This is a genomic window from Mycobacterium sp. Root265, from assembly GCF_001428895.1.
In the GTDB taxonomy this organism is placed as follows: Bacteria; Actinomycetota; Actinomycetes; order Mycobacteriales; family Mycobacteriaceae; genus Mycobacterium.
Map to the genome: position 1 here is coordinate 56,468 of NZ_LMJA01000011.1, position 47,231 is coordinate 103,698.

Below are 47,231 nucleotides of genomic sequence, written 5' to 3' on the forward strand. Positions count from 1 at the left end.
GCGCCGGCAGGGCCGCATCGATGAGTTCCTCGCGGGTGGAGAAGCGGTTGTACAGCGTGCCGATGCTGACCCCGGCGTGGGCGGCGACGGCTTCCAGCGGTGCGCCGAGTCCGCGCTCACGGAACACGGCCCGCGCCGCGTCCAGCAGTTTCTCCAGATTGCGCCGGGCATCGGCGCGCATCGCGCGTTGCTGGGCCATCGCACCTCCGGAATTAAGTTGACGCCGGTCCTCAATATAACGGTAGGCTGACGTCGGTAACTTGAGTGTCGACCTCAATTTGGAGTGAATGTGAAACTGCCCTGGTACATCAAGCCCGGCAACGCAGTGATCGTTGCGCTGTCGCGGATCGGAATCCGTTTCGGCGCAAAGGGTCCGGTGATCCTCACGGCCACCGGACGCACATCGGGGCAGCCGCGGGCGACACCGGTGACACCGATGTTCGTCGACGGCAGGCAGTACGTCGCCGCAGCACCGGGAGCGGCCTGGATCGCGAACGCGCGGGCCAACCCGTCCATCACGCTGGGCCGCGGGCGGCGGATCGAGCGGGTCACGGCGGTCGAACTCGCTGACGACGACGCCCGACCGCTGCTTCGACAGCTACCGAGCCTGATTCCAGGCTGGGTCGGCTTCCTGCGCCAGGGCGGGCTGGTCACCGAGGGCGGTCCCGACGAATTCGAGGCGTTACTCGGGAGGATGCCGATCTTCCGGATGGACCCGAGGTAGGGCGGCCGGCCTAGCCGACCGGCTACGCTGGCCGCGTGAGCACCGAGGGCAGGCTGGCGCCGACCACCTACAGCGCCGCACAGACCCGCGTGATCACTGCCGCCCTGGACCTGTTCGGCGCGCACGGTGTCAGCGGCACCTCGCTGCAGATGATCGCCGATGCCATCGGTGTCACGAAAGCCGCTGTCTACCACCAGTTCAAGAGCAAGGACGAGGTCGTCATCGCCGTCGCCGAGACCGAGCTGGCCGCACTGCAGGACGCCCTGGACGCCGCGGAAGAAGAGGCCGACCAGGTGACCGCGCGCGATGTGCTGCTCACCCGGGTCGTCGACATGGCTGTCACCCGCCGCCAGCTCACCGGCGTGCTGCAGTTCGACCCGGTCGTGGTGCGCCTGCTGGCCGAGCACCAGCCCTTCGCGCAGTTCATCGAGCGGCTGTATCAGGTGCTGCTCGGCGGCGGTGTCGGAGTCGAGGCCCGGGTCAATGCCGCGGTCATGTCCGGGGCACTCAGCGCGGCGGTGATGCACCCGCTGGTCACCGATGTCGACGATGACACCCTGCGGGCCCAGATCCTCAAGGTGACCCGACGCATCCTGGACCTGCCTCAGGCGTGACGACTGGTCACTCCCCCGTCGACCACCAGGTAGGTACCGGTGATGAACGACGCCTTCGGTGACATCAGGAACGCCACCGCCGCGGCCACCTCCTCGGGATCGCCGATCCGGCCCAGCGGTGCGGCCTGCACGAAACTGTCGCGGACCTCCTCGACGTCCAGCGCGATCTGCAGCATCGGCGTGCGGATGAAGCCGGGGCACACCGCGTTGATCCGGATCCCGGACGGGCCGAGCTGAGCCGCCATCGACCGGGTCAGTCCGAGCAGCCCGGCCTTGGACGCGCAGTAGGCCGGGATGAACGGATTGGCCGTCAGCCCTTCGATACTCGAGATGCCGACGACCGCCGGCCCGCCTCCGGAGCGAGCGCTGACCTCCAGCTGAGGCAGCAGCTGCTGCACCAGCATCGCCTGTGCGCGCAGATTCACATCGAGCACCGCATCCCAGGATTCCTCGGTGTAGGCGCCCACCGGTTCCGGGATCACCCGGCCTGCGGCATGCACCAGCCCGTCGACCCCGTCGAGCGCCCCGATGGCGGCCGCGGTCGCCGCGCTGTCCGTGACGTCGACGACGGCACCGGGCATCCCCAACTCGGCTGCGACCTCGATGACCTCAGGGGCCATATCCCACAACACGACCCGTCTCCCGTCGGCCACCAACGCCTGCGCGCTCGCCCGTCCGATACCCGATGCCGCTCCGGTGATCACCACTGCTGTCATGGGCAGAACCTAGGTCAGCAGGTACGCCGTTCGTGCGGCTTTGCGCCACGTGCCGCCCGCACCACGTCATCGGTGAAGCGTTCCAGCAGCACGGCCTGGGTGGCGGCCAGGTGCTTGCGCGCGATGCGTTCGGCCTCGGACGCGTTGCCCGCGGCGATCTCCTCGACGAGCCTGCGGTGGGTGCGTACGGCGCCCCGCGCCTGCGCCGGTGAGGGGTACTCACCGCGCTTGACGACGTAGTCGGCCCACTTCTCCTCCTGTGCCGACCACAGCGCGACCAGGCTTCCCACTACGTGTCGGACGGTGGCGTTCGGGGTGTATTCGACCACCAGATCATGGAATTCACGCGCGATGCGGGTGAAGGCGGCGCCATCGGCGACCGCTTCGGCGGACGCGTCGACATTGCGGGTGAGTGCCGGCACCACGATCTTGAGCCGATCCGTGCGGCGCGCCACCTCGGCCACACACAGCGGTTCGAGTAGCTGCAGTCCGGCCGCCAGGTCGCCCAGCGACACGGCGGACCCCTGCAGCGCCAGACCCAGGTGATAGGCCGCCGACGATTCGTCGGGCCGGTGTACCTCGGCGCCGCCGACGCTGCCGCGGCGCACCGTCACCAACCCCTCGGTCTCCAGGATGCGCAGCGCCTCGCGCACCGAGGGATAGCTGACACCGAACTCGGTGACCAGCTGGTCCTGGGTCGGCAATCGGTCGGCGCCGGCCAGGATCCGGTCCCGCAGCTCGCCCGCGACGGTCTCGGCGATGCGGTGTTGCGGGGTACGCATGGAACAAATACTAGCAATCCTTATAAGGATTGCCCTACGATCGCGAACGTGGACTTCGAAATGGGGCCGGACGCCGCCGCGTTGCGCGGCGAGCTGCGCGACCTGGTGAAAACGCATATCGCCGAGGACTACCTGGGCGCGTTCACCCACAATCCCGACGATCTCGAGGTGGCCCAGGCCTTCTGCCGGCTGCTCGCCGAGCGCGGGCTGCTGTGCATGTCCTGGCCCACCGAGTTCGGCGGGAAGGCCTCCTCAGCCTGGGAGCAGACTGTGGTGCGCGAGGAGATGTGGGCTCACCACGAACCGCGCGGAGCGCAGTACATGGGGGTGAACTGGGTGGGGCCGATCATCATGCGGCACGGCACTCCCGAGCAGCAGACCAGACACCTGCCGCCGATCGCGGCCGGTGAAGTGATCTGGTGCCAAGGGTTTTCCGAGCCGGAGGCGGGGTCGGACCTGGCGTCGCTGCGGACCTCGGCGGTCCGCGACGGCGACGGCTGGGTGATCAACGGGCAGAAGATCTGGACGTCGTACGCGACGATGGCGCAGTGGTGCTTCCTGCTGGCCCGGACCTCCAAGATCGGAGAGGATCCGGCTCGTAAGAAACAGCACGGCTTGACGATCTTCCTGGTGCCCATGGCGGATCCGGCGATCACGGTGCGGCCCATCCAGACCATGATGGGCCCACACCACCTCAACGAGGTGTTCTTCGATGATCTGCGGGTGACCGACGCCGATGTGCTCGGCACCGTCGACGACGGCTGGACGGTGGTGCAGAGCGTGCTGGCGTTCGAGCGCGTCGGCATCGCCCGCTATGCCCGCTGTGAACGGCTGCTGCACCTGGCCCCGAAAGCCCTGGCCGAGCACTGGGCCGAGCTGCCCGAGGAGCTGCGCGGCCGGTGGGCGAGGATGCTCACGCATTGCCGACGCGCGCGGCTGATGGCCTATCGACTGGTGGCGCTGCAGGCCGAGGGACAGGTGCGCCCCACCGATTCGGCGGCCTACCGCATCGCGGTCACCAAACTCGACCAGGACAGCGCCGAGGTGCTCATGGAGATCATCGCCGCACTGCCCGAAGGGGTTTCGCAGATCTACACCTCCGAGGTCGAGGATCACTGGCGGTACTCGCAGCCCTCCACAGTGTCTTCGGGCAGCATCGAGATGCAGCGCATTCTGCTGGCCCGCACCCTGTTGGCGGCATCGTGAACATCGACCTCAGCCCCGAAGCCCGCGAGTACGGTGAGCAGGCGCTGCGCGCGTTCGAGTCCGCCGGCGGCGATGCACTGCTGCAGCGCGCCGAAGCCGATCCCTCCCAACGGGAATCGCTCGTCGGGGCGGCGCTGAAGGGTCTCGGCGCCTGGGACCTGGAGCCACGCGGTGACACCGACTCCGCCGAAGCCGCGGCCGCGCTGTGCCGCAGTGCCGGGTACTGGGGTCTGCCCTACCCGTTGGCCGAGCGGCTGGCCCGCCCCGCCGATATCGAGGCCGACGGTCTGATCGTGGTTGCCGGGCCCGCGCCGGCCGCCGCCATCGCCGGTGTCGATGGCGCCTGGGCGACAGTCACTGTGGACGGTCACCGTGCCCGGGTGACGGGTACCTTCGGGGCCCGCACGGGTTTCGTCACCTCGCTGGAACTCGACGACCTCGACGATGCGGGCGCCGGGGATATCGCTCTGGCCCTGGTGCTGCCGTGCTGGACGTTGCTCGGCATGCTGGACCGGGCAATGGAACTCACCGTCGCGCACGTCAAACTGCGCCGGCAGTTCGGTCAGCCGCTGTCGGCATTCCAGAGTGTGCAGTTCCAGCTCACCGATGCCGAAGTGGAGCGCAGCGGCCTGGAGATGCTGGCCCGCTACGCGCTGTCCACCGTGACCGGCCCCGATGCACTCGCCGACGCGCTGGCCCTGCGGCTGGCCGCGCTGGAAGCCGCCGAGGTGGTGTTCCGGGTGACCCATCAGCTGCACGGCGCCGTCGGGTTCTGCGACGAGACCGTGTTGTCTTGGCTGTCGCGGTACAGCCAACCGCTGCGCCGGCTGCCGCTGGGACTGTCCGCGACCCGCGCACAACTGACCGAACTGTTGGGCACCCGTGGCCTGACCGGACTGTACAGCGACGCAACATGACCCAAGATCTCGACGAGTTCCGCGAGCGGGTCCGGCAGTGGTGTGCCGAACATGTGCCCGCCGATTGGCGCGCCGCCCAGACCGGGGTGAGCGATGACGAATACGTGCGGTTCCAGAAGGCCTGGTTCGCCGAACTGCACACCGCGGGTTTTGCGGTGCCACACTGGCCGGCCGAGTGGGGCGGCGGCCTGTCGGTGGCCGAACAGATCGTGCTGTACTCCGAACTCGCCGCACATGACGCACCCCGGCTGGTGCTGGCCTTCGTCGGCATCCACCACGCCGCGTCCACCCTATTGGCCGCGGGCACCGAGGAGCAGCGCCGCCGACACCTCCCGGCGATCCTCGATGGGGAGATCTGGGTGCAGGGCTTCTCCGAGCCCGAGGCCGGATCCGATCTCGCCGCCCTGCGCACCACGGCACGGCGCGACGGTGACGATTTCGTGGTCAACGGGCAGAAGGTGTGGGCCAGCGGCGGACTGCATGCGGACTGGTGTCTACTGCTCGCCCGCACCGATCCGGAGGCCAAGAAACGACACGGCATCTCGTACTTCCTGATGGACATGAAGTCCCCGGGCATCGAGGTCAGACCGATCAAACAGGCCACCGGCGAATCGCATTTCTGTGAGGTCTTCCTCAACGACGTCCGAGTCCCCGCCGCCAACCTGGTGGGCCCGGAGAACAAGGGGTGGCAGGTCGCCCAGCAGACCCTCGGCGCCGAACGCGGGATGACGATGCTCGAGCTGGCCGAGCGCCTCGGCAACGCCGGCTTGCGCTGGCTGATCGCCGAATGTGAACGTGCGGGCCTGCTCACCGATGCACTGGTGGCAGACCGGCTGGCGCAGTTCGAGATCGAGATCACCGGGTTGCGCGGGCTGTGCCGCGATCTTGTCGAGGGCCGAAGCGACGGCCCGGCCGACGCCTCGGTGGTGAAGCTGTTCTACAGCGAGCTGCTGCAGCGGCTGACCGATTTCGGGGCCGAGATCAGCGGCCTGGCCGGGCACACCGTGCTGACCAAACCGATATCCAGCGGCTGGGAATCCGGGGCCTGGGTGCTCGACTTCATCGGATCCTGGGAGTGGACCATCCCGGGCGGTGCCAGCGAGATTCAGCGCACCATCATCGGTGAGCGCGGACTGGGCCTACCCCGCGAACCGGCAGGAGCCTGATGACACGCGAATTCGCCGACCTGCATCCCGAGCTGCGTTCGGTGGCCAGAAATCTGCTGACCACCGGGCACCCGGACTGGACGCTCGTCACCCGGGCCGGCTGGCCGGGCCTGGAGATCGCGGAGACACTCGGCGGCGCCGAGGTGTCTTTTGCCGAAACTGCCGTCGTCGCAGAGGAACTCGGACGCGCCGCTGCGCGCAGCAGCCACCTGGGCGTCAGCCTCGGCATCGGGGCACTGCTCGCGCTGTCCCCCGACACCGCGCGCGATGACGCGTTGTCCGCGGCCGCCGAGGGCACCGAACTGCCCGTCGCCGTGCTGAGCACCGGTGACCGCCCCGGCGTCGGGTTCACCCTGGCCGCCGGCGGGCTCAGCGGCACCGCCGATTTCGTGCCGGACGCCGCCGAGGCGACCCGTCTGCTGGTACCCGCCCAGGACTCCGAGGGCACGCCCGTGCTCGTGGAGATCGACCCGGCGGCCACCGGACTGGTGATCACGGTGCAACCGACGCTCGATGAGACCCGTCGGCTCGCCACCGTCACCGCCGACGGTGCGCAACCCACCCAGGTGTGGCCGTTCCCGGCGACCCAGCACCTGTTGGACCGCGGCACCGTCGCCATCGCCGCCGACAGCCTCGGTCTGGCCGAGGCCATGCTGGCCGCCACCGTCGACTATGTCGGTATCCGCCACCAGTTCGGCCGCCCCATCGGGTCCTTCCAGGCGGTGAAACACGCGTGCGCGGACATGCTGGTCCAGATCCGGGTGACCCGCCGCCTCGTCGAGGCTGCGGTCGACGCCGTGGCCGCGAACTCCGACGCCCAGACGGCGGTGTCCATGGCCAAGGCCTACGCGTCCGAGACCGCCGTCGCTGTCGCGGGCAAGGCCATGCAACTGCACGGCGGCATCGGCTACACCTGGGAAAGCGGCGTACACGTCCACCTGAAGCGGGCCACCCTGAACCGGGCGCTGTTCGGGTCACCGATCGCGCACCGGCGCGCACTGGCGGCGCGCTTCCGATAACGCTGCCGGCCCGTCGGACTTGTGCCATCGTGCTGCTATGCCTCGGTGGTCGACGGTCGCGCCGGCGCTGGTCGCCATGGTGATGCTCGGGTCGTGTTCGGTGCCGACCGACAAGAGCGTCAGCAGGGAACGCGTCCAGGATCAGATCGTCGAGGAAGTCACCGAGCAGTCCGGTGCGGCCCCGGATTCGGTCAGCTGCCCGGGCGATCTCGCGGCTTCGGTCGGGGCCACTCTGGAGTGCACGCTCGCCGATGACGGACAGCAGCGCCACGTCAGCGTGACGGTGGGCAGTGCCGAGGGCGACCAGGTCGACCTGCACATCGAGCAGACCATCGGCAGGGAGACCGTCGCCGAACAGATCGCCGAGCAGATCGGCAGACAAATCGGCCGGGCCCCGCAGTCGGTGACCTGCCCGGCCGATCTCGGCGGTAACGAGGGTGCCACGCTGCGCTGCGAACTCAGGGATGCGGGCAAGACCTACGGCGTGACGGTGACGACCGTCAACCGTGGCGAGGTGACCTTCGATATCAAGGTCGACGAGCAGCCGAGGTAGCCCCCAGACAGTTCTCGAACCCAGGTCCCGGCCCGCGCCTTGTTAGCCTGACGGCATGCACCGACGGGCCGGACGCCTCGCTGGATGGCTCAGCGTTGCACTCACCGCGGCCTTGTTGCTCACCGGATGCGGCACGACCATGCTCGACGGCCGCGCCGTGTCGATGCTCTACGACCCCTCCCGTGCCGGTGGATTGCCCGCCAGCGACGGCCCCAGTGGGCCCCGCCCCGACGCGCCCGCTCCCACCCGCACCGCGGAGAACAGCGATGGCGGCCCGGTGGATCAACTGGCGTTGCGGGCCATCGACGATCTGGAGCAGTTCTGGTCGGAGAACTGGAATGGGGCGCTGACCGGGACCTACAGCCCGGTGTCCGCGCTGGTCTCCTATGACGCGTCGGACCCGAACAGCCCGCAGGTCTGCGGCAATGACCTCTACGAACTGTCCAACGCGTTCTACTGCTACGACGGCGACGTGATGGCCTGGGATCGCGGCGAATTCGTCCCCGGCGCGGCGCAGTATTTCGGCGAGATGGGCGTGGTGGGCGTGATGGCCCACGAATTCGGCCATGCGGTGCAAGCCAAGGCACATCTGGTGGAGAAGTCCACCCCGGTGCTGGTCAAGGAACAGCAGGCCGACTGCTTCGCCGGGGTGTACCTGCACTGGGTCGCCGCCGGAAAGTCACCGCGCTTCGCGCTGAGCACCGGCGACGGCCTCAATCACGTTCTGGCCGGAGCGATCTACATCCGCGACCCGCTGATGACACAGGAGGAAGCCATCCTCACCGGGGATGCGCACGGATCGGCCCTCGACCGGATCAGCGCCTTCCAGATCGGGTTCAGCGGCAACGCCGATCAGTGCGCGGCCATCGACATGAATGAGATCATCGAACGCCAGGGCGACCTGCCGCAGTTCCTGTCCTACGACTCCTACGGTGACCCGACCGCCGGCGACAGCGTCATCGACGTCGATCTGCTGAACAACCTGATGACCACCCTCGGTGACATCTACTCCCCCTCCAGCCCCCCGGCGCTGAACATGGAGATGGCCAGTTGCCCGGACGCGGAATCGATTTCGCCCGCCGCGTACTGCCCGTCGACCAACACGATCAACGTCAATCTGCCCGCCCTGCAGGAGCTCGGCACGCCGAAATCCGAACAGCAAGGTGTGCTGCTGCAGGGTGACAACACCGCGCTGTCGATCATCACGTCGCGCTATGCGCTTGCCGTGCAACACGAACGCGGCATCCCGCTGGAATCGCCTGTGACGGCTCTGCGCACTGCCTGCCTCACCGGGGTGGCCCAGGGCCGGATGGCCGAGCCGGGAAGTCCGCTGACGCTGTCGGCCGGCGATACCGACGAGGCGATCTCCGGCCTGCTGACCAACGGCCTGGCCGCCAGCGATGTCAACGGTGTGACCGCCACCGCCGGTTTCACCAGAATCCTGGCCTACCGGGCCGGGCTGTCCGGTGATCCCGAGCAGTGCTACGAACGGTTCTCGGCATGAGCGACGCTTGCGGAGCGAATCAACACAGCACATGCGGGACCCGAGCCTGCGAGGGAACCGCATGACGCGCCCACCGGACCCCTCGCAGCAGCCGTGGTGGACACGCCCGGGTGGCGCGCCGGCACCGGGCGGGCCACCACGTCACGGAGCGCCACCGTCGCCGGGCCGGCCGCCCGGACCACATCCGCGACAGTCCTATCCGCCTGCCCCGCAGCAATACCCGCCGCGCCAGCAGCCGTACCCGCCCTCCCCGGGATACCCGCCACAGCCACAGCCGCAGCGCGTGCCCCCGCCGCCACAGCGACCGGCACCGGTCGTCGACCCGAACCGCTACACCCTGCCCCCGGGCACCCCGACGCCGCACCGCGCGCCGGCCAAGCGGTCCGGGCCCGACAAGCGCACGTTGCTCATCGGCGCCGGCATGGCCGTCGCACTGGTGATCGCCGGGGTGACAGTGTGGCAGTTCCTCTTTCGCGATACGACCGTCATCAACGTCGAGCAGGCCGAGGCAGGCGTCCGGGAGATCCTGACGGACCCGATCAACGGTTACGGCGCCAACAGCATCAGCGCGCTGCGGTGCAATGACGGCAAGGACCCGTCGGCGGCCAAGGGTGATAGCTTTACCTGCGCGGTGGAGATCGACGGCACCGTCCGCCACGTCTATGTCGAATTCCAGGACGACAAGGGCACGTTCGCGGTCGACGGACCCCGCTAGTTCACGCTCCGGGGCGCTTGTGCGGCGTCCCGTGCACGCCCTCGGCGTAGGCGGTCTCCGCGTGCTGGGTGAAGTCGATGCCGGACAGTTCATCCTCGCGGGTGACGCGGAAGCCGACCGTCACCGCGATGAGTTTGGCGAGCGCGAAGGACACCGCGAACGCGAAGGCAGCGACGACGACGATCGCGAGCGTCTGCTTGCCCAGCTGGGTGATCCCGCCGCCGTAGAACAGTCCTTCCGGTCCGCCCGAGACCATCTCTGCGGCCAGCAGTCCGATCAGGAACGTGCCCACCACACCCCCGACGAAGTGCACCCCGACCACGTCGAGGGAGTCGTCGTAGCCGGCCTTGAATTTCCAGCCGATGGCGAACGAGCAGACCACGCCGGCGACGAGGCCGACCAGTATGGCACCGAGCGGTGTGACGAACCCGCACGACGGGGTGATCGCGACCAGACCGGCGACCACACCGGAGGCTGCACCGAAGGTGGTCGGATGGCCGTCGCGGAACCGTTCGACGGCCAGCCAGCCGAGCATGCCAAGGCATCCGGCAAGCAGGGTATTGAGGAAGATCACGGCGGCCTTGCCATCGACAGCGAAGGCCGATCCGGCGTTGAATCCGAACCAGCCGAACCACAGCAGACCGACACCGAGCAGCACGAACGGAAGGTTGTGCGGACGCATCGCCTCGGACTTGAAGCCGATGCGCGGACCGAGCACCAGAGCAAGCGCCAATGCCGATGCCCCGGACACGATTTCGACAACCAGTCCGCCCGCATAATCCAGCGCGCCGAACGTCGACAGCCAGCCGCCGGGTCCCCACACCCAGTGCGCCACCGGCGAATACACCAGCAGAGTCCATGCCGCCACGAACAACACCCAGGACGAGAACTTGGCGCGGTCGGCGATGGCCCCGCTCACCAGGGCCGCGGTCAGGATCGCGAACGCCAGCTGGAAGGTGACGAAGAGGAGTTCAGGGACATTGGAGCGCACCGCGTCGAGGTCGATACCGGACAGCCCGATGTGCTGCAGCCCGCCGATCAGTCCGCCACCGGCATCCTGACCGAACGCCAGGCTGTAGCCGGCCACCACCCACGTCACCGTGACGACCGGGATGGAGATGAAGCTCATCATGATCATGTTGAGCACGCCGGTCGAGCGCACCATGCCGCCGTAGAAAATGGCCAGACCGGGCGTCATCAACAGGACCATTGCGGTGCTGACAAGCAGCCAGGCCGTGGCGGCCGGATCGATCTGCACGGGGACTCCTTCGTCTGAGCAAAACGCCCGGACGACTATGACACAGCCGTGCTGAGCCGCCGGCGGTTTCCCGTCGGCAGGGAGCAACTGGTGGCGTTCGCCGGCCTCGATGCGGGGTACTAGAGGTTCATGGCTGACAACTCATGGATGGTCCAGATTGGCGTCGTCGACGATCCACAGAACACGGGTGTGCCGCCGGTGCCGACCGACGTCTACCAGGGTGACGAGGAGGGTGCGCGGACCGAATACGCCGAGCGCTCCGCCGAGGCGCGCGAATCGGGCTACCGCTACGTCATGTTGCGGCATCTCGGTGATGTGGTCGAGTGCTGGGGAACTCCGCCTGCTGCGGGCTGAGAGCGGCAAGGCTGAACTCGGAAAGTCACTACATGGTGCGGGCGGAGGGATTCGAACCCTCACGCTCTTCCGAGCACCGGCACCTAAAGCCGGCATGTCTGCCGTTCCATCACGCCCGCAAGCGGGTTCAGACTACCGTCTCGCTGCGCGTATCTGGTTGTCGGTGGGCCGAACTAACGTCGAGCGCAGGCAGCGGGAGGCCCTATGCGCTCGATCGAAGATTTCGCCACTGTGCGTTCGCTGATTGACGCAGGATTGAACGACTGTGCGATCTCACGACTAACGGGGATACCTCGGCGCACTGTCTGCGATTGGCGACACAACCGCCGTTCAATCACACCGCGCGACAGCTGCAGCAACCACGACTACAGCATGCTGCCGTCGGACGCGTACAGCTACCTCCTGGGCATGTACCTCGGCGACGGCTACATCAGCCGCTGCCGTTCCGTGTGGCGGCTCCGCGTGACACTCGACAAGAAGTATCCGGGGATCATCGAGAACTGCTGTGAAGCCATCGACAAAATCATGCTTGGCCAACGTGCGACGGTATTCCCCCGCAAGACCGGTTGCGTCGACGTGTCGCTCTTCTCCAAACACTGGCCCTGTCTGTTTCCCCAACACGGAGCAGGCCCGAAGCACCGCCGCCCGATCGTCCTGGAACCCTGGCAACAGGCCCACGTCGACGCCGCCACCGAGCACTTCGTCCGCGGCCTCATCCACAGCGACGGCTGCCGGGTGGTGGCCAACGACCGCGGGGTCGCCAGCGTCCGATACCACTTCACCAACCACTCCACGGAGATCCGCGAGCTGTTCTGCGCGGCCCTCGACTCTCTGCGCATCCCGTGGACCCAGAACAGCCGCTACATGATCGCGGTGTATCGAAAAGCCGCGACCGCGCGCCTCGACGAGTTCATCGGCCCCAAGGTATGAATCGGCGGACGGTAAAGTCGACCCATGTCCACTACACGACGTAGGAGACCGGCGCTCATCGCGCTGGCCGCCGTCGGCGCCGGCGGCTGCCTGCTGCTGGCGTGGTGGCAGTGGACCCGCTACGAGTCGAACTCGGGCACGTTCCTGAATCTCGGGTACGCCTTGCAGTGGCCGATGTTCGCCGCGTTCTGCGTCTACGCGTACTTCAAGTTCGTACGCCTCGAGGAAGCCCCACCGAGCTACGAGCAGACGGACACCGAGCGCGCCACCGAGATCCCGGCCGGCCTCCTCCCGGAACGCCCCAAGGCCGCGGCGCCGGCCGACGACGATCCGACGCTGCGGGAGTACAACGCCTACCTCGCCGATCTCGCACAATCCGAAAACCCTGACGACAGGACCAGCACATGAGCACCCCAGAGACCCCGGCCGAAACCAGCAGCCAGGAACCCTTGGTTCCGCTGTCCTCCATCCAGAAGGCCCTGGCGAGCTACCGGGTCCTGGCCTGGGCGACCGGCCTGTGGCTGATCGCGCTCTGCTACGAGATGGTGCGCAAGTACGGATTCCAGGACGACTCACTGAGCTGGATCGCCGTGGTGCACGGCTGGGTGTACTTCGCCTACCTGATCGCCACCGCGAACCTGGCGGTGAAGGTTCGCTGGCCGCTCGGTCGCGCGATCGGCACCCTGATCTCCGGAACCGTTCCCCTGCTGGGTCTCATCGTGGAGCACTTCCAGACGCAAGACGTGAAGAAGCGCTTCGGTCTGTGACCTCGGCCTGCTGACGCGCCACCGGGATCAACAGCGTCAGCACCGCGGACAGTGCGGACACCGCCGCCGCGACGATCAGCGCGACCCGGAACCCGTCCAGGGTGGGCACCTCATGTCCTCCGGCGGTCATCGTCATCGCCGCCAGGATGGCGCCGAGCACGGCACTGGAGATCGAGGTGCCCAGCGACCGCGCGAGCGCGTTGAGACCGTTGGCGGCCGCGGTCTCCGACATCGGCACCGCGGCGTTGATGAGCGCCGGCATGGACGCATAGGCGAAGCCCACCCCGATGCTGATGAGAACGTTGAGCGCGAGCACCTGCGGACCGCTGCCGAGCAGCCACAGCCCGGACAGGTAGGACGCGGCGATGATGACGCAGCCGACAAACAACGTGAAACGGGGTCCGCGGGCCCCGGCCACCCTGGCCGCGATCGGCGCCATCACCATCATCGCCAGCCCGCCGGGCGCCATCCACAGCCCCGCCTCCAGCATGGTCATGCCGAGCCCGTAACCGGTGTCGGTGGGTAATTCGAGCACTTGCGGCGCGATCAACGTCAGTGCGAACATCGCGAATCCGACACCGACCGAGGCGATGTTGGTGAGCAGGACCGGCGGCCGAACCGAGGTGCGCAGGTCCACGATCGGTGAGTCGAAGCGCAGCTGCCACACCACGAAGACGGCGAACACCGCCAGCGATGCCGCGAACATCCCGACGGTGATGCCCGAGGTCCAGCCCCAGTCCCGGCCCTTGGTGACACCGAGCAACAACGTCACCAGCCCACCGGCGAGCAGGAGTGCACCCAAAGGATCGAGCCGGTCACTCGAGGAGGCCGGCACCGCGGGCACCAGCACGACGAAGAGCACCAGCAGCACGACGCCGAGCGCCGCGGCGAACCAGAACAGGGCATGCCAGCTGAACTGCTGAGCGATCGCGGCCGAGAGCGGCAACCCGAGCGCGCCGCCCACTCCCAGCGAGGAACTCATCAGGCCCATCGCACTGCCCACCCGCTCGGCGGGCACCGAGGCCCGCAGCACGCTGATGCCCAGCGGGATGATCGGGATACCCAGCCCCTGCAGGCCACGGCCGATGACGAACGGGACGAGCGAGGTGCTCAGTGCGGACACCAGCGATCCGCCGACCAGCACCGCGGCGCAGACGATCATGATCGGTTTCGGGCCGTAGAGATCGCCGAGGCGCCCGAAGACCGGTGTGGTGACGGCGGCCGTCAGCAGCGTGGCGGTGATGGCCCAGGACGCGTTGGACGGGCTGGCGTGCAACAGCTTCGGCAGCTCCGGGATGAGCGGGATGATCAGGGTCTGCATCAGCGAGACGCTGATACCGGCAGCGCACAGCACGGCGACGAGGACGCCGGGGTGGGCCGATAACGGCCGTCGCTGCTCGGTGGAGACCACGGCCGCGAGCATTACACGTTAGTTGCGCTATGCAAAATTCTGGCGGTCCCCACACTGTGGCGAAACTCGCGTACCGGTTGCTGCGCGCGCGGATTTACGACGGGTACGCGAGTTTCGCCCGAAAAGTTGTGGACGGCTACACCAGCGTGCGCAGTGCCGGCACCAGCAGCGCCAGCGCGCGGCCGCGATGCGAGGCCGCGTCCTTCTCGGCCGGGGTCAGTTCGGCCGCCGACCGCGCCGATCCGTCCGGGACGAAGATCGGGTCGTAACCGAACCCACCGTCGCCCCGCGGTTCCCGTGCGATCGCGCCGGTCCACTCGCCGCGGACCACCGTCTCCCCGGCACCGGAAACCAGTGCACACGCCGAGACGAAGGCCGCCCCGCGCCGTTCGTCGGGGACATCGCGCAGCTGACCCAGCAGCAGTTCCAGGTTCGCCACGTCATCGCCGTGGGCACCCGACCACCGCGCCGACAGCACGCCGGGCATGCCGTTCAGCGCATCGACGGCCAGTCCCGAGTCATCGGCCACCGCCGGGATCCCGGTGGCGGCGTAGGCGTCGCGCGCCTTGGCCAACGCGTTCTCCTCGAAGGTCGCGCCGGTCTCGGGAGCCTCCTCGAACGGGGGCACATCGGTCAGCGACAGCAGCGTCAGCCCGGAGAGTCCGGCCGCGTCGAGCACCCGGCGCAGCTCGGCCAACTTCTTGGCGTTACGGGAGGCAACCAGCAGCCGGGACATCCCTAGCTTCCGAAGGCCTTCTTGGCCGGCCCGCTGGGCTCCGGCAGCACACCCGGGTACGGCAGCTCCAACGCGGCGCGCTGGATGGTGAACAGTTCCTCGCAGGAGGCCATCGCCAGGTCCAGCATCTTGTCCAGCGTCGAACGCGGGAACGTGGCGCCCTCGCCGGTGCCCTGGATCTCGACCAGGGTGCCGGTGTCGGTGGCGACGACGTTCATGTCCACCTCGGCACGGGAGTCCTCGGTGTAGGGCAGGTCCACCCGGACCCGCCCGTCGACCACGCCGACCGACACCGCGGCGATCGCGCAGGACAGCGGGCGCGGGTCGGACAGCCGGCCTGCCGCGGCCAGGTAGGTCACCGCGTCGGAGAGCGCCACATAGGCGCCGGTGATCGCGGCGGTACGGGTGCCGCCGTCGGCCTGCAGGACGTCGCAGTCGATGGCGATGGTGTTCTCCCCCAGGGCGCCGAGGTCGATGCAGGCGCGCAGGGAGCGGCCGACCAGCCGGCTGATCTCCTGGGTGCGCCCACCGACCTTGCCCTTGACGGACTCGCGGCCGGAACGCTCGTGGGTGGCCGCGGGCAGCATGGCGTACTCGGCGGTCAGCCAGCCCTGCCCGGAACCCTTCCGCCAGCGCGGCACTCCCTCGGTCACCGATGCGGTGCACATGACCCGGGTCTGACCGAACTCCACCAACACCGAACCGGCGGGATGAGCGGTGAAACCGCGGGTGATGACCACTGGCCTCAGCTCGTCGTCAAGCCTGCCGTCTTCTCGTCTGGACACGAGGCAACACTAACCGGCCTCAGTGACGCGTCACATCGAAGGTCTCGCCGCACACCACCGCATGCACCGGACCGTCGAACTCGGCCTTGGCCTCGCTGATCACATCTTCCCGCGATGTCCACGGCGGAATGTGGGTGAGCAGCAGTTCACCCACCCCGGCGCGGGCGGCGATCTGACCCGCCTCGGTACCGGAGAGGTGCAGGTTAGGTGGGCGCTCCGGCGAGTGCGTCCACGACGCCTCGCACAGGAACACGTCGACGCCGCGCGCCAATTCGACTACGGCATCACAGATCCCGGTGTCCCCGCTGTAGGCGAACGTGACGCCGTCACGGTCGGTGAAGCGCATGCCGTAGGACTCGGTGGGATGGCACACCAGCCGCGGCTCGACCGTCAGCGCGCCCAGCTTCACGGCCCGGCCGTCTACCCAGGACTGCACCTCGAAGATGTCGGAGATGTCGTCGACCTCGCCGCCCTCGGGTGAGGACGCCGCACCGAGGCGCTCCCAGGTGTGCGTGGGGCCGAACAACAATGCGCGCCCCTCGGGCGGATTGGGGTGGTACCGGCGCCAGACGAACAGCCCGGGCATGTCCAGGCAGTGGTCGGCATGCAGGTGCGAGAGCAGCACGTTCACCGCGCCGGGATCGGCGTGACGCTGCAGCGCGCCGAGCACGCCGCCACCGAAGTCGAGCACCATCGGCGCCGTGTCGGGTTCGGTCAGCAGATATCCGGACGCGGGCGAATCAGGGCCGACAACACTGCCGGAACAACCCAGTACGGTGACTCGCACATCTCTAGCTTGCCATGCCCTACAGCATCGGGGCGAAGGCATCACCGCATTGGGCGACAAGTTTCATTTTGTGTCGCCGCCGTGACGCGGGACGGCGCCGCGCCGGGCCGTCTGCTGCGCATCATTCGCGTCGGCACAGTGGTCCGACGCACATCAGCACACGCGACCTCAGCCGATCGACGGGGCGCCGGTCTTTCGCCGCGCACGGGCCTTGCGTTCCGGCCCGGACAACACGTACGCCGCGATGAACCCGGCGATCGCGCCGCACAGATGCCCCTGCCAGGACACCCCGGGAGTCCCGGGGACCACGCCGAGCAGGACACCGCCGTAGACCAGCGCGACGATGACTCCGACGACGATCTCCCAGGCGGTGCGGGTGAAGAAACCGAACACGATCAGGAAAGTCAGCCACCCGAAGATCAGCCCGGACGCCCCGATGTGATTGGTGGTGCACTGCACGCCCACGTAGGGGCAGTGCGCGCCGATATTGCCGATCAGCCAGGTGCCGAATCCGCCGAGCACCCAGATGATGGCGGTGGCGCCGATGAAGCGCCCCATGCCCGCCAGGGTCATCAGGAAACCGAGCACCAACGCGGGCACCGTGTTGGCGATCAGGTGCGGCCAGCCGCCGTGCAGCAGCGGCGCCCACAGGATCCCCCACAGCCCGTCGGTCTGCAGCGGCCGGATGCCGTCGTTGTCGAGGCGGTGCCCCATGGCGGTGTCGACGATCTCCACGACGTAGAGCAGTGCGACGAAACCGATGACCGTCGCACCGCCGACCACCCAGGCCGGCTTCTTCTTCGGCTCGGGGGTGACCGGGTAATTCATGCCCACAACTGCCCTTCCAACGCGTCCTCTGCGTCATCGAGGCTACCGGCGTAGGCACCGGTGGACAGATACTTCCAGCCGGCGTCGCACACGGTGAACGCGATGTCGGCGCGTTCACCGGCCTTGATCGCCTTGGCCGCCATGCCCAGCGCGGCGTGCAGGATCGCGCCGGTGGAGATGCCCGCGAAGATGCCCTCCACCTGCACGATCTCCCGGGTCCGCTTGACGGCGTCGAAGGCACCCACCGAGAACCGGGTGGTCAGCACCTCCGGGTCGTAGAGCTCGGGCACGAAACCCTCGTCGATGTTGCGCAGCGCGTACACGCCTTCGCCGTAGCGGGGCTCGGCGGCCACGATCTGAATCCCGGGCACCCGCTCGCGCAGGAACCGACCGGTGCCCATCAGCGTGCCGGTGGTGCCCAGCCCGCCGACGAAGTGGGTGATCTCCGGCAGGTCGGCCAGCAGTTCGGGCCCGGTCCCCTCGTAGTGCGCCGCGGCGTTGGCGGGGTTGCCGTACTGGTAGAGCATCACCCACGAAGGGTTCTGCGCGGCAAGCTCTTTGGCGTGCGCGACGGCGGTGTTCGAGCCGCCCTCGGCCGCGCTGAAGATGATCTTGGCGCCGTAGAGCTCCAGGAGCTGGCGTCGCTCGATCGAGGTGTTCTCCGGCATCACGCAGATCAGCCGGTAGCCCTTGAGCAGCGCCGCCATGGCCAGGGAGATGCCGGTGTTGCCGCTGGTCGGCTCCAGCAGGGTGTCGCCGGGTTTGATGAGCCCGTCGCGCTCGGCCTGCTCGATCATCCGCAGCGCGGGCCGGTCCTTGATGGAGCCGGTGGGGTTGCGATCTTCCAGCTTGGCCCACAGCCGCACGTGCGGGCCGTTCTCGTCTTCGTCCCAGCGCGGCGAAAGCCGCTGCAGGCCGACCAGTGGGGTGTTCCCCAGCGCCTGCAGCAGCGAGTCGTATCGCGTCAAGGCTTACCCACCTGCAACGGCGGGCAGGATCGTCACCGAATCACCGTCGGCGATCACGGTTTCCAGGCCACCGGAGAACCGGACGTCCTCATCGTTGACGTAGATGTTGACGAAGCGGTGCAACTTGCCGTTGTCCACCAGGCGCTCGGAGATCCCCGAGTAGTTGCTCTCGAGATCGGCGATGATGGCCTGCAAGGTGTCACCGGCGGCGTTCACCCGCTTCTCCCCGCCGGTGTGGGTGCGCAAGATGGTGGGGATCGACACGACTACTGACACGGTGGCTCCTTTTATCCGTACTGCTCGACGATGCTGACAGGTTCTTCGGTGACGACGCCGTCGAGGATGCGATAGCTGCGCAGTTCGTGCACCTCGGGGTCGCGGGTGGAGATGAGCACATAATGGGCGTCGGGCTCTGCGGCGATCGCGACGTCGGTGCGGCTCGGATAGGCCTCGGTCCCTGTGTGCGAGTGATAGATCACCACTGGCACTTCGTCGGCCTCGTCCATCGCCTTCCACACCCGGAGGTGCTCCATGGAGTCAAACCGGTAGAACGTCGGGGACCGCTCGGCATTGACCATCTGGATGAAACGCTCAGCGCGATCCGAACCCTCCGGTCCGGCGATCACACCGCACGCTTCGTCGGGATGGTCGGCGCGCGCGTGGGCGACCATGGCGTCCACCAGATCGGCGCGGATCACCAGCACGTCAAGTCTCCGTTTCTCGGGGGAACGCTCCGGGCAACAGGCCCCGGTAGGTGGGTATTCCGGCGATCGACTCCGCTGCCAGCACACCGACCAGTACGGCACGGGCCAGGCAGTCGGCCGCGGCGGCGCCGATCGCGGTGAGCAGCGCCGTCTCCGGTGACATCGCAGTCGGGACCTTCTCCGACGGCGGCACCTGCACCGCCCCGGTGGCCAGCGCGAACACGGTGTCACCGTCCACCGGAGTGTGCGCCGGACGGATGGTGTGGGCAAGTCCGTCCTGGGCCGCGATGGCGATGCGGCGACACCCGGCTGGGCTGATCGCCGCGTCGGTGGCGACGACGGCGATGGTGGTGTTCAGCGGGCCGCTCTTCTTGTCGAGGCCGGCGAAGTCGGCCACCTCGTCGGGCGGCGGCGCGGTCAATCCGAACGCGGCGATGAGGTCGGCCATCCAGGGCAGCCCGGTGGCCGGGTCGATCACATTGCCCCCGGAGTTGACGGCGACGACCGCCCCCACCGTCACCCCGATATCGGGCAGGGTCAGCGAGGCGGTACCGATCCCGCCCTTGAGGACGCCGGCGCGGGCTCCGGCCCCGGCACCGACGTTGCCGACCGCCACGCGGTCGCCGGCGGACTGCACGGCGGCGTACCCGAACTCCGCGCCCGGGCGGCAGCCCCAACCGCCGACCGGCAGATCGAAGATGACCGCGCCCGGCACGATCGGCACCACGCCGCCTTCCATCGATACACCGCGGCCCTGCTCCTCGAGCCAGGTCATCACGCCGTCGGCGGCGGCCAGTCCGTAGGCGCTGCCGCCGGTGAGCAGCACCGCATCGACGTGGCGGACGCTGTTCGACGGGTCCAGCAGATCGGTCTCGCGGCTGCCCGGGGCCCCGCCCCGGCAGTCCACCGCACCGACCGTGCCCTCCGGCGCCAACACGACGGTGCTACCGCACGCCCATCCCGAGCCCAGCGTGGCGTCATCGTCGATCCGGTGGTGATGACCGACCCGGATGCCGGCAACATCGGTGATGGAGCCGAAATCGGTCACGGACGCGACCCCATGAGGCTGAGCACCAGGTACTCCTGCAGCACCGTCAGCCACTGGTAGACGTCGAGGTGGCCGGCCATCGGATGCCCGACGGGCAGTTGGTCGAGGCCTTCGGGACCGATCTCCAGCATCGCACCGAGTGCAAGCCGCACATCGTTGACCGACGAGGCCCAGGCTTGCGCGTCGTCCTCGGAGAGCTCGAACTTCCCGCCACCCTCCGGCATGGTGTCCAGCAGGCGTTGCGCCGCTTGCCGTTTCGCATCGATGATGGCCGGCTCATGCAGGCTGCGCAGCGCACTGTTCAAGCTGTCGGCCGCCGCGGAGCCCGCGGGATGGCCGTTGCGGGACCGGAAGAAGTCCGGCAGCAACCGTTTCATCGTCTCGTCCTCGGGCGGCGACGAATGCCCGGTCCGGATCCCGGTGATTTCGCTGAGTTCGTCAGCCGGAGCGGCAGATTCGCGATCGTCGAGCATCCCGGTCAGCGATGTCACCAGATTGCGCAGCAGCGCAGCCTCGTGGGCGGCCAGCGAAGACCGGAATCGGGGTCCGTCGGCACCGTCGATCCGCTTCCATTTCCGCACGATCAGCGGTCCTGCTGCATGGTGGCCCACAACCCGGCGGAGTGCAGCTTGGTGACGTCGACCTCCATCGACTCACGGCTGCCGGCCGAGACGACGGCCTTGCCCTCGGTGTGCACCTGCATCATGAGTTTGGTGGCGTGCGGTTCGGAGTAGCCGAACAGTTTCTGGAACACGTAGGTCACATACGACATCAGATTGACCGGGTCGTCCCACACGACCGTCACCCAGGGACTGTCCGTGGCGGCGTCTTCGCGGCGGTCGACGTCGGCCGCCGTGTCCTCCCGGGTACCCGGCTTGGTCCGCGCTGGGGTAACCATGACGCACAGGATACCGGGGGCCGACTGCACGCCCGAACCGGAACGGTACCGATACGGTGAGATCGTGAGCGATGGCGTGAGCACAGCACTGCTGACGGACAAATACGAGTTGACCATGCTCGCGGCTGCGCTGCGCGACGGCTCGGCCCACAAGCGCTGCACCTTCGAGGTGTTCGCGCGACGGCTGCCCGAGGGGCGGCGCTACGGAGTCGTCGCGGGCACCGGGCGCTTCGTGGAAGCGCTGGCGCAGTTCACCTTCGACCAGCAGACCCTGGCGGCGGTGTCCGATTTCCTGGACGCCGACACGTGCGCGTTCCTGTCGGATTTCCGGTTCACCGGCGATGTGCACGGTTACCCGGAAGGTGAGCTCTACTTCCCGAACTCGCCGGTGCTCTCGGTGCGCGGCAGCTTCGCCGAGTGCGTCGTCCTGGAAACCCTGGCGCTGTCCATCCTCAATCACGACAGCGCCATCGCCTCCGCCGCGGCCAGGATGGTGGCGGCAGCCGGTGGCCGTCAGCTCATCGAGATGGGTTCGCGCCGCACCCATGAGGAGGCCGCCGTTGCCGCGGCTCGGGCGGCCTGGATCGCCGGATTCAACGGCAGCTCCAACCTGGCCGCCCAGCAGCGCTACGGGGTTCCGGCGCTGGGCACCAGCGCGCATGCCTTCACTCTGCTGCACACCACTGCCGACGGAACAGATGGCGCCGCCGCGCGAGATCTATCAGAACGCTCCGCGTTCCAGGCACAGGTCGACGCGCTCGGTGTCGGCACCACCCTGCTGGTCGACACCTACGACATCACCGCCGGCGTCGCCAACGCCATCGCGGTCGCCGGCCCCGAACTGGGGGCGGTGCGGATCGACTCCGGTGAACTCGCCGTGCTGGTCCGCCAGGTGCGCGACCAGCTGGACAGTCTCGGCGCCACCGGCACCAAGATCGTGGTCTCCAGCGACCTCGACGAGTTCGCCATCGCCGCGCTGCGGGCCGAACCCGTGGACAGTTACGGCGTCGGCACCTCGCTGGTCACCGGCTCGGGCGCACCGACCGCCGGCATGGTCTACAAGCTCGTCGAGGTCGACGGCATCACCGTGCAGAAACGCAGCGCGCACAAGGCGTCTGCGGGCGGCAGCAAGCAGGCGCTGCGGGTCGCCAAACCGTCCGGGACCGTCGTGGAAGAGGTCGTCTATCCGGCGGGCCACCCACCGGTGACCGAAGACGGCTTCAGCGCCCGGCCCTTGTCGGTCGAAATGGTCCGGGGCGGGCAACCCGTGCACAAGCACGACCTCGAGGAGGCCCGGGCCCGGGTGGCGGCCGGGCTCGGCAGCCTGCCGTGGGACGGCCTGAAACTGTCCAGGGGCGAGCCGGCCATCCCGACCCGCGTCGTGGCACCGGACAAACCCCCGTCGTGACCAAGAGCTCAGTCACCGAATTGCTCGCCTCGGCGGTCGCGGCGCTCGGCGGGGCTCAGCGCCCCGGCCAGGTCGAGATGGCGCAGGCCGTCACCGAGGCGTTCGACACCGGCCGCCATCTCGCCGTGCAGGCCGGCACCGGCACCGGCAAGTCGCTGGCCTATCTGGTGCCGTCCATCGCGCGGGCGGTCGCGGCCAACGAACCCGTGGTGGTGTCCACCGCCACCATCGCCCTGCAACGGCAGCTGGTGGACCGCGACCTGCCCCGGCTCGCCGACGCCCTCGCCGGCCTGCTCCCCCGGCGCCCCACCTTCGCGCTGCTGAAGGGACGCGGAAATTACCTGTGCCTGAACAAGATTCACAACGGCAGTACCACCGAATCGACGGAGGACCGCCCGCAGGAGGAACTGTTCGACGCGGTCGCCGCCACCGCGCTGGGACGCGATGTGCAGCGTTTGACGAGCTGGTCCTCCGACACCGAGACCGGTGACCGCGACGACCTTGTCCCCGGGGTGCCGGACAGGTCCTGGGGCCAGGTCAGCGTGTCGGCGCGCGAATGCATCGGGGTGTCACGCTGCCCGTTCAGCACCGACTGTTTCTCGGAAAAGGCCCGCGCCAAGGCCGGCAACGCCGATGTGGTGGTCACCAATCACGCGCTACTGGCGATCGACGCGATCGCCGATGCCTCGGTGCTGCCCGAACACGACCTGCTGGTGGTCGACGAGGCGCACGAACTGGTCGACCGGGTCACCAGCGTGGCCACCGGGGAACTCTCGGCCACCGTGCTCGGCGCGGCGCAGCGACGGATCGGCAGGCTGGTCGCCGACGAACTCTCCGACCGCATGGAGGCCGCCGGGGCCAACCTGGCCTCGGCCATCTACGACGCCGAACCCGGGCGCATCGACCACCTCGACGACGAGCTGGCCACCTACCTGACGGCGCTGCGCGACGCGGCGTTCACCATCCGGTCCGCGATCGACACCACCCCCACGGACCCGCAGGCGGCCGCCGCGCGCACCGAGGCCGTCACCGCGGTGACGGAGATCGGCGATATCGCGGCACGCATCCTGGACTCGTTCGGCCCGGCGATCCCCGACCGCTTCGACGTGGTGTGGCTCGACCACGAGGAGAACCATCGGGGCGGCGGAGGAAAACGGGCCATCCTGCGGGTGGCGCCGCTGTCGGTGTCAGGGTTGTTGCGCACCAGGCTCTTCGAACAATCCACCGCGGTGCTGACCTCGGCGACACTGACCATCGGTGGCAACTTCGACGGGATGGCCGCGGCCTGGGGACTGTCCGGCGGGGAAGGCAAGACCACATGGCGCGGGCTGGACGTCGGGTCGCCGTTCGACCATGCCAAGTCCGGAATCCTCTACGTGGCCAAACACCTGCCCCCGCCCGGGCGTGACGGCACCGGCTCGCCGGCCCAGCTCGACGAGATCGAGGCGCTGATCAACGCCGCCGGCGGGCGCACCCTTGGCCTGTTCTCCTCGATGCGCGCGGCCAAGGCGACCGCCGAGGTGATGGCCGAACGCCTCTCGACGCCGGTGCTGTGCCAGGGCGAGGACACCACCGCCGCCCTGGTGCAACGGTTCGCCGACGACGAGGAGACCTCGCTGTTCGGCACCCTGTCGCTCTGGCAGGGCGTCGACGTGCCCGGGCGCACGCTGTCGCTGGTGCTGATCGACCGGATTCCGTTCCCGCGTCCCGATGATCCACTGCTGACCGCACGCCAGCGCGCCATCGCCGCGCGCGGCGGCAACGGATTCATGGCGGTGGCGGCCAACCACGCCGCGCTGCTGCTGTCCCAGGGGGCGGGCCGGCTACTGCGCCGGGTCGACGATCGCGGCGTCGTCGCGGTGCTGGATTCCCGGATGGCGACGGCCCGCTACGGCGGTTATCTGCGCTCATCGCTGCCGCCGTTCTGGGCGACGACCGATCACGAACGCGTCATCGCCGCGCTGGGCCGGCTGACCGCTCGGCCCGGATAACCGCCACCACCGGCAGATTTTCACTATCCTGGCTGCACAAACGCGGCAGGCCCGTCCGGGCGCACCGAAAGGCGGGGCACCATATGAGGCGCCGACAGTTGACGGGTGCGGCGCTGGTCGCCTGCATCGCGCTCCTGCTCAGTGGGTGTGGACAGGAACTGCAGGGCAACGCGGTGTCGGTGTTCGCCGACCCGTTCCGGGTGGCGGGTATGCCCGCCACCGACGGACCGACCGGTCTGCGCGACGACGCCGCCGAACCCACCCGTGAGGTGACCGATACCGACGGCGGCGAGATCGACCACCTCGCGGTCAGCTCGATCAGTGACATCGAGGAGTTCTGGGAGACGGCCTACCCCGAGACCTTCGATGACGACTTCACTCCGGTGTCCGACGTGATCTCCTGGGACGCAGATGGTTTCGACGGCGTCTTTTGCGACACCGACACCTACAACCTGGTAAATGCCGCGTTCTGCCACGAGGACGAGACGATCGGCTGGGACCGCGGCGTGCTGCTGCCCTCGCTGCGCCGGGCCAACGGCGACATGGCCGTCACCATGGTGCTGGCCCACGAGTACGGCCACGCGGTGCAGGAACAGGCGGGGATGGTCACCAGGTCGACGCCGACCCTGGTGTCCGAACAGCAGGCAGACTGCCTGGCCGGGGTCTACATGCGCTGGGTCGCCGAAGGGAACTCACCGCGGTTCACACTGTCCACCGGTGACGGGCTGAACAACCTGCTGGCCGCGATGATCGCGTTCCGCGACCCCCTGCTCAGTGAGGGCGACTCCGACGTCGGCGACGATGAACACGGTTCGGCGTTCGAGCGGGTGTCGGCATTCCAGTTCGGGTTCACCGACGGCGCCGGGTCCTGCGCGACGATGGACCCCGCGGAGATCAAACAGCGCCGCGGCGATCTGCCGGTGTTGTTGCCGGAGGACCAGTCCGGGGAGCTGCAGATCACCGAGGACTCGGTGCGCTCCATCATGGACGCGATGGAGATCCTGTTCGAGCCGGCCGAGCCACCCGAACTCACCTTCGAGCCGCAGGCCTGCCCGGACGCCGATTCCGATGCGCCGGTGACGTTCTGCCCGGCGACCAACACGATCGCGGTGGACCTGCCGGCACTGGAGATGCTCGGCGCGCAATCCGATGACGAGGACACCGGGCTGGTCACCGGGGACAACACCGGATATTCGGTGCTGGTGTCGCGGTACATGCAGTCGATCCAGCATCAGCACGGCGGAGTCGCCCTGAACACGGCGCAGGCCGCGCTGCGCACCGCGTGCCTGACCGGGGTCGCGACCACGAAGATGGTCGACGAAGTGAACACCCCGGACGGCAACACCATTGCGCTCACCGCGGGCGATGTGGACGAGGCGGTGTCCGGCATCCTGCTCAACGGTCTGGCCGCCAGCGACGTGAACGGTGAATCGGTGCCGTCGGGCTTTTCCCGGATCGATGCGTTCCGGGTGGGTGTGCTCGGCGAGCAGGACCGCTGCTTCAAGCGGTTCCCCTGACGGCGGGCCGGGGGCGCCCCCCGCTCGCCGGGAAGAGCGCATCGACTCGGGCTGGCTGGATCAGACCACCTTGGTCTCGCCGTAATAGGCCAGCACCGAATCGGATTCGTCCGTGGAGCGGGTCAGGAACGCGAACGAGCGGATGAAGGACTGGCCCACGCACCCGTCGATCTTGACCTGGAAGTTGCTCACCAGCACCCACGGGTTGGAACCCCGGAACTCCTTCTCGGTGACCGGGACCATGTTGACGATGCCGGGTTTCAGCCCGACGGCCACACCGCCGGTGACCGGCGTGGTCAGCACCGGGACCAGCCCGTCGAGTCCCGGTGATGCCACCTCGATACCGGCCAGGCCGAGTGACGGGGACATGCCCGCGGTGCCGGTGACGGTGACACCGTTCGACGTGCTCATGTCGACGCCGCAACCGATCTGGTAGCCGACCTCCAACACCCCTTCGGGGATCTCACCGCCGTCCGGGCCGGTGATGTTCCCGGTGAAGGTGCCGCCCACGATGTAGCTACGCGACGACAGCGCGGTGGTCAGCGGTGCGGCGACCAGTTGGGTCTCGTTGACCGCGGATAGCGTCAGCCTCCAGCCGTCCGGTGTCTCGGTGCTCGTCGGCGGTGGGGAGGCCACCAAACCGTGCAGCTGTGGTTGAGGCTGCGGCGCCGCGACCGAGGCGGGCTGCATCATCGGGGTGAGCGGAGGCTCCAGGGCGGGGTCGATGGCGGGCGCGAACACCGGATCGACATCGGGCTCGTTCGGGTCGATGCCGGGGTCACCCGCAGCGACCGGGGCGCACAGCACAGCGGCTGCCACCACCACGGTGAACAGCGCAAAGGGTCGCGGCACGACAAACCCCGCAGTAGGCACCTCGAGGAACTTACATCGCCTATGTAACTCTGCGGCCACGACAAGGACACGGCCAGTGCGAGACTCAGCCGACCGGTAACCGCCAGAGATATCCGGCTTCCATCGCCACCCATAGCGCGCCGTCGCGGGCGATGGCCAGCCCGTGCGGTTCGCCGTTCTCGATCAGGTCGACGGTGCTCACCTCGCCGTCGGCCGTGATCCGGGCGATCTGGTCGGACCCCCACAGGCTGACCCACACCCCACCGGACGGATCGGCGACCACCGCGTGCGGCTTGCCGGGCAGGTCGAGTTCCTGGATGGCCTCATCGGTGGGAATCCGGCCGACCTTGTCGGCGAGAATCTCGGTGAACCAGATGGCGTCGTCATGGGTGGCGGCGATGCCGACCGGTCCGGACCGTGGCGTCGGCACCTCGCGTACCCGTAGCGAGCCGGACGGTTCGAGCCGGCCGACCGCGTTCGCCTCGTTGAGGGTGAACCACAGGGCGCCGTCGGGACCCGCGGTGATCATCGACGGCATGCCGCCGGGAGTGGCCACCTCGGTGACCGTGCCGTCGACGTCGACTCTGCCGATCACGCCGGAATTCATCGCGGTGAACCACAGTGCGCCGCCGGGCCCCGACGCGATGCCGAAAGGCGCGCTGCCGGAGGGCAGTTCGACCTCGCTGAGCACACCGGCGGTGGTGATCCGGCCGATCCGGTCATCGCCGTTACGGGTGAACCACAAGGCACCGTCCGGGCCCGCGGTGATGATCGAGGGCCTACTGTCCGGCGCGACGTCGTAGACGGTCACATCGCCGGCTGCGGTGACGCGGGCGATCTGCCCGCTGTGCACCAGGGTCACCCACATGGCTCCGTCGGGACCCGCGGCCAGCGCGTACGGCCCGCTGGGGAGGTCGACCACCAGGATCTGGTTCATGTCCTCCTCGCTCCGCTCGCCCACCCTCACGCCAGGGTGACCAGCGCCAGTTCGTTCTCCCCGGCCAGCAGGCGGTGGTGCGGCAGCACCCGCACCGTGTAGCCGACCGGACCGGCCAGCGGCAGCGGCGTGGTCGTGGAGAAGATCTGGTTGCCACCCACGGTGCCGGTGTGCGTCATCGCCACCTTCACCGGGTCCTGCAGGATGTCGCCGCTGTCGACCCGACCCACGACCGCCTGCACGACGACCTCGTCGGGCGCCAGCCCGGCCAGATACACCGATGCGGTGAGCGTCAGTTCACTGCCGATCAGCGGCGTGTCGGGCAGACCGTAACTGTCCACATCGGTGATCTGGATCTTCGGCCATTCCTGTTGCGCCCGTGAACGATACGCAGCCAACTGGCGTGCCGCGCCGAACGGCACCCCGGTGGAGTCGTCGGTCGGCTCGATGGTGGCGCGCAAGGATTTCGCCGCAGGCGCGTAGTACTTCTCGGTGTAGTCGCGGACCATGCGCGAGGCGAGCACCTTGGGCCCGAGTGCCTGCAGGGTGTGGCGCACCATCTCCACCCAGCGGGACGGCACGCCGTGTTCGTTGCGGTCGTAGAACGTGGTGGTCACCGAGGATTCGAGGAGCTCATACAGCGCGCCGGCCTCGATATCGTCGCGGCGGCTCTCATCGGCAAGCCCGTCGGCGGTCGGGATCTCCCAGCCGTTCTCGCCGTCGTACCACTCGTCCCACCAGCCGTCGCGGATGGACAGGTTCAGCCCGCCGTTGAGAGCGCTCTTCATGCCCGAGGTACCGCAGGCCTCCAGCGGGCGCAGCGGGTTGTTCAGCCAGACATCACAGCCCCAGTACAGCAGCCGGGCCATCGACATGTCGTAGTCCGGCAGGAAGGCGATCCGGTGCCGCACGTCCGCACGGTCGGCGAACCGCACGATCTGCTGGATCAGCGCCTTGCCACCGTCATCGGCGGGGTGGGACTTGCCCGCGACGATCAGCTGCACCGGACGGTCGGCGTCGAGCAGCAGCCGCTCCAACCGCTCCTGATCGCGCAGCATCAACGTCAACCGCTTGTAGGTGGGCACCCGGCGGGCGAACCCGACGGTCAGCACATCGGGATCGAATGCTGTTGCGATCCAGCTCAGTTCAGCCTCTGAGGCACCCCGCTCCAGCCAGGAACGACGCAGTCGTGCGCGCACGTCCTCGATGAGCAGACCGCGCAGCTCGGAGCGGATCCGCCACAGATGACCGGCGTCGACCTGCTGCAGTTTGTGCCAGGTGTCCGCTTCGCTGAGCGAGCCGAGGTCGTCACTGCCGATCAGTTCGCGGGCCAGTTCCACCCATTGCGGCGCCGCCCACGTGGGTGCGTGCACACCGTTGGTGATTGAACCGATCGGCACCTCATCCGGGTCGAAGCCCGGCCACAGCTCGTTGAACATCGCCCTGCTGACCCGGCCGTGCAGCAACGACACCCCGTTGGCCCGCTGGGCCAGCCGCAGACCCATGTGTGCCATGTTGAACTTCGACGGGTCGTCTTCCGCGCCGAAGGCGAGCACCCGTTCCAGCGGGACGCCCGGCAGCAGCCGGGTATCTGACTCATGCTCTTCGCGCGAGCGCTCATCGGCGAAATACCGGGTCACCATGTCGACGGGGAACCGGTCGATACCGGCGGGCACCGGGGTGTGGGTGGTGAACACCGTGGACGACCGGACCACCGTGAGTGCGGTGTCGAAGTCGAGTCCGGCGTCGATCAGCTCGCGGATCCGCTCCACCCCGAGGAAACCGGCATGCCCCTCGTTCATGTGGAACACCTCCGGGGCGGGTAGCCCCTCCACCTCGGTGTAGGCCCGGATGGCGCGGACACCGCCGATACCGGCCAGAATCTCCTGTTTGATCCGGTGTTCCTGGTCACCGCCGTAGAGCCGGTCGGTCACCCCGCGCAGATCGTGCTCGTTCTCGCCGATATCGGAATCGAGCAGCAGCAATGGGATTCGGCCGACCTGGGCGACCCAGACATGCGCGAACAGTTGCCTGCCGTCGGGCATGGCAAGTTCGATGAGCACGGCCTGGCCCTCGGCGTCGGTCAGCAGCCTCAGCGGGAGCCCCTGCGGGTCCAGCGACGGGTAGGTCTCGTGCTGCCAACCGTCGGCGGTCAGCGACTGCCGGAAGTACCCCGACCGGTAGTACAGCCCGACCGCGATCAGCGGCAGCCCCAGATCCGAGGCGGATTTCAGGTGGTCACCGGCCAGGATGCCCAGACCGCCGGAGTAGTTGGGCAGCACCTCGGCCACCCCGAACTCCATGGAGAAATAGGCGATTCCGTTGGGCAGCTCCACCCCTTCGCCGGCCTGGTGCTGATACCACAACGGGCGGCTCAGATAGTCGTCCAGATCCGCGGCGAGCGCGTCGACACGCTGCAGGAATCCCTCGTCGACGGCGAGCTCGTCCAGACGTCGCGGACTGACCAGACCGAGTAGCGCCACCGGATCGGCACCGACCTGGTCCCACAGCGTCGCATCGATGGCGGCGAACAGGTCCTGCGTCGGTTTGTGCCATGACCAGCGCAGGTTGACCGACAATTTCTCCAGTGCGGAGAGCCGCTCGGGGAGATGTGCTCGGACCGTGAATCTGCGGAGGGCTTTCACGCGGCTCCACCTTACTGACCGACCCGCGGTGCGGCCCGGAGGTGTCGCTTCGGTCACCGGAGTCATCTCATCTCGCCCCCCGATGTGTCCCTGACACTAGGTTGGGTACTCAGAGTCGGTAACGAGCGCGTCGAGGCAGAAACAGAGACCAGACGGACCGCGGTCACCGAAGTCGGGGCCGCGCCGAGTGAGGAGATTCGTGCGTGACCGGTCGTATCGGAATCGATGACGTCGCGCCCGCGCTGTCCGGTGGACGATTTCCCGCCAAGGCGGTAGTCGGCGAAGTGGTACCGGTGCGGGCAACGGTGTGGCGGGAGGGTCACGACGCGGTGTCGGCCACGCTCGTGGTGCGCTATCACGGCACGGCCTATCCTCAGCTGGCCCCGGACCCGCCGGGTTTGGTCTCGGAGCCCTCACCCCCGGTGACGCCGCCGCGGATCAAACCACTGGTGCTGCCGATGACACCCGGCCGCACACCCGATGTGCTGCACGGTCAGTTCACCCCGGACCAGGTCGGCATGTGGACCTTCCGAGTCGACGGCTGGGGCGATCCGATCGCCACTTGGCGCAAGGGCGTGACCGCCAAGCTCGACGCCGGCCAGGGTGAAACCGAACTGAACAACGATCTGCTCATCGGTGCTCAGCTGCTGGAGCGGGCCGCCACCGGCGTGCCACGCGAGCAGCGCCGGCCGCTGGTCGATGCCGCGGCCGCGCTGCGCGAACCGGGTGATCCGTTCACCCGTGCCGGCGCCGCGCTGTCTCCCGCCATCGCCGATCTGCTGGATCGCTATCCGCTGCGCGAACTGCTTACTCGCGGTGAGCAATTCGGAGTGTGGGTCGATCGGCCGCAGGCCCGCTTCTCGGCCTGGTACGAACTGTTCCCGCGTTCCACCGGCGGCTGGGACAGCAACGGCAAACCGGTGCACGGCACGTTCGCCACCGCCGCCAAGGATCTCCCCCGGGTCGCCCGGATGGGCTTCGACGTCGTGTATCTGCCCCCGATCCACCCGATCGGCAAGGTGCACAGAAAGGGGCGCAACAACAGCGTGACCGCGGCCGAGGGCGACGTCGGCTCCCCGTGGGCGATCGGAAGCACCGAGGGTGGTCATGACGCCATCCACCCCGACCTCGGCACCATCGAGGACTTCGACGACTTCGTCGCGGCCGCAGCCGATCAGGGACTGTCGGTCGCGCTCGATCTCGCTCTGCAGTGCGCGCCAGATCACCCCTGGGCGCAGGCACATCCGGAGTGGTTCACCGTGCTGCCCGACGGCACCATCGCCTATGCGGAGAATCCGCCGAAGAAGTATCAGGACATCTACCCGCTGAACTTCGACAACGACCCGGCCGGGCTCTACGCCGAGGTGCTCCGGGTGGTGCGGTACTGGATATCGCACGGCGTCAAGATCTTCCGGGTGGACAACCCGCACACCAAGCCGCCCAACTTCTGGGCGTGGCTGATCGGCAAGGTCAAGGACGAGGATCCCGACGTACTGTTCCTCGCCGAGGCCTTCACCCGGCCGGCGCGGTTGTACGGTCTGGCCAAACTGGGCTTCACCCAGTCCTATTCGTACTTCACCTGGCGCACCGCCAAGTGGGAACTCATCGAGTACGGCGAACAGATCGCCGAGTATGCCGACTGCGCGCGCCCGAACCTGTTCGTCAACACCCCGGACATCCTGCACGAAAGCCTGCAACACGGCGGTCCCGGCATGTTCGCCATCCGGGCGGTACTGGCCTCGACCTTCAGTTCGGTGTGGGGCGTGTACTCGGGTTTCGAGCTGTTCGAGCACCGGGCGGTGCGCGAAGGCAGCGAGGAATACCTGGACTCGGAGAAATACGAGCTGCGTCCACGCGATTTCGAGGCGGCGGTGGCCACCGGCCAGTCGCTGGAGCCGTTCATCGGCAGGCTCAACGAGATCCGGCGGCTGCACCCGGCGCTGGAGCAACTGCGCACCATCAAGTTCCACCACGTCGACAATGACGCGATCCTGGCCTACAGCAAGTTCGATCCGGTCACCGGTGACTGTGTGCTGGTGGTGGTGACGCTCAATCCGTTCGGCCCCGAGGAAGGCACCGTCTGGCTGGACATGGCCGGCCTGGGCATGGAGCCCTACGACCGATTCTGGGTGCGAGATGAAGTCACCGGTGACGAATACCACTGGGGCCAGGCCAATTACGTGCGACTGGACCCGGGACGGGCGGTTGCACACATCCTCAACATGCCTTTGATCCCGTACGAATCTCGACTGAGCCTCTTACGGAGGGAGTGAGTAAATCTTGACTCAAACCAACCCCAACACCAGCATTCACCTGCGCCCCGGTGCGAACGACCTGCACCGGCTGAGCGCCGGCGAGCATCACGACCCGCACTCGATCCTGGGCGCGCACGAATACGGCGACCACACGGTCATCCGCGCGCTGCGCCCGCACGCCGAGTCGGTGACCGCGCTGATCGGCGGTGAGCGCTATCCGCTGAATCACCTGGAGGCAGGCCTGTTCGCGGGCGCAGTACCGTTCACCGACCTGATCGACTACCGCCTCGAGGTGCAGTACCCCGACGCCCCGGCCATCACGGTCGCCGATGCCTACCGATTCCTGCCCACCCTCGGCGAGATCGACCTGCACCTGTTCGCCGAGGGTCGCCACGAGCGACTGTGGGAAACCCTGGGCGCGCACCGCCGCAGCTTCACCACGCCGGATGGCGTGGTGGAGGGTTATTCGTTCGCGGTCTGGGCGCCGAACGCCAAGGGCATCAGCCTGATCGGCGAGTTCAACCATTGGGACGGCGGCCAGGCACCGATGCGGGTGCTGGGCTCGACCGGCGTCTGGGAACTGTTCTGGCCCGATTTCCCCGAAGACGGCCTCTACAAGTTCCGGGTCCACGGGGTCGACGGCTCGGTCAGCGACCGGGCGGATCCGTTCGCCTTCGCCGCCGAGGTGCCGCCACGGACGGCGTCGCGGGTCAACACCAGTGACTACAGCTGGAACGACGATGAATGGATGGCCGGGCGCGCGCTGCGCAATCCGGTCTTCGAACCGATGAGCACTTACGAGGTGCACCTGATGTCGTGGCGGCCGGGCCTGACCTATCGCGAGTTGGCGGTCGAACTCACCGACTACCTCGTCGAGCACGGTTTCACCCACGTCGAGATGCTGCCGGTCGCGGCGCATCCGTTCAGCGGTTCCTGGGGTTACCAGGTCACCTCGTACTACGCACCCACACCGCGACTGGGCAGTCCCGACGATCTGCGCTATCTGATCGACACGCTGCACCAGGCCGGCATCGGCGTGATCATCGACTGGGTGCCCGCGCACTTCCCGAAGGACGCCTGGGCGCTGGGCCGCTTCGACGGGACCGCGCTCTACGAGCACTCCGATCCGCGGCGCGGCGAGCAACTCGATTGGGGCACCTACGTTTTCGACTTCGGGCGCCCCGAGGTCCGGAACTTCCTGGTGGCGAACGCGCTGTACTGGTTGCAGGAGTACCACGTCGACGGCCTGCGGGTCGACGCGGTGGCATCGATGCTGTACCTGGACTACTCGCGGCCGGCCGACGGCTGGACGCCTAACATCTACGGCGGTCGGGAGAACCTGGAGGCGGTGCAGTTCCTGCAGGAGATGAACGCCACGGTGCACAAGGTGACCCCCGGCATCGTCACGATCGCCGAGGAGTCGACCTCGTGGCCGGGCGTGACGCGACCGACCAACCTTGGCGGCCTTGGCTTTTCGATGAAGTGGAACATGGGCTGGATGAACGACACCCTGGAGTTCATCAAGCGCGACCCGATTCACCGCAGCTATCACCACCACGAGATCACCTTCTCGATGCTCTACGCGTTCAGCGAGAACTTCGTCCTGCCGATCAGCCACGACGAGGTGGTGCACGGCAAGGGCACGTTGTGGAGCCGGATGCCGGGCAACGACCACAACAAGGCAGCGGGCCTGCGCGGGCTGCTGGCCTACCAGTGGGCACACCCGGGTAAGCAGTTGCTGTTCATGGGCCAGGAGTTCGGCCAGCGCGCCGAATGGTCCGAGGAACGCGGTGTGGACTGGTATCAGCTGTCCGAGCAGAGCTTCTCGACCGGGATCTCGAATCTGGTGACCGATATCAACGCCCTCTACCGCAGCCGCCGGGCGCTGTGGTCCCGCGACACCGTGCCCGACGGCTACTCGTGGATCGACGCCAACGACTCGGCGAACAATGTGCTGAGCTTCCTGCGCTTCGGTGACGACGGCTCGACGCTGGCCTGCGTGTTCAACTTCTCCGGGAACGAGCATGGGCAGTACCGGCTGGGCCTGCCGCAGTCGGGGACGTGGCGGGAGGTGCTCAACACCGACGCCACCATCTACAACGGGTCCGGTATCGGCAACCTGGGATCGGTGGAGGCGACGGCCGAGCCGTGGCACGGGCGCCCTGCGTCGGCGGTGATGGCACTGCCGCCGTTGGCCGCGCTCTGGTTCGAGCTGGAACAGTAGCCCCGCGAACAGACACGAATGGCCCTTATTTCCTAGGAAATAAGGGCCATTCGTGTGTTCTCGGGCAGTTGTCAGTAGAGCGCGTTCGCCAGCTTGCGGCGGGCCGCGATGACCTCCGGGTCGGCGGCGTCGAAGAGATCGAACAATTCGATCAGTCGGGTGCGGGCGGCGGTGCGCTCGTCCCCGGCGGTGGCTTTGATCAACGCGATCAGCCGGTCGAAGGCGGCTTCGACGTTCTGCTGCAGGATCTCGACGTCAGCGGCGGCGAAGGCGGCTTCGGCATCGCCGGGCGCCGCATCGGCCAGCGCCGGTGCCTCGACCGGTCGGGTCGTCGCCCGCTGCAGGAACGTGATCTGCCGAACCGCGCCGATCGCCTCGGCGTCGGTGGGTTTGGCCGCCAGAATGGCCTCGTAGGCCGTCAGCGCCGCGTCGAAATCACCGTCGTCCAGGTAGGCGCGGGCCTGCTCCAACTCCGGGTCGGCCTGCTCGGGCTGTTCGGGGACCCCGCTGAGCTTGCCCGCAGTGGCGCTGATCAGTGAATCGATCCACTGACGCAACTGATCGGGCGGCTGCGGGCCCTGGAAGCTGGAGATCGGCTGACCGCCGGCCAGAGCCACCACGGTGGGTACTGCCTGCACGCCGAACATCTGCGCCACCCGCGGGGTGGTGTCGACGTTGACCATGGCCAGCGACCACGTGCCGCCATCGGTCTGGGCCAGGGCGCCCAGCGCCTCCCCCAACTGGACGCTCGCGTCGCTGCGCGGCGTCCACAGCAGGACGACGACCGGGATCTCGCTGGAACGGACCAGCACCTCGGCTTCCAGATTCGCCTCGGTGACCTGGACCGCGCCGGTCACCTCGGCGGGCGCCGCGGCACCCGGGGGCGGCGGCGGTGGCTGCTTGAGCGCGGAGAGATCGAATGCACCGGCCAGGGCCGGTCCGACGGAAGGGCGTGGGCGTGTCACGCCACCAAGTTTGGCACGTCCTCGCCGGCGCCGGCAGCGACGGTAGGTCCACCGATCCGGCCGGTCCGGTCGGCCCAGATGACGAAGATCACACTTCCCAGCGGCACGATGCTGCCCAGCAACGCCAGCACCCAGGTCACGACGTTCCATTTGCGCGCGATCCCGACCAGCAGTGCGCCGACCAGGAAGGCCATGAAGATGCCACCGTGGATCGGGCCGAAGATCTTCACACCGATCTCGGTCTGCGGGGAACCGACGTACTTGAAGTACATCCCGACCAGCAGTCCGGCCCAGCTGAGTGCTTCCGCGATCGCGATGATCCGGAACCAGCCCGCCACGCTGCGGACGTCATAGTTGTTTGCCATGAGCGCCATTGTGCCGCAGCGGGCGGCCAGCTACTACATTGTGTCGTTGCTCAAACTGAGCGCATTCTCAGCGGTCAGGGACGGCGCAGGACCAGAGCGTCGCCCTGTCCGCCCGCGCCGCACAGCGCGGCGACGGCGTAGCCCGAGCCCTTGCGCGCCAGCTCCAGCGCCGCGTGCAGGGTGATGCGGGCACCGGAGGTGCCGATCGGGTGACCGATGGCGATCGCGCCGCCGTTGACGTTCACCTTCGCCGGGTCCACCCCGAGTTCCTTGGTGGACGCCAGCGACACCGCGGCGAACGCCTCGTTGATCTCGATGACATCGAGCTGATCGACGGTGATGCCCTCGCGCGCAATGGCCTTCTTGATGGCGTTGGCCGGCTGGCTCTGCAACGTCGAATCCGGGCCGGCCACCACACCGTGCGCACCGATCTCGGCCAGCCAGCTCAGCCCGAGTTCGGTGGCCTTGGCCTTGCTCATCACCACGACGGCAGCGGCGCCGTCGGAGATCTGGGAGGCCGAACCGGCGGTGATGGTGCCGTCCTTGCGGAAGGCCGGACGCAGCCCACCGAGGGACTCCGCGGTGGTGTTGGCGCGGATGCCCTCATCCTCGTTGAACTCGATCGGGTCACCCTTGCGCTGTGGGATCTGCACCGGCACCACCTCGTCGGCGAAGACGCCGTCCTTCCAGGCAGCCGCGGCCTTCTGGTGCGACTGCGCGGCCAGTTCGTCCTGCTCGGCGCGGGTGAACTGGTCGACATCATTGCGCTGTTCGGTCAGCGCGCCCATCGGCTGATCGGTGAACACATCGTGCAGGCCGTCGTAGGCCAGGTGATCCACCAGCGTGGTGTCGCCGTACTTGAAACCCTCGCGGCTCTTGGGCAGCAGATGCGGGGCCTGGCTCATCGATTCCTGGCCACCGGCGACCACCACCTCGAATTCCCCGGCGCGGATCAGCTGATCGGCCAGCGCGATGGCGTCGATTCCGGACAGGCACATCTTGTTGATGGTCAGCGACGGCACATCCCAGCCGATGCCGGCGCCGACGGCGGCCTGGCGGGCGGGCATCTGCCCGGCACCGGCGGTCAGCACCTGACCCATGATCACGTAGTCGACCAGGCGCGCCGGTCCGTCAATGTTGGGGAAAGCCTTCTCCAGAGCCGCCTTGATCGCGAGGGCACCGAGGTCGCTGCCCGAGAAATCTTTCAGCGAGCCCATCAGCTTGCCGACGGGGGTCCGCGCTCCCGCAACGATCACCGAGGTCGTCATTTCCATCCTCCAAAGAATTTGTAACGGGCCTGAGAAGGCAAGTGTGGCCGATCACACAGGCATAAAAACTGCAATGTCAGGTTACTTTTACTCTATGACCACCGACCACGTCGATGCCCGCCCGGCACTCGCCAGCGCGCTGGTGACCGCGATCGATCACGTGGGTATTGCCGTGCCCGATCTGGATGCGGCCATCAAGTGGTACCACGACCACCTCGGCATGATCGTGCTGCACGAGGAGGTCAACGAGGACCAGGGCGTCCGCGAGGCCATGCTCTCGGTGCGCGGCTCGGCCAAGGACAGCGCACAGATCCAGCTGCTGGCCCCGCTGGACGAGTCCTCGACGATCGCCAAGTTCATCAGCACCCGCGGCCCCGGCCTGCAGCAGCTGGCCTACCGCACCAGCGATATCGATGCCCTCTCGGAACGGTTGCGCGCCGACGGTGTGCGCCTGCTCTACGACGCACCGCGCCGGGGTACTGCGGACTCGCGGATCAACTTCATCCACCCCAAGGACGCCGGCGGGGTTCTCATCGAACTCGTCGAGCCCAAGGCCGACGCAGTTCATTAGAACGCCGCCCACTAGGACCAGCGTCTGGTCGGGCCGCGGTTGGCCCGGTTGTTCCAGCAGGACGTGTGCCAGTGCCTGCGGTCCTCGATATCGCCGTATTCGACCGGCAGCACCACCACGTGCGCGACGCCGGGCTGGATCTCATGATCGCAACCCGGGCACCGATAGGCCTTGGTGGCCCGTGCCGCCGACACCGTCTTGACCTCGTAGTCGTAGCCGTCAGGACCCGATTCCACGCGCCGCTGCGACAGCCACTGCGGCACCGGTCGGTCCGCACGACGGTCGGGGCGACGCCTTGCCACTAGAAACCGCTTCCCACTAGAACAGCCGGAACTCGTTGCTGTCCAGGCCGCGCATCTTGTCGTAATCGAGTATCACGCAACGAATTCCGCGGTCGGTGGCCAAGGTGCGGGCCTGCGGTTTGATTTGCTGGGCCGCGAAGACGCCACTGACCGGGGCCAGCAGGGTGTCGCGGTTGAGCAGTTCCAGATAACGGGTCAGCTGCTCGACGCCGTCGATCTCACCGCGGCGCTTGATCTCCACCGCCACCGACCGGCCGGTCTCGTCGCGGCACATCAGGTCGACGGGCCCGATCGCCGTCATGTACTCCCGGCGCACCAGTGTGAATCCGGTACCCAGCAGCTCGACATGTTCGGCGAGCAGCTCCTGCAGATGGGCTTCCACACCGTCCTTCACCAGGCCCGGGTCCACCCCGAGCTCATGGCTGGAGTCGTGCTCGATGTCCTCCACGGTGATACGCAGCTGCTCGCCGGCCTTGTTCTCCACCACCCAGACCGGCGCCGCCCCCTCGGTGAGCTCTTCCTGGGTCCAACACGGTGGGGTCATCCAGTTCAACGGCTTGTAGGCGCGATCATCGGCATGCACACTCACCGATCCGTCGGCCTTGAACAGCAACAGACGCCGAGCGGACGGGAGGTGTGCCGTGAGCCGGCCGACGTAGTCGACGGTGCACTGGGCGATGACGAGACGCACCGAACCACCATAGATTGCGCCCGCCGGTTCACTAGGCTGACGCCACGATGACGGACAAGAAGAACGCGGCCCAACGTCTCGGTCTGGTCCTTGAGCGCATGACGAGACAAACCGGTCGCGTCACCGACACCTCGGAGTACGGCTCGTGGATCCTGGGGCGCGTCTCGGAGAGTCAGCAGCGCCGCCGCGTGCGCATCCAGACGATTCTCACCACGGTTGTCCTGGGCGCGAACCTGATCGGGGTGGTGGTGGCATGCCTGGTCGTCACGGTCACCTTCCCGGTGCCCAGTGTCTTCGACTCCGAGGTCCTGTGGATCACGTTCGCGGTGGCGCCTGCCTACATCGTGCTGGCCTTCGTGGTGGGCGTCATCTGGGCCACCAACCGCGTGATCAACAATGTCCGCTGGGCCATCGAGGAACGCGAACCGACGCCCAGGGACCAGCGCAACACCTTCTTCGCGCCGTGGCGCCTGAGCCGCGTGCTGCTCGCGCTGTGGGGCGGCGGCACCATCGTGCTGACCGTGCTCTACGGCCTGCAGAACTCCAACTACATCCCAAAGGTCCTGCTCGGCATCAGCTTTCCCGGCATCGTCGTCTCGGCGAGTTGCTATCTGTTCACCGAGTTCGCGCTGCGCCCCGTCGCCGCCCAGGCCCTGGAGGTGGGACCTCCCCCACGCCGTTTCGCGCCCGGCATCATGGGCCGCACGCTCACGGTGTGGGCACTGGGTTCCGGCGTGCCGGTGCTGGGCATCCTGCTGGCCGCCATCATCACGCTCTCGGTGCAGATCGTGTCGCCCACCCAGTTCGCGGTGGCGGTGATGATTCTCGCGCTCTTCGCGCTGGCCTTCGGATTCATCCTGATGTGGATCCTGGCCTGGTTGACCGCCACCCCGGTGCGGGTGGTGCGCTCGGCGCTCAACCGCGTCGAGGAGGGCGATCTGGATACCAACCTGGTGGTCTTCGACGGCACCGAATTGGGCCAGCTGCAACGAGGTTTCAACTCGATGGTCGCCGGTCTGCGGGAACGCGAACGAGTGCGTGACCTGTTCGGCCGCCACGTCGGCCGCGAGGTCGCCCTGCTGGCCGAGAAGGAGCAGCCCGAACTGGGCGGCGAAGAGCGGCACGCCGCGGTCATCTTCATCGACGTCATCGGCTCCACCGCGCTGGTCACCAGCAGGCCCGCCGTCGAGGTCGTCGAACTGCTGAACCGGTTCTTCGCCGTCATCGTCGACGAGGTGGACAAGCACCACGGCTTCGTCAACAAATTCGAGGGCGATGCCGTACTCGCAGTGTTCGGCGCACCGGTGTCGCTGGACAACGCCGATGAGGAAGCCCTTTCGGCCGCCCGGGCGATGGCGGCGCGGCTGCGCATCGAGGTGCCCGAACTCGACGCCGGCATCGGGGTGGCTGCCGGCCAGGTGGTGGCGGGCAACGTCGGGGCCAAGGAACGCTTCGAGTACACCGTGATCGGGGAACCGGTCAACGAGGCGGCCCGGCTCTGCGAATACGCGAAGTCCGTTCCCGGGCATCTGGTGGCCTCATCGGACACCCTGGCCAACGCCGGCGAAACCGAACGCGCCCATTGGTCGTTGGGCGAGCAGGTGAACCTGCGCGGCCTGGATCAGCCGACCCGGTTGGCGCTACCTGTCTGAGAGTTGCCCACGGATGAACGTCGAGGCGGCATCCACCGCGTCCTCCACCGTGGTGTAGCGGACGTTCTCGAACTCCGAACCCTCCCCGATCACCAGTCGGTCCGGGTCGACGATGAACCCCGCCTTGCCACGATCATGCAACGCGGTGCTCATCCCGGACAGCAGCGCCTTGGCCGCATCGTCGATATCATCGGCCCGCGACACGTCGAGGATCCCGACCACGAAGTCCGCACAGCCCCGGTCGACGGTGCGCACCACCTGTTCGGCGCCGCAGAACAGCAGGTCGCCGTGGGTCTCGTAGACGCGGATGTTGTCACGCGGTTCATAGACGGCCCGCAGGGTGGCTCGCGAATCCCTCGACACCGTCAGGAAGTGCAGCCCGAGTTCCTCGGAGAGCCTGCGGCACAACAGCACTGACCGAACGCTGTTGCCCTTCGCATCGAGCAGCGGCGAGTAGGTGCCGATGCCGAGTTGGCCGGGCAGCACCGCCAGGATGCCCCCGCCGACCCCGCTCTTGGCGGGCATGCCGACCGCGCTCACCCAGTCCCCCGCCGCGTCGTACATGCCGCAGGTCACCATGACCGACAGGGTGCGCCGCACCACCGCGGCATCGGTGACACGTCGACCGGTCAGCGGATTCACGCCATTGCGCGCCAGCGTCGCCGCCATCCGGGCCAGGTCGGTCGCGGTCACCTTCAACGAACACTGCCGGAAGTACACATCGAGCACCTCGTCGGGATCGCCTTCGAGGACACCGAAACTGGCCAGCATGTAGGCGATGGCGCGGTTACGGTCGCCGGTCGCCTTCTCCGAGGCGTACACCTGGGCGTCGAGTTCGAGTCGGCGGCCGGCGAACGCCGAGTAATAGTCCTGGATGAGGGCGAAGCGCTCGTCCGCCGAGGACGCCGGAACCAGCGACACAGCCGCGATGGCACCCGCGTTGATCATCGGGTTCTTCGGCCGTTTGGTGGACCGGTCCACACTGATCTCGTTGAACGCCTCACCCGAGGGCTCCACCCCGATCTTCGCGTCCACCGCATCGGGCCCACACCTGTCCAGCGCCAGTGCGTAGGTGAACGGTTTCGATATCGACTGGATGGTGAATTCGAGTGCAGCATCACCGGATTCGTAGACGAATCCGTCCGCCGACGACAGCGCGAGCCCGAAGCCGTTCGGGTCTACCCGCGCGAGTTCGGGGATGTAGTCGGCCAGCTTACCGTCGCCGACACCGATGAGCTCGCCGCGGATCTGGTCGAGGTAGCGCTGTACCTGGTGGGACACGCCTGCACAGTAGCGCTATGGCTGTGGATAGGGGGCGAACCGGTTGTCGAATCCCGCCTTGCGGGTGGCGATCTGGGCGGCCCGCTGTGCCGCCGTGACGTACTGGGTGTTCGACGGCAGTGCCGAAGCCAGTTCGCTCAGCGGCACCACGCGGGCGCTGACCGTCGGCAGTTGGGTCACAGCGGGGTCGATGTCCTGGAAGCGGATCGAGATGGTGCCCTGGTTGAGGCCGCCGGTGGACACCCAGTTCGCGGCGCCGGGATCACTGGGCGAGACGACGATGGTGTAGGTCGTGTCGTCAGCGTCATCGGCGATCGACTGGACGTTGTTGAGGCTGGTCTGCTCGTTCCAGTAGTCCTTCGTGACGGTCCAGTCATCGGTGACGGGAACGATGAAGTATCCCGCGCCCGCACGGTCGATCGTGATGACCAGCGCCTCGTCGTCGGCGAGCTGGAAGTACCCGGCGCTCTGCAATTGCGTCGCAAGGAATTCCGCATTGCGAGTGGGGTTCTTCAGCACATTGGGTTCGATCAGGTCGCCGGTGGCCGGGTCGGTGGTGGCGACGGCCATGTACTGCGCCTCACGCTGGACACCCAGGGCCATGATGATCGCCGTCACCGCCCCTCTGAGCACCGGCGGCACGAACGGCAGCGGGGGCACCAACGAGACCAGCGCGGTCAGCAGCTTGCTGCGCACCACGGCCGGACCGATGCCGGGGATGGCGAAACCGCCGAGCTGGCTGAACAGGCTATTGGGCGGCCCGCCCACCCGGGTGATCTCCAGGCTCATCGGCTGCTGATTTGCCCAGTCCGACAGGGTGTTCCGGGTGGCGACGATCGTGGTGTCCGCGGTGAGCTGCAGATGGTTCGGGCGTCCGTTGGCCGCTGTCTTGTCCAAGGTGATGGTGAAGGTGCCGTCATCCCCGATGACCAGCTGGTCCTTGGTCAGCACCGTGGCGGTGGTGCCGGTCAGGCCGGTCAGCACACTGAAGGTGGTGTCGGCGGGCAGGTTGGCCAGGTCGGCGAACTTACCGGTGATCACGTACGAGGACGCCCCGTTGACGCCCATGAAGCGATAGATGGTGTCGGGGTTGTCGTACAGGATCCGGGATGCCCCGACGTTCTGGCCGTACCAGGTGTGCGGCGGGGCGACCTGCATCACCACGGTGGGTTTGTTGGAGTTCAGCAGCTGCTGCTGGAACGCCGATGCCATCGCGTAGGCGTCGACCGCGGCGTTGAGGCGGTCGATGTTCTCCTGATCCGGGCCGTTGACCCGGTCGAACTGCCGTTCTGCGGCCCAGGTGAACCCGGACCGCAGCACCAGCTTCACCAGTTTCACCGGCAGCGAGTTGGCGATCCGCTTGGCCAGCTTCTCGGCGCGCAGCTGATCCGGGGTGCCCAGCGGGCTGACCGGGGCCACCGCGCTGGTTGTCTGACTGTCCGCCACCGAGGTCAACGCGGTCTGCACGTCGTGTCCGACTTCCCGACGGGCCGCGGCGAGGACGGCAAGCGCTGCCGGGTGCCCGGCGGGTTCCTCCGGGAGATCCGAGGATCGGGTGTCCGCGGCTGCCGGCGCCGGCGCCGACTTCAGTTCCGTTTCGGGTTCGGTGGTCGCGCGGACGGCCGGCTTGGGCGCCTCGTCGGGCTCGGAACGTTGCGGCGCCGCCTGCGTGCGCACCGTGCGGGATGTCCGCAGACCCGTCTTGCGGTGCGGTGCCGACGGTGTGGCTTCACGCCGGGGTGACGACGTGCTCGACGAGTCCGCATCCGAGCTGCTCGAGGCACCTGGGGACGAGCCCTTGTCGCCGGTGTCCGCCGATGCGACTCCGGAGGCGACGGTGGCTCCGATGCCGAGCGCCACCGCCAGCGCACCGACCCGTCCTATGAACACCGCACCACCGGGCATCGCTGCACCTCCATGACGGTTATAGCAGCGGCCGCCTACTTCGCGGGTGAGAAATCCCCAGCGCGATCCGAACCGGAGCGGCGTGTCAGCCGCGCACGGATGAACCAGCCCACACCGATGATCACGGCGGTGAGCACAAGGTATTGGAGTGCAGACGCGTAGGGCTCGATCCGGTGCCAGTTGGCGCCCAGCAGGTAGCCGGCCAGCACGAAGACCGAGTTCCAGATCAGGCTGCCCAGCAGCGTCAGCGCGGTGAACACCGCGAAGTTCATCCGTTCGATTCCGGCCGGGATGGAGATGAAGCTGCGAAAGAGCGGCAGCATCCGGCCGAAGAAGACCGCCTTGTTGCCATGCTGTGCGAACCAGTCCCTGGTCTTGTCGACGTCCCCACCGTCCATCAGCGGCATCCGGGACACGATATGACGGATGCGGTCATGCCCCAGCCAGGCGCCCAGTGCGTACAACATCCACGCACCGAGCACCGAGCCTGCGGTGGTCCAGACGATCGCACTGAGCACCGACAGTTCGCCGAGCCGAGCGGCGAAGCCCGCCATCGGCAGGATCACCTCACTGGGGATCGGCGGGAAGAGGTTCTCGACGAAGATGGCCAGGCCCGCTCCCGGACCGCCCATCGTCTCCATCAGGTCGACTGCCCATCCCGCCGCACCGCCGAGCTGGTTGGCCTCATCGGGCGAGGTCATGGTGCAGCTACTCCTTGGGTCGTACCGGATTGCGGGGCGACGTGCGCCCGAGCGATGACTCCAGTGTGTCCGAGGGCCGCTGAGGAGGCCCTCAGCTTGTCTGCCCGGCGGTCATCGCGAGCACACATCGATGTCGTTTTTCCGCCAGTGATGTCGGTGCGCGGGTGTAAAGGTGAAGGCATGCACGACGATTTCGACAGCTGCTACCGAGCGGTCCAGTCCAAGGACGCCCGGTTCGACGGTTGGTTCGTGACCGCCGTGCTCAGCACCGGGATCTATTGCCGGCCGAGCTGCCCGGTACGTCCACCCCTGGCACAGAACATGGCGTTCTATCCGACGGCCGCGGCGGCCCAGAAGGCCGGGTTCCGGGCCTGTAAGCGCTGTCGTCCGGATGCGTCGCCCGGCTCCCCGGAGTGGAATGTGCGCGGCGACGTGGTGGCGCGGGCCATGCGGCTGATCGCCGACGGCACCGTGGACCGGTCCGGGGTGACCGGACTGGCGGAGCGCCTCGGGTACACCACCCGGCAATTGGAGCGGCTGCTGCAGGCCGAGGTGGGCGCCAATCCGTTGGCGCTGGCCCGGGCGCAGCGCACCCAAACCGCACGCGTGCTCATCGAAACCACCGACCTGCCGTTCGGTGATGTCGCATTCGCCGCGGGTTTCAGCAGCATCCGGCAGTTCAACGACACCGTACGGGCGGTCAGTGCGTTGACGCCGACCGCACTGCGACAGCGTGCCCGCGGCCGCAGCGCCGATGAGCGGGTCGGGATCGACGCGCTGTCGCTGCGGCTACCGGTCCGCGCACCGTTCTCCTATGAGGGACTGTTCGGCCATCTCGCGGCGAGCGCGGTGCCCGGAGTCGAGGAGGTGCGTGACGGGGCCTATCGGCGAACCCTGCGCCTACCGTCCGGTTCCGGGGTGGTGGCCCTGACGCCGCATCCCGACCATGTGCAGTGCAGCCTGATCATCGACGACCTTCGAGACCTCTCCGCGGCGATCGCCCGCTGCCGGCGCCTGCTCGACCTGGATGCGGACCCGGTCGCCGTGGTCGACGCGCTGGGCCAGGACCCCCACCTCGGCGCGGTGGTGGCCAAGGCCCCCGGCCAGCGCATACCGCGCACCGTCGACGAGGCGGAGCTGGCGGTCCGGGTGGTGTTGGGTCAGCAGGTCTCCGTCAAAGCGGCCCGCACGCATGCGGGGCGTCTGGCGCATGCGTACGGCACAGCGCTCACCGATCCTGATGGCGGCCTGACCCATGTCTTCCCGTCCGTCGAACAGCTGAGCGCCCTGGATCCGGACGGCCTGGCGATGCCGGCCTCGCGTCGCCGCACTCTCATCACGTTGATCGCCGCCATGGCCGCCGGCGATGTCGAGGTCGATGCGGGTGCCGACTGGAACAGGGCAAGAGCCCAACTCGCGGCGCTGCCCGGAATCGGCCCATGGACCACCGAGGTGATAGCGATGCGTGGATTCGGCGACCCCGACGCATTCCCGGTGAGCGATCTCGGGGTCCGCGCGGCCGCCAAGGCCGTCGGACTGCCGGCCGTCCCGGATGCCCTGCTCGAGCACAGTGCCCGGTGGCGCCCCTGGCGGGCCTATGCGACACAACACCTGTGGACCGCACTCGACCATGCCGTCAACGAGTGGCCGCCACGAGCGACGAGGCAGGAGACATGATGACAGGCATGCAATTCCGATCCATCGACAGCCCGGTGGGTCTGCTGACCTTGGCCGGCGTCGATGGACGTCTGGAGCATCTCCGGATGGAAGATCAGACCTATGAGCCGAACCGCGCCGGCTGGGAAGTCGATGACTCGGCTTTTCCGGATGCCGTCGAGCAGCTCACCGCGTACTTCGCCGGCACGCTCACCGAGTTCGAACTGGATCTGCATTTCGGCGGGACGCCATTCCAGCGCCGAGTGTGGGATGCGCTGCTGACAATTCCCTATGGCGAGACCCGAACATACGGCGAGATCGCATTACAGGTGGGATCTCCGACGGCTTTCCGCGCGGTCGGATTGGCGAATGGACACAATCCGATCGGCATCATCGTTCCGTGCCATCGCGTGATCGGAGCCAATGGCAGCCTGACCGGTTATGGCGGTGGGCTTAATCGCAAAAGAGCGTTGTTGGATATGGAAAAGAGCCGATCAGAATTGGCGCTTTTCGATTGATACGCATTTAAGAAAAGTGCTGCCGCATTCCTGGAACGCACAAATGCCCGAGCCCCCCAATTGGTGTGTTTGGGGGGCTCGGGTCTTAATGTGTGTTCGGCGGTGTCCTACTTTTCCACCCTTTTGGGTAGTATCAT

General features: G+C 67.8%; 48 protein-coding genes and 1 tRNA gene (1 of these 49 cut by a window edge). 22 read left to right on the forward strand and 27 right to left on the reverse strand.

Features of this window, described 5'->3' with window-relative positions:
- Positions 1-199 carry the beginning of a TetR/AcrR family transcriptional regulator gene (locus tag ASE48_RS11985; RefSeq protein WP_057167314.1) on the reverse strand. Its footprint begins 437 nt before the window's first position, so the window shows 199 of its 636 coding nt (coding positions 1-199); it begins with the start codon at positions 197-199; its stop codon lies beyond the left edge, outside the window.
- Between the two features lie 84 nt (positions 200-283).
- On the opposite strand from ASE48_RS11985, the gene ASE48_RS11990 reads away from it, so the two are divergent.
- Together ASE48_RS11990 and ASE48_RS11995 are read left to right on the forward strand one after the other, a co-directional pair.
- The gene (locus ASE48_RS11990; RefSeq protein ID WP_057167315.1) at positions 284-724 is read left to right on the forward strand and encodes a nitroreductase family deazaflavin-dependent oxidoreductase; all 441 of its coding nucleotides are present in this window, start codon (positions 284-286) and stop codon (positions 722-724) included.
- Positions 725-759: 35 nt separating this feature from the next.
- Positions 760-1,338, forward strand: coding sequence for a TetR/AcrR family transcriptional regulator (locus ASE48_RS11995; RefSeq protein ID WP_057167316.1), 579 nt, complete (start codon positions 760-762; stop codon positions 1,336-1,338).
- Here ASE48_RS11995 and ASE48_RS12000 read toward each other — a convergent pair.
- Both ASE48_RS12000 and ASE48_RS12005 read right to left on the reverse strand, forming a co-directional pair.
- The gene (locus tag ASE48_RS12000) at positions 1,329-2,054 is read right to left on the reverse strand and encodes an SDR family NAD(P)-dependent oxidoreductase (RefSeq protein ID WP_057167317.1); all 726 of its coding nucleotides are present in this window, start codon (positions 2,052-2,054) and stop codon (positions 1,329-1,331) included. The genes ASE48_RS11995 and ASE48_RS12000 overlap by 10 nt on opposite strands.
- A gap of 14 nt (positions 2,055-2,068) precedes the next feature.
- On the reverse strand, positions 2,069-2,836 hold the full coding sequence (locus ASE48_RS12005; RefSeq protein WP_057167318.1) for a FadR/GntR family transcriptional regulator: 768 nt from the start codon (positions 2,834-2,836) through the stop codon (positions 2,069-2,071).
- Between the two features lie 48 nt (positions 2,837-2,884).
- Here ASE48_RS12005 and ASE48_RS12010 point away from each other — a divergent pair, with 48 nt between their 5' ends.
- From ASE48_RS12010 to ASE48_RS32140, 7 genes are all read left to right on the forward strand, one after another.
- Complete coding sequence (locus tag ASE48_RS12010; protein WP_057167319.1) at positions 2,885-4,042, forward strand: acyl-CoA dehydrogenase family protein; 1,158 nt, start codon at positions 2,885-2,887, stop codon at positions 4,040-4,042.
- On the forward strand, positions 4,039-4,959 hold the full coding sequence (locus ASE48_RS12015; protein WP_057167320.1) for an acyl-CoA dehydrogenase family protein: 921 nt from the start codon (positions 4,039-4,041) through the stop codon (positions 4,957-4,959). The genes ASE48_RS12010 and ASE48_RS12015 overlap by 4 nt, the downstream gene beginning before the upstream one ends.
- Entirely contained in the window at positions 4,956-6,125 is a 1,170-nt protein-coding gene (locus ASE48_RS12020) for an acyl-CoA dehydrogenase family protein (protein WP_057167321.1), read from the forward strand. Before ASE48_RS12015 ends, ASE48_RS12020 begins: the two co-directional genes overlap by 4 nt.
- Complete coding sequence (locus ASE48_RS12025) at positions 6,125-7,144, forward strand: acyl-CoA dehydrogenase family protein (protein WP_057167322.1); 1,020 nt, start codon at positions 6,125-6,127, stop codon at positions 7,142-7,144. Before ASE48_RS12020 ends, ASE48_RS12025 begins: the two co-directional genes overlap by 1 nt.
- 37 nt (positions 7,145-7,181) lie before the next feature.
- Positions 7,182-7,697 carry a DUF4333 domain-containing protein gene (locus ASE48_RS12030; RefSeq protein ID WP_057167323.1) on the forward strand — a complete coding sequence of 172 codons (516 nt, stop codon included), beginning with the start codon at positions 7,182-7,184 and terminating at the stop codon, positions 7,695-7,697.
- Positions 7,698-7,752: 55 nt separating this feature from the next.
- Entirely contained in the window at positions 7,753-9,201 is a 1,449-nt protein-coding gene (locus tag ASE48_RS12035) for a neutral zinc metallopeptidase (protein WP_057167324.1), read from the forward strand.
- Positions 9,202-9,484: 283 nt separating this feature from the next.
- The gene (locus ASE48_RS32140; protein WP_235571089.1) at positions 9,485-9,916 is read left to right on the forward strand and encodes a DUF4333 domain-containing protein; all 432 of its coding nucleotides are present in this window, start codon (positions 9,485-9,487) and stop codon (positions 9,914-9,916) included.
- A gap of 1 nt (position 9,917) precedes the next feature.
- Here the strand turns inward: ASE48_RS32140 and ASE48_RS12045 are convergent, their stop codons facing one another.
- Positions 9,918-11,174 (reverse strand): ammonium transporter, encoded by a 1,257-nt coding sequence (locus ASE48_RS12045; RefSeq protein ID WP_082614138.1) that lies wholly within the window; start codon positions 11,172-11,174, stop codon positions 9,918-9,920.
- 129 nt (positions 11,175-11,303) lie between these two features.
- On the opposite strand from ASE48_RS12045, the gene ASE48_RS12050 reads away from it, so the two are divergent.
- Positions 11,304-11,528, forward strand: coding sequence for a hypothetical protein (locus tag ASE48_RS12050; protein ID WP_057167325.1), 225 nt, complete (start codon positions 11,304-11,306; stop codon positions 11,526-11,528).
- Between the two features lie 33 nt (positions 11,529-11,561).
- Here the strand turns inward: ASE48_RS12050 and ASE48_RS12055 are convergent.
- Positions 11,562-11,647 (reverse strand) — tRNA-Leu (locus tag ASE48_RS12055).
- 85 nt (positions 11,648-11,732) lie between these two features.
- Here ASE48_RS12055 and ASE48_RS12060 point away from each other — a divergent pair.
- Genes ASE48_RS12060 through ASE48_RS12070 form a run of 3 tightly spaced genes read left to right on the forward strand, consistent with a single transcriptional unit; the run spans position 11,733 to position 13,225 of the window.
- Positions 11,733-12,458 (forward strand): hypothetical protein, encoded by a 726-nt coding sequence (locus ASE48_RS12060; protein WP_057167326.1) that lies wholly within the window; start codon positions 11,733-11,735, stop codon positions 12,456-12,458.
- Positions 12,459-12,482: 24 nt separating this feature from the next.
- Positions 12,483-12,866, forward strand: a complete 384-nt coding sequence (locus ASE48_RS12065) for a hypothetical protein (protein ID WP_057167327.1) — start codon at positions 12,483-12,485, stop codon at positions 12,864-12,866.
- Positions 12,863-13,225, forward strand: a complete 363-nt coding sequence (locus tag ASE48_RS12070; RefSeq protein ID WP_057167328.1) for a DUF3817 domain-containing protein — start codon at positions 12,863-12,865, stop codon at positions 13,223-13,225. Before ASE48_RS12065 ends, ASE48_RS12070 begins: the two co-directional genes overlap by 4 nt.
- Here the strand turns inward: ASE48_RS12070 and ASE48_RS12075 are convergent.
- From ASE48_RS12075 to clpS, 11 genes are all read right to left on the reverse strand, one after another.
- Entirely contained in the window at positions 13,173-14,648 is a 1,476-nt protein-coding gene (locus tag ASE48_RS12075) for an MFS transporter (protein WP_057167329.1), read from the reverse strand. The two genes, ASE48_RS12070 and ASE48_RS12075, sit on opposite strands and share 53 nt — an antisense overlap.
- A gap of 124 nt (positions 14,649-14,772) precedes the next feature.
- On the reverse strand, positions 14,773-15,372 hold the full coding sequence (rdgB, locus tag ASE48_RS12080) for an RdgB/HAM1 family non-canonical purine NTP pyrophosphatase (RefSeq protein ID WP_057167330.1): 600 nt from the start codon (positions 15,370-15,372) through the stop codon (positions 14,773-14,775).
- 2 nt (positions 15,373-15,374) lie between these two features.
- A complete protein-coding gene (gene rph, locus ASE48_RS12085; protein WP_057167331.1) occupies positions 15,375-16,157 on the reverse strand; it encodes a ribonuclease PH in 783 nt (260 codons plus the stop codon).
- 19 nt (positions 16,158-16,176) lie between these two features.
- Positions 16,177-16,944, reverse strand: coding sequence for a cyclic nucleotide-degrading phosphodiesterase (locus ASE48_RS12090; protein ID WP_162264215.1), 768 nt, complete (start codon positions 16,942-16,944; stop codon positions 16,177-16,179).
- 168 nt (positions 16,945-17,112) lie between these two features.
- Positions 17,113-17,772 (reverse strand): rhomboid family intramembrane serine protease, encoded by a 660-nt coding sequence (locus ASE48_RS12095; protein WP_057167360.1) that lies wholly within the window; start codon positions 17,770-17,772, stop codon positions 17,113-17,115.
- Positions 17,769-18,740: a cysteine synthase gene (locus tag ASE48_RS12100; protein ID WP_057167333.1), complete on the reverse strand. Its 972-nt coding sequence runs from the start codon at positions 18,738-18,740 to the stop codon at positions 17,769-17,771. Before ASE48_RS12100 ends, ASE48_RS12095 begins: the two co-directional genes overlap by 4 nt.
- Before the next feature lie 3 nt (positions 18,741-18,743).
- Entirely contained in the window at positions 18,744-19,016 is a 273-nt protein-coding gene (locus tag ASE48_RS12105; RefSeq protein ID WP_057167334.1) for a MoaD/ThiS family protein, read from the reverse strand.
- 11 nt (positions 19,017-19,027) lie between these two features.
- Positions 19,028-19,444, reverse strand: coding sequence for a Mov34/MPN/PAD-1 family protein (locus ASE48_RS12110; protein ID WP_057167335.1), 417 nt, complete (start codon positions 19,442-19,444; stop codon positions 19,028-19,030).
- Between the two features lies 1 nt (position 19,445).
- On the reverse strand, positions 19,446-20,492 hold the full coding sequence (locus ASE48_RS12115; RefSeq protein ID WP_057167336.1) for a P1 family peptidase: 1,047 nt from the start codon (positions 20,490-20,492) through the stop codon (positions 19,446-19,448).
- Positions 20,489-21,073 carry an oxidative stress transcriptional regulator AosR gene (gene aosR, locus ASE48_RS12120; protein WP_057167361.1) on the reverse strand — a complete coding sequence of 195 codons (585 nt, stop codon included), beginning with the start codon at positions 21,071-21,073 and terminating at the stop codon, positions 20,489-20,491. The genes ASE48_RS12115 and aosR overlap by 4 nt, the downstream gene beginning before the upstream one ends.
- A 2-nt stretch (positions 21,074-21,075) precedes the next feature.
- On the reverse strand, positions 21,076-21,390 hold the full coding sequence (gene clpS, locus ASE48_RS12125; RefSeq protein WP_057167337.1) for an ATP-dependent Clp protease adapter ClpS: 315 nt from the start codon (positions 21,388-21,390) through the stop codon (positions 21,076-21,078).
- On the opposite strand from clpS, the gene ASE48_RS12130 reads away from it, so the two are divergent.
- The 3 genes from ASE48_RS12130 (at position 21,389) to ASE48_RS12140 (ending at position 26,306) form a co-directional block, all read left to right on the forward strand.
- Positions 21,389-22,798, forward strand: a complete 1,410-nt coding sequence (locus tag ASE48_RS12130; protein ID WP_082614139.1) for a nicotinate phosphoribosyltransferase — start codon at positions 21,389-21,391, stop codon at positions 22,796-22,798. The genes clpS and ASE48_RS12130 overlap by 2 nt on opposite strands.
- Positions 22,795-24,789: an ATP-dependent DNA helicase gene (locus tag ASE48_RS12135; RefSeq protein ID WP_057167338.1), complete on the forward strand. Its 1,995-nt coding sequence runs from the start codon at positions 22,795-22,797 to the stop codon at positions 24,787-24,789. Before ASE48_RS12130 ends, ASE48_RS12135 begins: the two co-directional genes overlap by 4 nt.
- A gap of 83 nt (positions 24,790-24,872) precedes the next feature.
- The gene (locus tag ASE48_RS12140; RefSeq protein WP_057167339.1) at positions 24,873-26,306 is read left to right on the forward strand and encodes a neutral zinc metallopeptidase; all 1,434 of its coding nucleotides are present in this window, start codon (positions 24,873-24,875) and stop codon (positions 26,304-26,306) included.
- A 60-nt stretch (positions 26,307-26,366) separates the two neighbouring features.
- Here ASE48_RS12140 and ASE48_RS12145 read toward each other — a convergent pair whose 3' ends face one another.
- From ASE48_RS12145 to glgP, 3 genes are all read right to left on the reverse strand, one after another.
- Positions 26,367-27,158, reverse strand: a complete 792-nt coding sequence (locus ASE48_RS12145; protein WP_235571091.1) for an MspA family porin — start codon at positions 27,156-27,158, stop codon at positions 26,367-26,369.
- An 85-nt stretch (positions 27,159-27,243) separates the two neighbouring features.
- Positions 27,244-28,095, reverse strand: a complete 852-nt coding sequence (locus ASE48_RS12150) for a Vgb family protein (protein ID WP_057167363.1) — start codon at positions 28,093-28,095, stop codon at positions 27,244-27,246.
- Positions 28,096-28,121: 26 nt separating this feature from the next.
- Positions 28,122-30,740 (reverse strand): alpha-glucan family phosphorylase, encoded by a 2,619-nt coding sequence (glgP, locus tag ASE48_RS12155; RefSeq protein ID WP_057167341.1) that lies wholly within the window; start codon positions 30,738-30,740, stop codon positions 28,122-28,124.
- A 203-nt stretch (positions 30,741-30,943) separates the two neighbouring features.
- Between glgP and ASE48_RS12160 the strand changes: the two genes are divergently transcribed.
- Positions 30,944-33,013: an alpha-1,4-glucan--maltose-1-phosphate maltosyltransferase gene (locus ASE48_RS12160; RefSeq protein WP_057167342.1), complete on the forward strand. Its 2,070-nt coding sequence runs from the start codon at positions 30,944-30,946 to the stop codon at positions 33,011-33,013.
- A gap of 7 nt (positions 33,014-33,020) precedes the next feature.
- On the forward strand, positions 33,021-35,219 hold the full coding sequence (gene glgB, locus ASE48_RS12165) for a 1,4-alpha-glucan branching protein GlgB (protein WP_057167343.1): 2,199 nt from the start codon (positions 33,021-33,023) through the stop codon (positions 35,217-35,219).
- Positions 35,220-35,290: 71 nt separating this feature from the next.
- Here glgB and ASE48_RS12170 read toward each other — a convergent pair whose 3' ends face one another.
- From ASE48_RS12170 to ASE48_RS12180, 3 genes are all read right to left on the reverse strand, one after another.
- Positions 35,291-36,184, reverse strand: coding sequence for a tetratricopeptide repeat protein (locus tag ASE48_RS12170; protein ID WP_057167344.1), 894 nt, complete (start codon positions 36,182-36,184; stop codon positions 35,291-35,293).
- Positions 36,181-36,558 carry a DUF3817 domain-containing protein gene (locus ASE48_RS12175; RefSeq protein WP_156409165.1) on the reverse strand — a complete coding sequence of 126 codons (378 nt, stop codon included), beginning with the start codon at positions 36,556-36,558 and terminating at the stop codon, positions 36,181-36,183. The genes ASE48_RS12170 and ASE48_RS12175 overlap by 4 nt, the downstream gene beginning before the upstream one ends.
- A 65-nt stretch (positions 36,559-36,623) precedes the next feature.
- On the reverse strand, positions 36,624-37,817 hold the full coding sequence (locus ASE48_RS12180) for an acetyl-CoA C-acetyltransferase (protein WP_057167365.1): 1,194 nt from the start codon (positions 37,815-37,817) through the stop codon (positions 36,624-36,626).
- 94 nt (positions 37,818-37,911) lie between these two features.
- Here ASE48_RS12180 and mce point away from each other — a divergent pair, with 94 nt between their 5' ends.
- Positions 37,912-38,388: a methylmalonyl-CoA epimerase gene (mce, locus tag ASE48_RS12185; protein ID WP_057167345.1), complete on the forward strand. Its 477-nt coding sequence runs from the start codon at positions 37,912-37,914 to the stop codon at positions 38,386-38,388.
- An 11-nt stretch (positions 38,389-38,399) separates the two neighbouring features.
- On the opposite strand, the gene ASE48_RS12190 is transcribed toward mce, so the two are convergent.
- Both ASE48_RS12190 and nucS read right to left on the reverse strand, forming a co-directional pair.
- Positions 38,400-38,690, reverse strand: coding sequence for a hypothetical protein (locus ASE48_RS12190; RefSeq protein WP_057167346.1), 291 nt, complete (start codon positions 38,688-38,690; stop codon positions 38,400-38,402).
- A 16-nt stretch (positions 38,691-38,706) separates the two neighbouring features.
- Positions 38,707-39,381 (reverse strand): endonuclease NucS, encoded by a 675-nt coding sequence (gene nucS / locus ASE48_RS12195; RefSeq protein ID WP_057167347.1) that lies wholly within the window; start codon positions 39,379-39,381, stop codon positions 38,707-38,709.
- Positions 39,382-39,428: 47 nt separating this feature from the next.
- Between nucS and ASE48_RS12200 the strand changes: the two genes are divergently transcribed.
- Positions 39,429-41,033 carry an adenylate/guanylate cyclase domain-containing protein gene (locus tag ASE48_RS12200; protein WP_057167348.1) on the forward strand — a complete coding sequence of 535 codons (1,605 nt, stop codon included), beginning with the start codon at positions 39,429-39,431 and terminating at the stop codon, positions 41,031-41,033.
- Here the strand turns inward: ASE48_RS12200 and glsA are convergent.
- The 3 genes from glsA to ASE48_RS12215 are packed head-to-tail and all read right to left on the reverse strand — an operon-like array spanning position 41,022 to position 44,920.
- The gene (glsA, locus tag ASE48_RS12205) at positions 41,022-42,314 is read right to left on the reverse strand and encodes a glutaminase A (RefSeq protein ID WP_057167349.1); all 1,293 of its coding nucleotides are present in this window, start codon (positions 42,312-42,314) and stop codon (positions 41,022-41,024) included. The two genes, ASE48_RS12200 and glsA, sit on opposite strands and share 12 nt — an antisense overlap.
- Before the next feature lie 15 nt (positions 42,315-42,329).
- Positions 42,330-44,219 carry a hypothetical protein gene (locus ASE48_RS12210; RefSeq protein WP_057167350.1) on the reverse strand — a complete coding sequence of 630 codons (1,890 nt, stop codon included), beginning with the start codon at positions 44,217-44,219 and terminating at the stop codon, positions 42,330-42,332.
- A gap of 35 nt (positions 44,220-44,254) precedes the next feature.
- Entirely contained in the window at positions 44,255-44,920 is a 666-nt protein-coding gene (locus ASE48_RS12215; RefSeq protein WP_057167351.1) for a DedA family protein, read from the reverse strand.
- 180 nt (positions 44,921-45,100) lie between these two features.
- Here ASE48_RS12215 and ASE48_RS12220 point away from each other — a divergent pair, with 180 nt between their 5' ends.
- Both ASE48_RS12220 and ASE48_RS12225 read left to right on the forward strand, forming a co-directional pair.
- The gene (locus tag ASE48_RS12220) at positions 45,101-46,597 is read left to right on the forward strand and encodes a DNA-3-methyladenine glycosylase 2 family protein (protein ID WP_082614142.1); all 1,497 of its coding nucleotides are present in this window, start codon (positions 45,101-45,103) and stop codon (positions 46,595-46,597) included.
- Positions 46,597-47,094: a methylated-DNA--[protein]-cysteine S-methyltransferase gene (locus ASE48_RS12225; protein ID WP_057167366.1), complete on the forward strand. Its 498-nt coding sequence runs from the start codon at positions 46,597-46,599 to the stop codon at positions 47,092-47,094. The genes ASE48_RS12220 and ASE48_RS12225 overlap by 1 nt, the downstream gene beginning before the upstream one ends.
- Positions 47,095-47,231 lie beyond the last annotated feature (137 nt).

What these genes read in the sequence shown, in the direction of transcription:
- ASE48_RS12000 (WP_057167317.1), bottom strand. Translation starts at nt 2,054, where the DNA reads ATGACAGCAGTGGTGATCACCGGAGCGGCATCGGGTATCGGACGGGCG.
- ASE48_RS12005 (WP_057167318.1), bottom strand. Translation starts at nt 2,836, where the DNA reads ATGCGTACCCCGCAACACCGCATCGCCGAGACCGTCGCGGGCGAGCTG.
- ASE48_RS12020 (WP_057167321.1), top strand. Translation starts at nt 4,956, where the DNA reads ATGACCCAAGATCTCGACGAGTTCCGCGAGCGGGTCCGGCAGTGGTGT.
- ASE48_RS12025 (WP_057167322.1), top strand. Translation starts at nt 6,125, where the DNA reads ATGACACGCGAATTCGCCGACCTGCATCCCGAGCTGCGTTCGGTGGCC.
- ASE48_RS12030 (WP_057167323.1), top strand. Translation starts at nt 7,182, where the DNA reads ATGCCTCGGTGGTCGACGGTCGCGCCGGCGCTGGTCGCCATGGTGATG.
- ASE48_RS12035 (WP_057167324.1), top strand. Translation starts at nt 7,753, where the DNA reads ATGCACCGACGGGCCGGACGCCTCGCTGGATGGCTCAGCGTTGCACTC.
- ASE48_RS12050 (WP_057167325.1), top strand. Translation starts at nt 11,304, where the DNA reads ATGGCTGACAACTCATGGATGGTCCAGATTGGCGTCGTCGACGATCCA.
- ASE48_RS12060 (WP_057167326.1), top strand. Translation starts at nt 11,733, where the DNA reads ATGCGCTCGATCGAAGATTTCGCCACTGTGCGTTCGCTGATTGACGCA.
- ASE48_RS12065 (WP_057167327.1), top strand. Translation starts at nt 12,483, where the DNA reads ATGTCCACTACACGACGTAGGAGACCGGCGCTCATCGCGCTGGCCGCC.
- ASE48_RS12070 (WP_057167328.1), top strand. Translation starts at nt 12,863, where the DNA reads ATGAGCACCCCAGAGACCCCGGCCGAAACCAGCAGCCAGGAACCCTTG.
- ASE48_RS12075 (WP_057167329.1), bottom strand. Translation starts at nt 14,648, where the DNA reads ATGCTCGCGGCCGTGGTCTCCACCGAGCAGCGACGGCCGTTATCGGCC.
- rdgB (WP_057167330.1), bottom strand. Translation starts at nt 15,372, where the DNA reads ATGTCCCGGCTGCTGGTTGCCTCCCGTAACGCCAAGAAGTTGGCCGAG.
- ASE48_RS12095 (WP_057167360.1), bottom strand. Translation starts at nt 17,772, where the DNA reads ATGAATTACCCGGTCACCCCCGAGCCGAAGAAGAAGCCGGCCTGGGTG.
- ASE48_RS12130 (WP_082614139.1), top strand. Translation starts at nt 21,389, where the DNA reads ATGACGCACAGGATACCGGGGGCCGACTGCACGCCCGAACCGGAACGG.
- clpS (WP_057167337.1), bottom strand. Translation starts at nt 21,390, where the DNA reads ATGGTTACCCCAGCGCGGACCAAGCCGGGTACCCGGGAGGACACGGCG.
- ASE48_RS12140 (WP_057167339.1), top strand. Translation starts at nt 24,873, where the DNA reads ATGAGGCGCCGACAGTTGACGGGTGCGGCGCTGGTCGCCTGCATCGCG.
- ASE48_RS12150 (WP_057167363.1), bottom strand. Translation starts at nt 28,095, where the DNA reads ATGAACCAGATCCTGGTGGTCGACCTCCCCAGCGGGCCGTACGCGCTG.
- ASE48_RS12175 (WP_156409165.1), bottom strand. Translation starts at nt 36,558, where the DNA reads ATGGCGCTCATGGCAAACAACTATGACGTCCGCAGCGTGGCGGGCTGG.
- ASE48_RS12180 (WP_057167365.1), bottom strand. Translation starts at nt 37,817, where the DNA reads ATGACGACCTCGGTGATCGTTGCGGGAGCGCGGACCCCCGTCGGCAAG.
- mce (WP_057167345.1), top strand. Translation starts at nt 37,912, where the DNA reads ATGACCACCGACCACGTCGATGCCCGCCCGGCACTCGCCAGCGCGCTG.
- ASE48_RS12200 (WP_057167348.1), top strand. Translation starts at nt 39,429, where the DNA reads ATGACGGACAAGAAGAACGCGGCCCAACGTCTCGGTCTGGTCCTTGAG.
- ASE48_RS12210 (WP_057167350.1), bottom strand. Translation starts at nt 44,219, where the DNA reads ATGCCCGGTGGTGCGGTGTTCATAGGACGGGTCGGTGCGCTGGCGGTG.
- ASE48_RS12215 (WP_057167351.1), bottom strand. Translation starts at nt 44,920, where the DNA reads ATGACCTCGCCCGATGAGGCCAACCAGCTCGGCGGTGCGGCGGGATGG.
- ASE48_RS12220 (WP_082614142.1), top strand. Translation starts at nt 45,101, where the DNA reads ATGCACGACGATTTCGACAGCTGCTACCGAGCGGTCCAGTCCAAGGAC.
- ASE48_RS12225 (WP_057167366.1), top strand. Translation starts at nt 46,597, where the DNA reads ATGACAGGCATGCAATTCCGATCCATCGACAGCCCGGTGGGTCTGCTG.